Origin of the sequence: Thioalkalivibrio sp. ALE14 (assembly GCF_000376845.1) — a bacterium.
Lineage (GTDB): Bacteria > Pseudomonadota > Gammaproteobacteria > Ectothiorhodospirales > Ectothiorhodospiraceae > Thioalkalivibrio.
Genome location: NZ_AQXY01000028.1, coordinates 278,054 through 327,659, shown reverse-complemented (window position 1 = coordinate 327,659; position 49,606 = coordinate 278,054). Strand labels below are relative to the sequence as shown.

Genomic DNA, 49,606 nt, shown 5'->3' with positions numbered 1-49,606 from the left:
AGAGGCGCTGGATGTCTGAGCGAAGCCGCAGGCGCAGCGAGTTCAGCGCCGCCCGCGAAAAGCCTCGGAGCGAGGGAAACCCCGGCCCGCGCAGCGGGCTGGGGTCGCGGCAGTCGGGCGTGTTTCTTGGGTACTTCTTTGCACGAGCAAAGAAGTACCTCGGGGCGCGCTGGCGAGTCAGCGCCTGGCAGGCGGCCGGACGAAGCCACCGTAAACACCGGAGGACGAACCAGGGCCAGCCACCGCGAGGCAGGCGGCGGACCGGAGGCACGTAAACACCGGAGGACGAACCAGGACCAGCCACCGCGAGGCAGGCGGCGGACCGGAGGCACGTAAACACCGGAGGACGAACCAGGACCAGCCACCACGAGGCAGGCGCCGGACCGGAGGCACCGTAAACACCGGGAGACGAACCGGGACCAGCCAATCAGCGATAGCGAAGCCTTCAGCGTTCGTAGCTGGCGTGTGGCGAGGTCAGGCGCGCGCCGGGGCGCGAGCGTCATCACGCCAGAGCCAGAGGATGGCGACGGTGAGTACCGCGATCACCGGCAGCATCGCGAGATTCATCCCGTCCCATCCCAGCGGCCGCAGCAGCGCCCCGGCCAGCAGCGACCCGGCCGTGACCAGCGTGAAGATGGTCAGGTCGTTCACGCCCTGGACCTTGCCCTTCTCGGTGGCCGTATGCGTGGTCGTCAGCAGCGTACTGCCGCCGATAAACAGGAAATTCCAGCCGACCCCCAGCAGGAACAGCGCCAGCCAGAAATGCGCCAGCGTCTCCCCGTGCGCGGCGATCGCGACGCTGAACAGCACCAGTGCATTGCCGAGTGCCAGGATGCGCGTGATCCCGAGGCGGGTGATCAGGTGGCCAGTCACAAACGAGGGGGCGAACATCCCCAATACATGCCACTGCATGACCAGGGCGATCTGGCCCATGTCGAAGCCGGCGTGGCGCATGGCCAGCGGCGTCGCCGTCATCAGCAGCACCATGACCGCATAGCCCAGCGCGGCGGCGGCCAGCGCGACGAGGAAGCGCCCCTGCGGCAGGATCTCGCGCATTGGCCGGGCCGGCCCGCGTTCCTCTGGCGGTGGCGCCGGCACGCGCAGCCAGGCCAGCAGCGTCATCGCCAGCAGGGCCAGGGCGCCGAGGACCAGGTAGGGACCGGCCTCCGGCGTGCCCGGCAACAGGGCCTGGGCGTGGTGGGCGTTCCACGGGCCGAGGAAGGCGGCCACGACGCCGCCGGCCATCACCAGCGAGATCGCGCGCGGGCGGAAGGCGGGGCTGGCGACATCGGCGGCGGCAAAGCGGTAGTACATGGCGAAGGCCTGGTAGGCCCCCAGCAGAAGGTTGCCCAGTACGAACAGCCAGAAGGCCTCGGCGAAGACGCCGGCCGCGGCCAGCACGGCGCCACCGGCTCCGCCCACGCTGGTGCCCAGCAGGAAGCCGGTGCGCCGCCCGAAGCGCTTCATGAACAGCGAGGCCGGCAGGGTGGTGACCAGCGTTCCGACCATCATCGCGGCGACTGGCAGGGTGGCCAGGGCCGGATCGGTCGCCAGGCGCTCCCCGACCACGCCGCTCAGGGTCATCACCGTGACCGCGGTGATCAGGAACAGGGCCTGCCCGAGGGCGAGGATCAGGACGTTGGCGCGCTCGCGCGGGGTGGTCTGGCCGGACATGAGACTCCCTTCAGGGGTATCCCGAGCCGTCATGGCCCGGAAGGTTTGATCAGGTCAGTCGCGTGGATGAAAGTCCAGCACCGCCGAGTTGATGCAGTAGCGCAGGCCAGTGGGCGCCGGACCGTCGGGGAAGACATGCCCCAGGTGCGAGTCGCAGCGTGCGCAGCGCACCTCGGTGCGTTCCATCCCCAGTGAACGGTCGCGGTGTTCGTCGACGGCGTCCTCGCTCGCGGGCGCGGTGTAGCTGGGCCAGCCGCTGCCGGAGTCGAACTTGGCGCGGGAGTCGAACAGCGCGGCTCCGCAGGCGACGCAGTGATAGGTGCCGTCCGCCTTGTGGTGGGTGTAGTCGCCGGTGAACGGTCTTTCCGTACCACCCTCGCGGGCGATGCGGTATTGTTCCGGCGTGAGACGTTCGCGCAGTTCGGCGTCCGTCGGGCGATCGGTTTGACTCATGCAACCTCCGGGTCGATAGGATTGTCTGTCAACACGTGATGGTTATGGTGATGGGACCTGCAGGATGACGCCGGGTTCTCGTCGCCCGACCAAGGAAAAGACCGCTGGAGGTGGTCGTGGGTTGTCCCGATTGCGAACGTATTGACCTGCTGCCGGCAGCGTCCGGCACCCTCTATCTGGCGCCGGTCCTGGCGCATACCCGCGCGGCCCTGCGTCAGCGCATGGTAGACGAACGGCTGCCCTGTGCCGAGCCGACCTCGGGGATCCTGGCCCTGCCAGTGAAGGGTACCGGCGGGCTGGGTGAGATGCTGGTGCGCCTGGAGCAGGCCCTGAGCAGCTCGGAGCAGGCCGGTTGCCGCGCGACCTTCGTGCCCGAGGGCGAGGACTTTGGCCTGAGGCACCTGCAGGACACCCATCTGCTGTCCACGCTGATCGCCCGGCACAATGCCCGCGATCTCTCCGCGATCCTGGCCAACGATGCCCTGGACTTCCACTTCCAGCCCATCGTGCATGCGACGGACCCTTCGGAGGTCTTTGCCTACGAGGCCCTGGTGCGGGCCGCCACGCCGGCGGGTGATCCGATCCCGCCGTCGGAGCTGTTCAAGACGGCGCGCAACGCCGAGTTGCTGTTCCATCTGGATCGGTCGGCCCGGATCAACGCGATTCGCCGCGCCAGCGAACGCGGGATCGGCAGCCGGCTGTTCATCAACTTCAATCCGACCGCGATCTACGACCCGGCCTTCTGCCTGGAGACCACGGTGCGCGAGATCATGTCGCGCCCGGCGGACCGGGTTGGCCCCAGCGGCTTCGTGTTCGAAGTCATCGAGAGCGATCAGGTCACGGACATCGAGCACCTGTCACGGATCGTGGAGCGCTACCGGCGGGCCGGGTTCCAGGTGGCGCTCGACGACCTGGGGGCCGGCTACGCCTCGCTGAACATGCTGTCGCAGCTGCGCCCGGATTTCGTGAAGATCGACCGCGAACTGGTCAGTGGCATCGACGGTGACGTCTACCAGCAGAAGATCCTCGACAAGATCGTCGAGCTCGCCCGAGACCTGGATATCCAGGTGGTGGCCGAAGGGATCGAGACGGCCGACGAGTGGCGCTGGCTGAAGGACCGGGTCGACTACTGCCAGGGCTACCTGTTTGCCCGGCCGGCCGCCGAGCCGCCCATGCCCGTGCACCCGGAGGCCTGACAGCGTATCCGTACTTACCCCTTGGCGGGTGCCGGTCCGAATCGGTGCAGGATCACGAACAGGGCCGGGATTACCACCAGCGTGAGAACGGTCGCGGCCAGGATGCCCCCGATGATGACCGTGGCAATCGGCGAGAAACGTTCGGCCCCGACGGCCATCTCCAGGGCCAGCGGCAGCATCCCGGCGATTGTGGACAGCGCGGTCATCATGATGGGGCGCATGCGGGTTTCCACCGCCTCGGTCACGGCGGCATAAATGTCGCGGCCCTCGGCGAGCCGGCGCCGGGCCAGGTCGAGCAGGATGATGCTGTTGTTCACCACGATGCCGATCAGCAGGATGATCCCGAGCAGCGCCGGCATGGAGACGTACTTTCCGGCGATCAGCAGCGCGGCGACCACGCCGATGAACTGCAACGGAATGGCGGTCATGATGATGACCGGGTGGGCGAAGCTGCGGAACTGCACGACCAGCAGGAGGTAGACCGCCAGTGCGGCCAGCAGCAGTGCGCGCATCATGTGGTCACGCGCCTCGTCGAAGTCCGCCTGCTCGCCGGCCAGCGTCGCCGGATAGCCGTCGGGGGCGGTGAAGCTGTCCAGACGCTGTTGCACGTCGGCGACTACCTCGGAAAGTGGACGCCCCAGGTGGAAGCCGAGGACGTCCAGGTCCCGCTTTGGTGGCTGGCGGAAGCGTGTGGCGACGGCGCCGTCCATGGCCTGGTGAACCGCACGGGCAAGCCCGGCCCCGGTGAGACCGAGTTCGGCGGCCCGGTCATGATCGACCCGGACCCGCACCTCGGGGGTGTCGAGGGCCCAGTCCTTGTACAGGTCGGTAATCCCGGGAATGCCGGCAAGATGGTCCAGCAGTTCGCTCGCCGTGCGGTCCAGGGTTTGCGCCTGCTCGCCACTGATCCGGGCGATGATCGGGGCGGCGGTTGACGAGCGCGCGGTGCCGCCGAGTTCGCGGGGCACGGCGAGGGTCACGCCCGGCGTGGCCTCCAGGCGCTGGCGCACGTCGTCCATGATCTCCCATTGTGTGAGGGAACGTTGCGTCCGCGGCAGCAGCGTCACCGTGATCTCGGCCTGATTGACGCCCATGGCGCCGCGGTCGCCCATCGAGCGGGCCCCGGCTTCGTGGCCGAACTGGCCGCTGACATCCACGACGTATTCGTGTTCGGCCAGATACTGCTCGACGGGTTCCAGGGTTGCCAGGGTGGTGTCTAGCCGGGTGCCCGGCGCCAGGTCGACCAGAACCTGGAAACTGCCCGAGTCGAAACGCGGCAGCATCTCGCTCCCGGTCATGCGGAGCATGCCCAGGCTGAGGGCCAGCAGCATGACCGCCACTGCCAGCGTCGCCAGCGGACGCTTTAGCGCCAGGGCCAGCACGTCCAGATAGAGGTGACGGACGCCGCGCGCCGGTGCCTCCAGGGTCTCCCGCCAGCGCGGGGTGGCGGTCGCCGTTGCAGGGCGCAGCCAGTAGGTGGCCAGCAGCGGGATCAGGGTGACGGCCATCACGAACGACGCGCCGAGGGCGAACGCCAGGGTCAGTGCCAGCGGACGGAACAGCTCGCCGACAAAGCCGCCCATGAACGTGAGAGGCAGCAGTACGCCGAGCGTGGTCAGCGTGCCGCCCAGCTTGGCGCCGAAGACCTCGCCGACCCCCTCGATGGCCGCCTGGCGCGGGGGTTGGCCCTCTTCGTCCAGGTGACGGTGGATGTTCTCGAGGATCACGATGCCGTCGTCGACCAGCAGGCCGATCGCCAGGATCAGCGCCGACATGGTGACCATGTTCAGATCCAGGCCGGCCAGTTGCATCAGGCCGAAGGTCGCCAGGAACGCCGCCGGAATGGAGAGGGCGATGATCCCGGCCTGACGCAGATCAGCGAGAAACAGCAGGACGATCACCATCGTCAGGGCGATGGCGATCATCACGGTCTGCGTCATGTCGGCGATCACCTTCTCGGTGAACACCGAATCATCGTCGGCGACGACGATGTCCAGCTCGGGCGCGGCGTCGCGCAGGGGTCCCAGCGCCTCGCGCACGCGCGCGGCCACCTCCACCGTGTTGGCATCGTCCCGCCGCAGCACCTGCACGGCAATCGCCGCCCGGCCGTCATGACGGTAGGCCGAGCGGGGCTCGCCGGGCTCCAGACGGACGCGGGCGAGATCGCCCAGGCGCACACGCGTATCGCCGTCTGCGATGAGGATAATCCCGCGTGCATCGGCCTCGCTGCGCAGCGGCGCGTCGAACCGCACCACACTCTCGAGCTCACCGATGCGGACACGACCGCCCGGCGCCATGAGATTCCAGTCGTCGAGGGCCTCCAGTACCCGGGACATGTCGATCCCGAGGGCCTCGGTGCGTTCGGGATCGAGCGCAACATGAAGTTCCCTCTTGTGTCCGCCGACCACGTCGATCGCGGCGACGCCGGGGATCCATTCGAGCCGTTCCCGTATCGCGTTGTCGGCCTGTTCGCGGATCGCGTCGAGCGCCAGGGTGTCGCTGGTCAGGGCGATGGTGACGATCGGCTTGTCGGCGGTGGAGAACTCCAGGATCTGTGGTTCTTCGATGGTGGCAGGCAGGTCCGGGCGCAACCGGCCGACGGCGTTCTGGACGTCCACCGCGGCGAGGGCGCTGGTGATGCCGTAGTCGAATTCCACCCGTGCCACGGACAGGCCGGTCTGGCTGGAGGAACGGATGCGGGTGACGCCATCGAGGCTGGCAAACTCCTCCTCCAGCAGGCGTGTGAGTTCGCGATCGACATCCAGGGCCGCCATGCCGGGGTATTCCGTGATGACCGTGACGGTCGGCGGATCGGTATCGGGAAACAGCTGGACGGGCAAATCGAAGCGCGCCTGCAGGCCCAGGATCAGGGCGGCCGCCAGAAGGGCCAGTACCGTGTGCCGGTACCGAAGGAGGCCTTCGACCCAGGTCATCGGGGGCTGTCGTCCACGGCGTGCACGGGCATCCCGTCCCGGATCCGGCGATCCGGCGTCACGATGATGCGGTCACCCGGCTCGATGCCCTCGAGAATCGCCTGTTCTCCGTTCGGCAAGGACCGTGTCACCACTTCCGTGCGGTATGCGTGTCCGTCTTCCAGCCGATAGACCCACTGGTGATCGGTGTCGCTCCGGACCGCGTGAGCCGGCACGCGGATGACCGGGTCCACGTGATCCAGGACGACCCGTGCCTTTACCGCCATGCCGGGGCGCAGCCCCTCCGGTGGGTCGGACAGACGCGTTTCGAAGCTCCCGCTGCGCCGGGTGGGCTCCAGTGTGGGGTGGACCCGGTCCAGCCGGGTCGTCACGGTACGTTCCATGGCGGGGATGGTCAGCTCGACGTCCAGGCCAGGTTCGAGCAGCAGGATGTCGCGCTCCGGCACGCGCAGGACCGCATGCAGCTTCTCGAGGCCGACCAGTTCGATCAGGGGCTGGCCCGAAACGGCCAGGTCGCCGGGGCGGACATGGGTGCGCTGCACCTGGGCGGTGAAGGGGGCCCGCTCCGTTGTGTATTCGAGGCGTTTGCGGGCCAGTTCCAGCGCGGAGCGGTTCTCCCGGAGCTGGGCTTCCAGTGTGGCGACGCGCTGGCGAGCGTCGTCGAGTTCGCTTTCCGGGATCAGATCCCGGGCAAAGAGGTCCTGCTGGCGATCGAGGTTGCGCTGGGCGGTGGCCCGTTCCCCATCCAGGCGCTGGTCGGCGGCCTCTCTCTGGCGGACCTCCAGACGCGTCTCGTCGGTATCCATGCGCACCAGGACTTCACCCGCTTCGACCCGGTCGCCGGCGTTCAGGGGGCTTTCCAGTACCTGGGCGGTGATCCGGGCCGAGATGGTCGTCTCGTCGTGGGTCTCAATGCTGCCCCGATACACAGGGCTATAGAACGTGGCCCGCGTGGGTTCCGCGGAGATCGTGGTGACGGCCGGCGGTGGCACGGCGCGCGCGGCCTCGGGGAAAAACCTTTCCGACAGCCGGTCCGTCGCGCTCCAGGCCGTCACGATCACCACCCCGGCCAATGCGAGGAGGCCCAGGGTCCGCCGAAGGCCACGGCGTCTGGATGAGGTGCGGGAGGCGTTCATGTGCTGCTCAGCGTTCCGGCGCATTTTCCGGGGACAGGGCGCTGACCACGTCCTCGCGGAATGCACTGTGGCAGGCGATGCAGGCATTCACGAGCCTGCCGTGGTAGCGGATGGACTGGTCCAGATCCTGGTCCCGCGCCGCGTTGGCAAGCCCTTTGGCGGTTTCGTGCACCCGCTGGTCCAGCGCACGAAACTCGCTGACTCGCGACCCGACTGCCGACAGGACACGCCGCCGCTCGCCGAGCGAGGGTTTCGGGTGATCCGCGATCGCCTCGGCGGCCTCGGTGGCGGTGTCGAAGTCCTCGACGAACAGCGCGGACTGCACCCGGTTCATGTCGTCCGCGAGCCCCTGCATCACGGACTGAAAGGTATCGGCCGCCGCAGTGCTGGCCAGGGGCATGGCGAGAACGGCGACGACCAGGGCGGCACGGCTTGTGGCTCGGGGGAAGGGCATATCCAGTCTCCTCGGGTTAGTCGGATGTGTTCGCGTGCGGGCCGGGTGCCTGATCTGGCGGGCCCTGCGGTGCCCGCAATGCAGGCTCCAGCAGGCGCCAAAGCACCTCGCCCTGCTGGTCAAGCGGAAACTCGAAGTCGGAGAGCGACCAGCGCATGACCAGCCCCTGGATCAGCGCCACGATCAGGCGCGCGGTCTCGGCCGTGTCCAGGTCCTGGCGAAAGCATCCCTGGTGGACGCCGTCCCGGAGCAGTTCCTCCAGCCGCGCGGTATAGCGGTCGATGATGTCGCGGACCACGGCCTTCAGCTCGGGGTCTTCCAGATGCAGGCGTTCGGAAAAGATCAGACGAGGCAGACCCTTTCGACGACTGATGAACCGCAATTGCCGGCTCAGGAGTTTGCGCAGACGGACGTCGGCCGGCCCTCGTCCGGAGAGCATCGGTGTGAGTACGTCCAGGAGCTTGCGGCCAATGGAATCCAGGGCCGCTCGGAAGATGGCGTCGCGGGTCGGGAAATGCCGGAAGATCGTGGGCTGGGCGATCCCCACCCGGTCGGCAATGGCCTGAGTGGAAATCTCCCGGGTACCGCGCTCGGCCGTCAGGTCAAGCAATGCCCGAACGATTTCCTCGCGTCGCTCTTCACCCGACTTGCGCTTCATGCAAGTAATCACTCGCTTTCTTGATAATAATGCATACTGTATGAAGTTTATGGGAGCGCTGCAAGCGGTCCCGGTGCGTGCACAAACGCACGCGTTTACATAGACTCGGGGTCATGAATCAGCTCCCGCCCGATGCCCGTAATCCGACCCTCGAATCCGCCTACCAACTGCTGCGCGATGCCGAGGTGCGCTATCGCGGGCGCACCGTTGGCACCGTGGCGAGCCTGGACGAGCGGGCGCCCGCGGAGAACTACGCCGACTGCTTTATCCGTGACTTCGTGCCCTCCGGGCTGGTCTATCTGCTGAACGACGAGCCCGAGGTGGTGCGCGACTTCCTTGCGCTGATCCTGCAGATCCGCGACACCCAGGAAGAGATCGAGGGCCACCGCCGCCTGCCGCGGGTGATGCCGGCGAGTTTCCGCGTGTTCACCGACGAGAACGGCCGCGAGTCGCTGGCCGCGGACTTCGGGGACCGCGCGATCGGGCGCGTGGCGCCGGTGGATTCGATGATGTGGTGGGTGCTGCTGCTGCGCGCCTACCAGAACCGTACAGGGGACCACGACTTCATTAAGAGCCCGGATGTGCAGCGCGGCATCCGCTTGATCCTGAGCATCTGCCTGCAGGATCGCTTCGAGGTCTTCCCGACCCTGCTGGTGCCGGACGGCAGTTTCATGATCGACCGGCGCATGGGGGTGTTCGGCCACCCGCTGGAGATCCAGGCCCTGTTCTACGGGATGCTGAAGGCCTCGCTGGCCATGCTCGAGCCCTGTGACAAGGACTCCGAACTGCTGTGCGAGCAGTCCGCGATCCGTACCCGGCAGCTGTCGGACTACATCCGCAACTACTACTGGCTGGACCTCGAGCGGTTGAACGACATCCATCGCTACCGGACCGAGCACTTCGGCCACGAGTCCGAGAACGCGCTGAACATCTACCCCGAGAGCATCCCCGACTGGCTGGTGGACTGGATCCCCTCCGAGAGCGGCTATCTGGTCGGCAATCTCGGGCCGGGGCGGATGGACTTTCGCTTCTTCAGCTTCGGCAACCTGCTGGCGGTGCTGTTCGGGCTGGCCGACGAGCACCAGTCGCGTTCGATCATGCAGACCTTCGAGCAGCGTTTCGAGGACCTGATCGGCACCATGCCGGTGAAGATCTGCTATCCGGCCATGATCGGCGAGGAATGGCGCCTGCTGACTGGGTCCGACCCGAAGAACACCCCGTGGTCGTATCACAACGGCGGCAACTGGCCCGCTCTCTTGTGGGCGTTCACCGGGGCCGCCCTGCGGGTCGGTCGGCCGGATCTGGCGCGCAGCGTGCACGCGGTAGCGGCCGAGCGCCTGCACCGCGACCACTGGCCGGAGTACTACGACGGTCGCCACGGGCGTCTGGTCGGGCGCCGCGCCAACTATCGCCAGACATGGTCGGCGACCGCCGTGCTTCTCTCGCAGGGCCTGATCGACAATCCCGAGACCCTGAGCCTGTTCGACAGTCCCGAACCCGAGGTGCCATGAAAAAGACCCAGAGCAAGTCACGCGACGGCGAAGGCCTCTATCTCGTCCTGATCAGTGTCCACGGTCTGATCCGGGGGCAGGAACTGGAGCTGGGGCGCGATGCCGACACCGGCGGACAGACGCTCTACGTGGTCGAACTGGCGCGGGCCCTCGCGCGTCACCCGCAGGTGGGCCGGGTGGACCTGCTCACCCGGCGCGTGGTCGACAGCAAGGTGGCCGACGACTATGCCGAGCCGGAAGAGGACCTGGGCGATGGTGCCCATATCGTGCGCCTGGACTGCGGCCCGCGGCGCTATTTGCGTAAGGAAAAGCTCTGGCCGTACCTCGACTGTTTCGCCGACAACGCCCTGGGGCATATCCGCCGGGTGGGCCTGCGCCCGGACGTGATTCACGGCCACTACGCCGACGCCGGGCATGTCGCGGCGCAGCTCTCCAATCTCCTAGGCTCCCCGATGCTGCAGACCGGTCACTCCCTGGGGCGGGTCAAGCGCGAACGCCTGCGCGAGAGCGGCATGTCGGACCCCGACATCGAGGCGCGCTACAACATCTCCACCCGCATCCACGCCGAGGAGGAGGCGCTGGCGCATGCGCACCGCGTGATCGCCAGCACCCGCCAGGAGATCGGCGAGCAGTACGCCACCTACGACAACTACCAGCCGGAGCGCATGGAGGTGATTCCGCCGGGGACCGATCTGGCGCGCTTCCACCCGCCGAAGCGCGGCGACCGCAAGCCGGCGATCTGGCCGGAGATCCGCCGCTTCCTGCGCCACCCCGAACGCCCGCTGATCATGGCGCTGTCGCGCGCCGACGAGCGCAAGAACATCCGCGCCCTGGTCGAGGCCTATGCCGGGAATGACTGGCTGCGCGAGAACGCCAACCTGCTGATCGTCGCCGGCAACCGTGACGACATCGCTGACCTGGACAAGGGCGCGCGCGATGTCATGACCGATCTGCTGCTGCGCATCGACCGGCATGACCTCTACGGCCAGGTGGCCTATCCCAAGCACCACGACTCCGACGACGTGCCGGATCTCTACCGCCTGGTCGCGTCCAGCAAGGGCGTGTTCGTGAACCCGGCGCTGACCGAGCCTTTCGGCCTTACGCTGATCGAGGCGGCGGCCAGCGGGGCCCCGATCGTGGCGACCAACGACGGTGGCCCGGAGGAAATCATCTCGCGTTGCCATAACGGCCAGCTGGTCGATCCGCTGGACCCGGAGGGCATCGCCGACGCGATCCAGGGCATCCTGGCCGACCGCCCGCGCTGGCAGCGCTATTCGCGCGCCGGGCTCAAGGGCGTGCGCCAGCACTATTCCTGGGATGGCCATGCCGAGAAATACGTGAAACTGGTGAAGTCGCTGACCCGCGAGGTACGCCAGGCGCGCCATCACGAACGCCGGGTCTCCGGCCATCTGGCGGAGATGGATCGCGCGGTGATCACCGACATCGACAACACCCTGCTGGGCGACGACAAGGCCACCCGCGCCTTCGTCGCCTGGCTCAAGCGCAACCGCAAGCGGGTCGCCTTCGGGGTCGCCACCGGGCGACGGATCGACTCCGCCGCAGCGATCCTCGAGGAGTACGGCGTACCCACGCCGGATGTCTGGATCACCTCGGTGGGCAGCGAGATCCACTACGGCACCAAGCAGACCGAGGACCGTGGCTGGGCGCGGCATATCAGCCATCGCTGGGAGCCCGACCGACTGCGCGAGTGCCTCCAAAAGGAGAAGAACCTGGTCCTTCAGCCGGATGTGGACCAGCGCGCGTTCAAGGTGAGCTTCTTCGTCGAGCCGCCCGGGAGCCTGGACGCGGAGACGGTGGAGACCCGGCTGTACCGCGAGGACCTGCACGCCCGGGTCATCTACTCCCACGATCGCTTCCTGGATCTTCTTCCGGTGCGGGCGTCCAAGGGGCTGGCGGTGCGCTACCTGTCCGACAAGTGGGGCATTCCGCTGGAGCACGTGCTGGTCGCCGGCGACTCCGGCAATGACGAGGACATGTTGCGTGGGCGCCTGCTCGGCGTGGTGGTGGGGAACCACCAGCCCGAGCTGGAGAGCCTGCGCGGCTTCCAGCGCATCTTCTTCGCCGGGGCCACCCACGCCCGCGGCCTCCTCGAGGGCATCGAGCATTTCGACCTGCTCAACCGCTGCGAAAGCCCCAACGAGGCCGAGCCCGCTGAATAGCCCGGGTGGCTGACCGCGAGAGAAAGCGCTTAAGGTCAAGAGCGATTCACAGGAAGGTTGGAAGGGAGCTGGTGTGGAGGGATTGTGGCCCTCTCGGTGTCGTGGGCGTAATGCGGCGTCTCTGAATCCAGACACATTTTTTGCCCTCTTCCAGTCTTCCCATCTTCCTGTCCAGCTTTTGCCTTTTTGGCCGGGTGATGCGGTCAAGGGACGGGGAGGAGCAGGGCGATGCCGGTGAGGACGGTGACCACTTCGAAGGCGCGCTTGACCAGGCGGTTGCCGTAGCGTTGCGCCGCCCAGGCGCCGAGGTAGCCGCCGACGAAGCTCCCCACCAGCAGCGCCGGCAGCCAGTCCCACTGCACGGTGCCCAGCGTCCCGAGCATCAAGGCCCCGGCGCCGTTCCAGACGAGGCCCACCAGGACCATGGTGTAGGCCACGGCCTGGGTGTAGCTCATGCCGTACCAGCGCACCAGCCACAGGGTGACCATCAGCCCGGTGCCCGAGGCCAGCGAGCCGTTCAGTACGCCGATCAGGAACAGGCCACCGGCCCCGATCAGCGCGTGCCTCCAGGAAAAGCCGATCTCGCGTACGCCCTGGCCCAGTTGTGGCCGGCGCCAGGAGTACCAGCCGAGGCCGATGGTCAGCAGGCCCAGGGCGATCTCGCCGGCACGCGGCGGGATTCCGAGCACCAGCCAGGCACCGATTAGCACCCCGGGCAGACCGGCCAGCAGGATAATCCCTAGGCGTGCGGGCTCGAATGTGCTTTTCTTGAGGTGGCGCAAGCCGGCGCCGGCGCCGAGAGCGACCGACGCGATCTTGTGGGTGGCCAGCGCCACCGGGTAGGGAAGACCCAGAAAAATCAGGGCGGGCAGCTGCAGCAGACCCGCTCCGCCACCGGCCAGGGCCGAGAAGCCGTTGGCCACGATGGCGATCAAGACGAGTCCGAGGTGTTCGAGAATGGTCATTTGGGGTGCGTGCAACCGAAAGCGGTCAGGCCTTTTATACCCGGCAGTGGCCGGCGTGGTCCTGCTGGGTCTGGTGGTGCCGGCGCAGGCCGATATCTATCGCTGGGTGGACGATGACGGGACCGTACACTACTCCAGTACCCCGCAGCCCGAGACCAGCCAGCGCGAACGCCGCATCTACGACTCCGAGGGCCGGATGCGCGAGGTCCTGCCGGCGCCGATGAGCGCCGAGGAGCGAGCCCAGGCCGCGGCCGAACGCGAACAGGCGGAAAGCGACCTGGAGGCGACCCAGCGTGCGCGCCAGGACCGCGCGGAACGCGAGCGCCAGTTGCGCCGGGCCTATGCCTCGCTGGACGAGATCGAGGAGCTGCGCGAGCGGCGCGAGCGCTCGATCATCGGCAACATCCAGCGCAGCGAGGCCCAGGAAAAGACGCTGCTGCGGGAACGCGAGCGCATCCGGCGGCAGCTGGATGGCGCGAACGAGGGCTCCCGGCTGGCCGACCGTTACCGTGACGAATTACAGGAACTGGATGCCCGGATCGCCCGTGAGCGTCAGTACCGACGCGGCCAGCGTGACCGGCTGTCCGCGATCCACGAACGTCTGGATCTGGACCGTCGCGACTTCCGGCAGTTGGTGCTGAACGGAAGTCGCTAGGTCCGATTGGCCGCGCTAGCGGCTGATCAGTGTCCCCACGCCCTGGTCGGTCAGCAATTCCAGCAGGACCGCGTGCTCCACGCGACCGTCGACGATATGGGTCGCGTTCACCCCGCTGCGCACCGCATCCAGGGCGCAGCGGATCTTCGGGATCATCCCGCCGTGGATGGTCCCGTCGCGGATCATCTCGTCCACCTGCGGCGCCGACAGTTTGGTCAGCAGGTTGCCGTTGCCGTCGAGTACGCCCGGCGTGTTGGTCAGCAGGAACAGCTTTTCCGCGTCCAGCACCACTGCGAGCTTTTCCGCTGCGGTGTCGGCGTTGATGTTGTAGGCCTTGCCTTCGCGGTCGAAGCCGATCGGGGCGATCACCGGGATGAAGTCGCTTTCGTCCAGGGTGTGCACAATCGCGGGGTCTACGCCCTCGACCTCGCCCACATGCCCCAGGTCCACGGTTGACTGGCCCCCTGATGCGCCGTATTCGCGTAGTGGGGTCGCGCGGATCATCTGCCCGTCCTTGCCGGTCAGACCCACCGCGCGTCCGCCGAAGCGGTTGATCAGCGAGACGATCTCCTGGTTCACGATGCCGCCCAGTACCATCTGCACAACGTCCATGGTCTCGCGATCGGTCACGCGCAGGCCGTTGACGAATTCCGTCTCCTTGCCCAGGCGCTTGAGCAGTTCGCCGATCTGCGGGCCGCCGCCATGGACCACCACGGGATTCACGCCCACCTGCTTCAGCAGCACGATGTCGCGTGCGAACGAGGCCTTCAGGTGGTCCTCGGTCATGGCGTTGCCGCCGTACTTGATCACGATGGTCTTGCCCGCGAAGCGCTGGATGTAGGGCAGCGCCTCGATCAGTACATGGGCAACGGAATGGGCCGTCTGGGTATCCATGGCGTTTTGGTGGTCCGCAATTGGGGGCGCAGTTTACCACTGCCGATCGCCCTTCGTGCGGCCCGCTCCCATAACATTCATCAAGTATGCATCGTTTGACGAGCGCGCAACGTATCGGTATAAAGCTGCATCGCGTATATAACAAAAGGGAGCCCGCGATGCTGCAATCCGTCTCGTTGTTACTGACGATCCTGCTGGTCGTCCCGGTCACGGCCGTTTTTCTCTGGGTCGCCTTTTCCCGGCCGGCTGCGGTGGATGCCGGCGAACTGGCGGCGCGGTCCTACCGCCTCCGCGACTGGAGCTTCTGGGCCCTGCTGGCGGTGGTCACCCCGGTGTTTCTCTACACCCTGACCCTGATGCCCTACGGCGCCGATGCGGAGGCCGAGGGGGTGCAGACGGTCAATGTGACCGGTCACATGTGGCGCTGGGAGTTGTCGCAGGACGAATTCCGCGCCGGCGAGCCGGTGCAGTTCCGCGTGACCAGTCAGGACGTGAACCACGGCTTCGGCATCTACGACGAGGACCTGACCCTGCTGACCCAGACGCAGGCGATGCCGGGCTATACCAACACCCTCGAGTACACCTTCGAGGAGCCCGGCACCTACCGGGTGCTGTGTCTTGAATACTGCGGCGTCGCGCACCACGCGATGGTCGCCGAACTCACCGTCACGGAGTAAACGGACATGAGTGATACGACAATGGATACGGCCGTACCGCGCGGCCCTCGCAACGCGGTGCTTATCTATCTGGCGACCACGGTTGTGGTCCTGCTACTGATGATGGTCTTCGGGCTCCTGATGCGCCTGGAGCAGGCGGGCGTGGACCTGCTGGGGGCCGCGGGTTTCTACCAGGTGCTGACGGCGCACGGCGCCGGTATGGTCGGGGCCGTCGCGCTCGGCTCCAGTGCTGTCATGTGGTACTTCCTGCGGCGCCACGTGGAGCTTTCCACCGGCGTATTCCTGCTCAATCTCGCCCTGTTCCTGCTGGGCGCGGTGCTGATCCTGGGCGGGATCTTTATTGGCGGGTTCGCCGGGGCCTGGACTTTCCTGTACCCGCTGCCGCAGACCCCGATGGGGCTGTGGACCCAGGCCGCGGCCGCGTCGTTCTTCCTCGGGCTGCTGGCGATCGGGGTGGGCTTCCTGCTCCTGTACATCGATATCGCCCGCGCGTTGATCACGAACTGCGGCGGGCTGGGCCGCTCCCTGGGGCTGCCCCAGCTGTTCGGACGGGCCGGTGATCCGCCGCCGGCGGCGGTGGTCGCCAGCACCATGGTGCTGATCGTGAACACCCTCGGGATTGTCGCGGGTGCCGCGATCCTGACCATGAGCCTGATCAACCTCTATCAGCCGGGTTTCGAGCTCGACGCGTTGTGGGCCAAGAACCTGATCTATTTCTTCGGCCACGTGTTCATTAACGCCACCATCTACATGGCGGTGATCGCGGTCTACGAGATCCTGCCGCGTTACACCGGTCGTCCGTGGAAGGTCTCGCGCGTGTTCCTCGCGGCCTGGGCCGCCTCCACCGTGATGGTGCTGATCGTCTATCCGCACCATCTGCTGATGGACTTCTCGCAGCCGACCTCGCTGCACGTGCTGGGGCAGGTGATTTCCTACACCAGCGGGCTGCCGGTGCTGCTGGTCACCGCCTGGGGCGCGCTGACCAACGTCTACCGCTCGGGCATTCGCTGGGACATTGCCTCCGGGTTCGCCTTCCTCGGCGTGTTTGGCTGGGCCGCGGGCGTGATCCCGGCGATCATCGACGCGACCATCGCGGTGAATACGGTTATGCACAACACCCTCTGGGTGCCGGGCCACTTCCACTTCTATCTGCTGCTGGGCGTGGTCGCGATGACGTTCGGCTTCATGGCGTGGCTGACCCGCTCGCAGGCGCAGGGCGACGGCTTCTTCGACCGGCTGGGGTTCTGGACCTTCACTGGCGGCGGTCTCGCGCTGGTGGCGGTGTTCCTGTACAGCGGGGCTGGCAGCGTTCCGCGCCGCTTTGCCGAGCACCTGCCCGAATGGGCGACCTATGCCCAGCTGGGTTCGGTCGCCGCGGCCCTGGTGATCCTCGGCACGCTGCTGCTGGCCCTGCGGTTCTTCGCCGGACTGAAGCGGGTGGCGAACAATGTGGCGTAACGCGGTCTACGGGCTGACGATCATCGCCCTGGGCCTGGGTGGGTTCACCACCCTGGCCCTGGCCACCGACGGTTATCGCGCCTTCACCGCGGAGGAGGCGCGCCGTGTTGCTGCCCGCGAGAATCCCGAACCGATCCCCGCGATGACGCTGGAGGATGCGCGAGGCGGGGAGCTGGACCTGGCCGAGCTGGGGGATCGCTATGTGGTGCTGGACTTCATCTACACCGGCTGCCACCACGCCTGCACGACGCTGGGCGCGAGCTTTCACCGGATCCAGGAGGCGCTGCCGGAGGCGGTACTGGGCGAGCGCGTGGCCCTGCTCAGTATCACCTTTGACCTCGAGAACGATAATGCCGAGCGCCTGCGCGAGTACGGCGAGCGTTTCTCGGCCAACCCCGAGGTCTGGTATCTCGCGCGTCCGCACAGCCGCGAGGATCTGGATCGCCTGCTGAATCATTTCCAGGTGGTGGTGATCCCGGACGGCGAGGACTTCGTGCACAACGGGGCCATCTACGTGGTCGAGCCGGATGCGCGCGTCGCCGCGATTCACGACATCGATGCGGTGGACGACGTGCTGGCCTACCTGGAGCCACGCTGGTGATGCGGCGGTCCGCCGTCTGGGCGGGGCCGGCCCTGCTGGTGGTACTGGTCCTGCCGCCGCTGCGGCCGTGGCTGGAGGCCAGCCTGATCGGCCATATGCTGGTGCAGATCCCGTTGCTGGTGCTGGCCGGCGTGCTGATCGCCCGGTCACTGCCGGAGGTCTGGCGCCTCCGGGCGGGCCGCCTGGATGCGTACGGCGTACTGGGCCTGCTGCTGGCGTTGTTCGTCGTGGTCTACTGGCTGCTGCCCCGCAACCTGGATGCGGCCGTGCTCGAGGCCGGGGCCGGTTGGGCCAAGATTGCGACGTTGGTCCTGCTGGCGGGCATGCCGCTGGGGCTGGTGGCGCACCGGCTGCCGTTGCTGGTGCGCGGGGTGCTGTGGGTCAAGGCTACGGCGATGTTCTTCGTGATGGGCTGGCTCTACCGCGAGGCCCCGGACCGGCTGTGCAATGCCTACCTGCTGGGCGAGCAGCAGCTTCTGGGCAACGTGATGCTCGGGCTGGGCGCGCTCAGCCTTGCGGCAATCCTGGCGTTGCTGCTGCTGGGGCCGCCGCGTCGACGGAGCGCCAATACCGGCCCGGCGCAGCCCTCCAGGCGAGAGGCTGTCACCCCCTCCCGATCGGTTGCCGAGCAGGCCCCGGCCGGGACGTGACCTCCGTCAGCCCCGGCCCGAGGAGCCGAAGCCGCCCGCGCCGCGGGCGGTCGCCTCGAAGTCCTCGACGACGCGGAATTTCGGTTGGGCGACCGGGACGATGACCAGCTGCGCCAGGCGTTCGCCGACCTCCAGGGTGTAGGCGTTGGTGCCCCGGTTCCAGCAGGAGACCATCAGCGGCCCCTGGTAGTCGGCGTCGATCAGGCCGACCAGGTTGCCCAGCACCAGGCCGTGCTTGTGGCCCAGGCCCGAGCGCGGGAGGATCATCCCGGCATAGCCCGGGTCCTCGATGTGGATGGACAGTCCGGTCGGGATCAGTTCCGCAGCGCCGGGTTCCAGCGTCAGTGGCTGTTCGATCATGGCGCGCAGATCCACGCCGGCCGAGCCATCCGTGGCCGGTGCGGGCAGCGGGAAGTCCGAACCCATGCGCGGGTCGAGGATCTTCAGGTCAATCTCGGGGACGGGCATCCGGTCATCCTTTCCAGTATCAGTCGGTTTTATGTTCAGCCAGGCGCTCGACGATCAGGTCGATCAGCGCCCGGGCCAGCTGCGTCTTGGGCTGGCGCGGCAACTCCCGCTCTCCGCCCGGCCACAGGCATAACAGGGCGTTGTCCGGGGTGCCGATGGCCTGGCCCGTGCTGACATCGTTGGCGGCGATCAGGTCCAGTCCCTTGGTGTCCAGCTTGCCGCGGGCGTAGTCGCGCAGGTCGCGGGTTTCGGCGGCAAAGCCCACCAGGAACGGGCGGGGCCTGAGCGTTTCGGCCCGTGCGGATACATCGGCCAGGATGTCGGCGGTGCGCTCCAGCGCGAGGGTCAGCGTATCCGGGGCCTTTTTCAGCTTCTCTCGCCGGGGCTCGGTCGGACGATAATCGGCGACGGCCGCCGCGGCGATAACGATGTCGGTTCCGGGCAGATGATCGAGGACGGCGGCATGCATGGCGGCGGCGGTATCCACGGCGACACAGGTCACGCCAGCGGGAGGCGCCAGCGCGATCGGGCCGTGGACCAGGGTGACGTCGGCGCCGGCGTCGCGCGCCGCGGCGGCCAGTGCCAGGCCCATACGGCCGGAGCTGCGGTTACCCAGAAAGCGTACCGGGTCGATCGGTTCGTGGGTCGGTCCCGCGGTGATCAATACCCGGCGTCCGGCCAGGGGGGCGGGCCCTGGTTGCAGGAGGGCCCGGGCAATGGCGGCTGGCTCGTACATCCGCCCGGGCCCCTGTTCGCCACAGGCCTGCTCCCCGGCATCCGGACCGAGGAAACGGATGCCGCGCTCCTGTAGCAGCGTATGGTTGGCGCGGGTCGCCGGGTGTGCCCACATGCGATGGTTCATCGCCGGGGCCAGGGTTACCGGGGCCTCGGTTGCCAGCAGCAGGGTGGTCAGCAGGTCATCGGCGTGGCCGTGGGCCATGCGGGCCATCAGGTCAGCGGTGGCCGGGGCGACGACCACGTGGTCGGCCCAGCGCGCCAGGGCGATGTGATCCATGCCGGACTCCGCCTCGGCCTCCAGCAAGCCGGTGCGCACCGGCTCGCCGGACAGGGCCTGGAAAGTCAGCGGGGTGACAAAGGCCTGGGCGCCCTCGGTCATCGCCACGCGCACGGCGCAGCCGGCGCGCTTGAGTTCGCGCACCAGTTCGCAGGCCTTGTAGGCGGCAATGCCGCCGCTTACGCCAACCAGTATCCGTGGCTTGGGATCGTATTCCGTCATGCGGCGGATTCTACCCGCTTAGTCCTTTTTCTGGCGCGCGGAGACACCGGCGGTCAGGGCGTAGCGCATCGCGTCTTCCAGTGACAGGTCCAGCGGTTCGATGCGCTCGCGCGGGAGCATCAGGGTGTACCCGCCGATCTGGTAACTCATGGGCATGTAGACCGCGACCGTCTCGGGGCCACCCAGGTTGTCCGGCAGGCCCGCGAAATCCTCGCGGGTGACGAAGCCCACCAGCTTGAAGTCGGTGCCGGGAAACTGCACCAGCACCGCCTGGCCGAACTGCTCGTGAATGTCGCCGGAGAGCAGGCGAGTCACATCGCGCACCGTGCCGTGGATGGTCTTGACCACCGGGATGCGCTGCATCAGCCCCTCCAGCCAGTCGAACAGCCAGCGGACCACGTAGGCCTGAAGCAGTACCCCCAGACCGAAGATCAGGCCAATCCCGGCCAGGATCCCCATGCCCGGGAAATAGAGCAGGTCCGGCAGGATGGCCTGCAGCAGACCTCCGAGCACCTCCTCGGCGGTGCTCCCCAGCCACCACAGCAGCGCCAGCGTGATCGCGGCCGGGAGTATGGCGGCCAGGCCGGTCAGGAAGGTGCGAGAGATCTGACGCACAGTGAACTCCGTGCAGGGACGTTCTCCGGATGCTAACGCATTCGCGGTTGGTGCACGGTGCGACAGGGAGCGCGGCGGCGCAGGATCGGCACTTCCGTGATTGGGTAGAGTCTATGGTCCGATGTGTGCGTCGATAGCCGCCTGGAGGAAGATTGACTGATGACGATGCCGACGAGAGGGGGTCTTTGGGCCCTGGTGTTCGTGATGATCCTCCTGCCGCAGGCCGTGCCGGCGGGCTCGACCGGCGCGGTGGCGCCCGCGGACTACGCGATGACACCGGAGGCGGTCGCGCCGAGTGTCTACGCGGTGATGACGCCCGCCCGGGATTTCCCCAGCCGCGAAAATCTCGGCTGGAACGCGAACATGGCGTTCGTGGTGACCGGTGACGGGGTGCTGGTGTTCGACACCGGCTCCTCCGAGACGATGGGCGTGGCCCTGCGCGAAGCGATCGCCGGGGTCACCGACGAGCCGGTGCGCTGGATCGTGAACAGCCACAGCCACGGCGATCACTGGCTGGGCAACGCGGCCTTCGCCGACGAGGAGCCGGAGATCATGGCCGGTTCCGCGTCCATTGCGCGCATGGAGGCCGAGGGCGAGGGCTGGGTCGAGAACTTCCGCGAGATGACCGAGGGTGCGACTGGCGATACCACGCTGCGGTTGCCCGATACCGCAGTCGACGAGCGCATCACCCGCGACCTCGGCGGGACCGAGGTCGTGATCATCCCGTCCGGGGGTGCGCATTCGCCGGGTGATCTGAGTGTCTGGCTGCCGCAAGCACGGGTCCTGCTGGCCGGGGACGTGGTCTACAGCGATCGTGCGCCATCGGTCTGGGATGGCGATGTCGCCCGGTGGATCGAGTTGCTGGACGAGCTGATCGCGCTGGAGCCGGCTGTGGTCGTGCCCGGCCACGGCCGGCTGGAGGATGCGCGGACCCTGGATCGTCTGCAGCGCTACCTGGTCACGTTGTGGGCGGCGATCGAGGAGGGCGTGGAACAGGGCCTGGCCGATTTCGAGACCGTGCCGCTGGTGCGCGAGCGCATGGGCGAACTGGTCGACGACTATCCGGGCTTCGACGACAAGATCGACCGCTCGGTGGCCACCACCTACCCGGATGTCGAGGCCGCGGTCTTCTGACCCCCGTATTCAGAACTGCCAGGTGGCGTGCAGCGAGCCGAACTCGGCCGCACCCTTGGCCTGACCGCTGAATTCACGCGAGCGCCAGACGTGGGTGTAGCCAAGGCGTACCGCGCCGATGTGAAACACAAAGCCGGCGGTCAATTCGCCCACTACGGGGTGCTTGTCGACCGATGGACCGTCGCGAAAGACCGGGCCGTCCAGGAACAGGTCGTAGAGCATCAGCCGCGTGTCGACACCGGCAAACGCATAGCCGCCGACGCGGGCGCTGGTCTCGAAGGTGTGGGAACCGGACAGGGCGGGCCGGATGCGGGGCGGCCCGTAATCGCCCGGCAGGTTGCGGCCCGCGCGCAGGATGGCGCCGGCATTCGCAAAGGTGAATGGCGTTCCCGCCGCCGCGCCCCAGTGCGGGGTCAGATCCAGGCCCCAGCCGCCCCTTGCACGTTGCGTATAACCGCGTAGCTGACGTTCGTACGCCACCATCAGCGTGGGTTCATTGCCAATCTGGTGATCCCATCCCTGCGGCTGCGGCGCGCTTGACCAGCTGTGGACCTCTTTCTGGGTGCGATCCGCCAGGGAGGCGGGCCCCACGGTGCCCAGGGTGACCTGCAGCCGGTCCAGGCGGTCGTCGTGTTCCTGGGCCATGCTGAAATTCAGGTACAGCCAGCCGGCGTAGGGGCGGTCATCCGGGTCGGGTGTTGTGCGTTCGATATCCTCGGGGGTGTACATGTTCTGCCCGAGGTGGATCGCGGCCTTCAGGCGTCCGGGGTCGTCGGGGCCCACAAAGAAAGGCAGGAAGTCGGCAACATCCTGCAGCCAGGGCGGGACCTTCTCCTCGCTGCGCGTCCAGCCGATGCGCACGCCGTTGGTGTAATAGCGGTCCTCCCCCGCGAACAGGTCGTTCTCGAACTCGAAGTGCAGGGCGTCCACCCCGGGGCCAGCCACAGCAGCCGGGGTTGCCGTCAGCGCCGCAAGGGTCGTCCCGAGTAGCAAAGCAGCCAGGGCGCGGCGGGGCTCACGCCCTCGGGATCCGAGGGCGTTCCGGTATGATTGGGGCATGGACCTCTCCAACCAGATCATCTTCCTGGCCGCGATCGTGCTGCTGGGGAGCATCCTTTCGAGCGTGATCACCTCGCGGCTGGGGGTGCCCCTGTTGCTGGTGTTCCTGGTCATCGGGATGCTGCTGGGCCCGGAAGGCCCGGGCGGTCTGGTCTTCGAGAATATCACCCTCGCCTATCTGATCGGCTCGGCGGCCCTGGCGATCATCCTGTTTGATGGCGGGATGCGAACGCCCGCACGCAATTTCCGCATCGGGCTGAAGCCGGCGCTGGGACTCGCGACCATCGGGGTGCTGGTGACCTCGGGACTGACGGGCGTGTTCGCCGTGTGGTGGCTGGGGCTTTCCTGGCTGGAGGGGCTGCTCCTCGGGGCGATCGTCGGCTCCACTGATGCCGCCGCCGTGTTCTCTCTGCTGCGCTCGCGCGGGCTGGAGCTGAAAAGCCGTGTCGGCGCGACCCTGGAGATCGAGTCCGGCTCCAACGATCCGATGGCGATCTTCCTGACCATCGTGCTGATCGAGCTGCTGCTGATGCCCGATCAGCAGTTCGGCCTGGTGGTGCTGGTCGAGTTCATCCAGCAGATGGGCCTGGGCGCGGTGCTCGGGGTTGGCGGTGGCCTGGCCCTGCTGGCGCTGATCAACCGGGTGCCCATGGCCGCCGGGCTTTATCCACTGTTTGCGATGGCGGGGGCCCTGGCCATCTTCGGGCTCACCGGCCTGGTCGGTGGCTCCGGGTTCCTGGCGGTGTACCTGGCCGGCCTGCTGCTGGGCAACCGGCCGCTGGAGGCGTCGCAGAACATCAAGCGCTTCCACGACGGCATTGCCTCGCTGGCCCAGATCGGCATGTTCCTGATGCTCGGCATGCTGGTGACGCCCTCCGGACTGCCGCCGGTGGCGCTGGACGCGGGGCTGGTCGCCGCCGTGCTGATCCTGGTCGCGCGGCCGCTGGCGGTCTGGATCTGCCTGTATCCGTTCCACTTCCCCTGGCGCGAGCAGGTGTTCATCGCCTGGGTCGGCCTGCGCGGGGCGGTGCCGATCATCCTGGCCCTGTTCCCGCTGCTGGCCGGGCTGGAGCTGGCCGGCCACTTCTTCCACGTCGTCTTCTTCGTGGTGCTGATCTCGCTGCTGGTACAGGGCTGGACCGTGGCGCCCTCGGCGCGCTGGCTGGGCCTGGAACTGCCGCCCACCACCGCACGCGTGCAGCGCACCGAGCTGGATATCCCCGGCCAGCAGGAGATGGAGCTGGTGGGCTATCGCCTGGCGGAGACGACGCCGGTGGTGCGCGAGGCCTGGTCGAACTTCCGCCTGCCGGGGACCGCGCGGGTGGTGGCCCACCTGCGTGGCGGCAAGCTGCTGGAGACCCTGGAGCTGCTGGATCTGCACGCCGGCGATCACCTCTACATTATGGTGGCTCCGTCGGATCTGCATGATCTCGACCGCCTGTTCGTGCCCAAGGACGAGGTGCCGGAGCGTCTCACCGAGCGCAGCGTGTTCGGCGAGTTCGCCCTCAACGGCGATGCCCAGCTGGGCGCGGTCGGCATGGCCTACGGTGCCCCGGTCCCGCCGGAACGCCAGGGCGATACCCTCGAGGCCTACCTGCGCCACGAGCTCCAGGCCGAACCGGTCGTCGGCGACGCCGTCGATCTTGGCCCCATGCGCCTGGTTATCCGCGAAATGGACGGCGCCCGCATCACCCGGGTGGGGCTGAAGCTCCTGCAAAGGCATTGACATAGCGGCGCGGGGCTCTGCCCTGTTTTGGCGCCTTATGTGAGTAAATTCTCATATTATGGCGGGTATAGATGTAAAAAAATCCGACAATAAAATCCTTGCCAAAAGGTGCCTGGTTGGGTTAACTGAACGTTACATAGCGTGATTTTCGTCACGTTATGGGTGCATCCCGTTCCCATCAGGAGAAATAAAACATGAACGTTTTTAGATCCCTTGCCCGCTTTTCTGTCGTGCTCGCCTTCCTTTTCCCGTTCGCCCTGCTCGCTGACTACGAGTCTCCCGAGACCGTTGACGGCACCACCTACGTCGGCCCGGCGGAGGCGCGTGCCCTGTTCGATCAGCGGGTGCCGTTTGTCGACGTGCGCAGCACCTCCGACTACGAAGCCGGCCGTATCCCGGGTGCGATCAACCTGACCGTCGAGCGCGATCAGTCCCAAAGCGACATCACCGAGGAGTCGCTGCTGGAATTCATCGGCTCTAAGGATGCCGATGTGGTCTTCTACTGCAACAGCACCCCTTGCTGGCGGACCGCGGCTGCGTCCGAGCGGGCGGTGGAGTGGGGCTTTACCGGTGTCCACTACTATCGTCTCGGCTTCCCGTCCTGGCAGGAAGCTGGTTACCCGGTTGAATAATCCTCAAGAAATCCCCTGAAAAGCCGTTAAAGAACTTGCTGTGCGATGCCTCATTGGAAGCGTCGCACAGCGGTTCAGGTTTTTACATAACAAGAAGATCACCGGGGGCGTCATGTCGCTCAAACTTCGTCTGACCTTGCTGGCACTGGGTGCCCTCGTACTCGCTTCGATCGTCCTGATCAGCCTCGCTCGCGTTTCACAGGGCGTCACGGAGACGCGGTTCGAGGAGCTGATGCAAAGCAGCAAGGGGCAGCTATGGGAGCGCATTATCTCCACCGAGATCGAGCGGATGGAGCCGGGGGTGCCGAGCCTCACGCGTAACCGCGATGCGATTGGCGCGCTCTTCGAGGGCGACCGCGAGGCCTTGCAGGCGGCCGCGCGGCCTACCTTTAACCGCATGAGTTCGTCGGGCGTCCTGGATCGCCTCCAGGTGGTCAACGCCGACGGACGCATCCAGTTCTCCAGTGCGGGCGACTTCTCGGGAGCGGTCCGTAAGCCGCTGGTGAGGTCGGTCCTGGAGACCGGCAATGTCCTCAACGGCATCCAGCGCGACGAGGACGGCGTCCTGGTCGCCGTGCTGGCATTTCCCCTGTATGACCGTGCCGATCTGGTCGGCGTCGGCGTGTTCATGCGGGAGATGAACTCGGCCCTGGCCGAGATGGCGGGCGCCGATAACTCCCTCAACCTGATTTTCAACGCCCGGGGCGGTGTTGAATACCGCTCCTTCGATCCGGAGGAGAACAATCTTCTGGACCGGATTGATCTGAATCTCCCCGAGCTGGGCGAGACGCGCGTCGCGCGCACCTCCGGTCGCGAGCGGTCCTATTCCGTCGTAACCCACCCCGTCCGCGCACCGGATGGCGAGGCACTGGCGCACCTGGTCAGCGTGAGCGACTTCACCGAGAGCTTCGGGCGGCAGGCGTTCATCAACCGGGTCGCCATTGCGAGTTCGATCCTGGTCCTCGTGGGGCTGGCCATCCTGATCTACTGGTACATGCAGCGCTCGTTCGCCCCGCTCCTGCGTGCGGTGGACGCGGCGGACGCGATCGCCCAGGGCGATCTGAGCCACGACATCCCCGAGACTGCGCGCAACGACGAAACGGGGCGTCTTTCGCAGGCGATGCGGACAATGCTCACTCAGTTGCGCTCGATGATCGAGGCCATCAACGATGCGACTCGCCAGGTCGCTTCCGCGGCGGAACAGGTGTCCGCAACGACCCAGCAGACCAACTCGGGCATGCATCGGCAGCATCAGGAGATCGAGCAGATCGCCACTGCCATGAACGAGATGACGCAGACCACCCGGGAGGTGGCCAGCAGTGCCCAGGGGGCGGCCACGTCCGCGGACAGCGCCAAGAAGGATATCGACGTCGGGCAGTCGTCACTGCAGAAGACGTTGCAGTCCATCCGTTCCCTGGAGTCGTCCGTTGGCGAGACCTCCGAGTCTGTCCAGGCCCTGCAGTCGGATGTCGAGAACATCACCGTGGTGCTGGATGTCATCAAGGGTGTGGCGGAACAGACCAACCTGCTGGCGCTGAACGCGGCCATCGAAGCGGCGCGAGCGGGAGAGCAGGGGCGCGGGTTTGCCGTCGTGGCCGACGAGGTGCGCACGCTGGCCAGCCGTACACAGAATTCGACCGAAGAGATCCAGGAGATCATCACCAAGCTCCAGGATCGTGCCGGGCAGTCGTCGAAGTCGATGGCGGTCGGTATGGAGCGGGTCTCCACTACGGTGGCCGATGCCCACGAGGCCGAGGAAGCGTTCTCCGGGATCAAGGCCTCGGTCGATCAGATTACCGACGTCAATCACCAGATCGCGGGTGCGGCCGAGGAACAAAGTGCCACGGCGGCGCACATCGACGAGGGCGTGACCAACATCCGGGATGTCGCCGAGGAGACCTCCCGGGCTTCGGAAAACACGACCGCGGCAACCGAGGAACTGGCGCGGCTCGCGGCTCAACTGCAGGAGCTGACCTCGCGTTTCCGGCTGTAAAGGCGTAATGGGGGAGAGGGCTGAAGGGTCCGGAGCCGACTGGCTCCGGACCCTTTCTTCATTTCTCCAGCATGGCCTTCAGGCCGGCGAGGTGGGCGCGGGCGGTGAGCTGCTGGGTCTCGGGGTCCGGCGGTTTGGCGTCCGGCCAGTCGAGGTGTTCTTCCGGGAGTTCGTCGAGGAAGCGCGAGGGCTCGCAGTCGATCGTCTCGCCGTAGCGGGAGCGTTGCTGGGCGTAGGTGATCAGCAGGGTCTGCTGGGCGCGGGTCAGGCCGACATAGGCCAGGCGGCGCTCTTCCTCGATGGAGTCGTCCTCGACGCTGACGCGGTGTGGCAGCAGTTCCTCCTCGAAACCGACCAGGCACACGTGTGGAAACTCCAGACCCTTGGCGGTGTGCAGGGTCAGGAGCTGTACGGCCTCGTTGCCGTCCTGGGATTCACGGTTGCGGTCGAGGATGTCCATCAGGCTGATGCGGTTGACGATGTCGGCCAGGTCCATGCCCCGGTCATCCTCGGCCTCGTCGTCGCCATATTCGGCCGTGGCGTTGCCGCCGCCCATGCGCCCGACCCAGTCGATGAACTCGCGCACGTTGTCCATGCGCCGGGTGGCGGCGCGCGGGTTGGGGCTGTTCTCGAGCAGCCAGGACTCGTAGTCGATGTCCTCGACCAGGGCGCGCAGCAGCGCGTCCGGGGCCTCCTCCGCGCCGCGGCGCTGGAAGCCGTCGACCCAGTCGGTGAAGCGTTCCAGCCGCGCCTGGGCGCGGGCGTCCATGTATTCGGACAGGCCGGCGCCGCGCGCGGCCTGTAGTAGCGAGGCCCCGCGCTGGTTGGCGTAGTGGCCGAGTTTCTCCAGCGTGGCCGGCCCGATCTCGCGGCGCGGCACGTTGACCACGCGCAGGAAGGCGGTGTTGTCGTCCGGGTTGGCGAGCAGGCGCAGGTAGGCGACCAGGTCCTTGATCTCGGCCTTCTCGAAGAACGACTGGCCGCCGCTCAGGCGATAGGGGATGCCCTGCTCGCGCAGGAGCTTCTCGAACAGCCGCGACTGGTGGTTGCTGCGGTAGAGGATGGCGAAGTCGCCCCAGGTCGCATTCAGGCGGAAGCGCCGGCGCATCAGTTCGGAGACTACGCGCGCGGCCTCGGTGTCGGCGTCGGAGCAGCCGATGACCTCGATCTTCTCGCCTTCGCCCAGCGCGCTCCACAGCCGCTTCTCGAACACGTGGGGGTTGTTGCCAATCAGGGCGTTCGCGGTGTGCAGGATGCGGTTGGTGGAGCGGTAGTTCTGCTCCAGCTTGATGACCTCCAGGCGCGGGAAGTCCTGCTGCAGCCGTGCGAGGTTCTCCGGGCGCGCACCGCGCCAGGCGTAGATCGACTGGTCGTCGTCCCCGACCACCGTCAGCCCGTCGCTGACACCGATCAGCACGCGCACCAGTTGGTACTGCGCGGAGTTGGTGTCCTGGTATTCGTCCACCAGCAGGTGGCGGATGCGGTCCTGCCAGCGGTTGCGCAGCTCGGGGTCGTCGCGCAGGCAGTCCACCGGGCGCTTGATCAGGTCGTCGAAGTCCACCGCGTTGTAGGCGCGCAGGGCGTCCTGATAGCGCGGGTACAGGTTGGCCGCGGCGATCGCCTCCGGGGCGTCGCTCATCTGGCTCGCCTCGTGCAGCGCCTCTTCCGGCGTCATCAGGTCGTTCTTCCAGCGACTGATGTGGCCAATCAGGGCGTCGACCTCGGAGCCGGTATCGTCGCGGTAGGTAATCTCGCGCAGCAGCTGCCGGCAGTCACCGGGGTCGAGGATGGAGAAGCCGGGGCGCAGCCCCGCCGCCTGCAGCTCGCGACGCAGGAAGTTGAGCCCGAAGGTGTGGAAGGTGGAGACGTTCAGGCCCCGGGCCTGTTCGCGTGACAGTCGCCCCTGGACACGTTCGCGCATCTCGCGCGCGGCCTTGTTGGTAAAGGTAATTGCTACGATCTGGCGTGCGGCGAGGCCGCGCCGCTCGATCAGGTGAGCGATCTTCTCGGTGATCACGCGGGTCTTGCCGGAACCCGCCCCGGCCAGGACCAGCAGGGGGCGGTCCGTGGTGGTCACGGCGGCCTGTTGTTGGGGATTCAGTTCGGACACCGGGGCGGTCGATTCCTTCGCAGCGGGCCGCGTAAACTAACCCACGATCCCCGATTCATAAAGACAGCAGCGGTGAGGGTAATCCATTGACCAACGGACCGCGTGCCGCGGCATCCGCCGTGGGCCGGGAGTCGCTCCCGATATTGACCCAGTTCGACTTTCATCAGCATCTGATGGATGTCCCGGGGCCGGCGGTCATCCTGTTCACGCGCCAGGGCTGCGGGGCCTGCAAGGTCATGGGGCGGGTCCTGGCGGAATGGCAGGCGGCGGGGGATGCGCCGGCGCTGTTCGAGGTGGATGCCGAGACCGATACCGCCCTGGTACGGGAGTTCGAGGTCTTCCATCTGCCGGCACTGTTCGTGTTTCAGGCGGGGGCCTATCACGGTCGCCTGGAAGCCCCGCCGCGCCTGCCCCTGTTGCGCGAGGCGCTGGCGGCCGTACTGGCCCGACCGCCCGAGGAGGCGCCGTGAAATCCCTGCACGCCGAAACCGTCACGCCGGACCGGGACTGGTACCCGCCGGCGCAGCGCCTCGACAGCCCGAACCAGGATGAGCGTCCGCCCGGTCAGCAACCGGAACTGATCGTGGTGCATGCGATCAGCCTGCCGCCGGGCGAGTTCGGTGGAGGGCACGTCGCCGAGCTGTTCCAGAACCGGCTCGATCCGGATGCCCACCCCTACTTTGCCGAGGTCGGCGGCCTGCGCGTCTCCGCCCATGTGCTGATCGACCGCGAGGGCCAGGCGACCCAGTTCGTGCCGTTCTCCCGACGCGCCTGGCATGCCGGGGTGTCGCGGTGGCAGGGACGCGAGCGCTGCAACGACTTCTCCATCGGGATCGAACTGGAGGGGACCGACGAGGATCCCTTTACCCCAGCGCAGTACGCCGCGCTCGCGCGAATGATTGGCTGGGTCCGCACCCGCTGGCCGGATATCGGGCCGGATGCGCTGGCCGGCCACAGCGATATCGCCCCGGGACGCAAGACGGATCCGGGCCCCCATTTCGACTGGGCGCGCCTGCGGCAGGAACTGCACGAGGTGAGCGCATGATTGTGGACCTGCTGCGTCACGGCGAGCCGGAGGGCGGCCAGCGCTACCGTGGCCACGGCTGCGACGATCCGCTGAGCGCGCGCGGCTGGAGCCAGATGGAGCGGGCGGTCCGGGGCGAGGAGGAGTGGCAGTATGTGGTCAGCTCGCCAATGCAGCGCTGCCGCGCGTTTGCCGAGCGCTTCGCCTCCACACAGGACCTTCCGTTGATTCTGGAGCCGCACCTGCGCGAGATCGGTTTTGGCGACTGGGAGGGGCGTACGCGGGTCGACCTGCAGCGGGATCGACCGGAGGAATACCGCGCCTTCTATGCCGACCCGGTGCACGCGCGCCCGGCTGGTGCGGAGCCGCTAACGGCCTTTCGCCGCCGGGTCGAGGCCGGTTTCGATGGGGCCTTGCGGCCGCTGCAGTCCGAACGGGTGCTGATGGTGGTGCATGCGGGGGTTATACGCGGGCTGGTCGGCTGGGTGCTGGGCGTGCCGGACGACCGCCTGTACCAGCTCGATTGCGAGTACGCCAGCCGCACCCGGCTGCATCGGCATCCGACCCGGGGCTGGCGGCTGCTTTACGCCAACCGGGTCTAAGCCCGGTTGTTAGCCGGCCTGGCTGCCGCGCTTGGGGACGGCCTTCACCGACAGGTAGTAGTCGTTGTTCAGGACGTCGATCAGCCGGTCGATGTTCGGATGCTTGCCCGGGTTGGCGCGGGCGTCGTCGGCGTGGCTGCCGTACAGCAGCAGGCCCGAGTTGGCCGCCTTGGGCCCGATGCCGCCGTAATCCAGCGCCAGCTGGTAGTAGATCTGCAGCGACAGGCTCTGGCCGTCCACGTTCTCGATGGTCGCGGTGGGGTTGTAGTCCTCGCCAAATAACTCCAGGCGTTCGATATTGCTGACGTCGGGCAGCTTCTTGGACATGTTCCGGCTCCTCGAAAGAATCGCGGCATTATCGGGGCATGACCCGGCGGCGACAACCAACCCGCGAAGGCGGCAGGGTCGCCCCGGGTCAGCGGCGAATAGGGCGCATGTTAAGCTATGGCCTTTTTTCGAGGGGACACGAACATGTCGCGAAGCGCGTTCATGGAGGCCGCCCAGGCCGCCGCTGATGCCGCCGAGAAGGTGATCCGCCACTACTACGAGGCGGGTGTCGACGTCGAAACCAAACCCGACGACACCCCGGTGACCCGGGCCGACGTGGAGAGCGAACAGGCGATCCGCCAGGTGATCCGCGAGCACTTTCCGGACCACGGCTTCTATGGCGAGGAGACCGGGCAGTCGGACATGGACTCCGACTATGTCTGGCTGATCGACCCGATCGACGGGACCAAGAGCTTCGTGCGGCGCTACCCGTTCTTCTCAACCCAGATTGCGCTCATGTACAAGGGCGAGCTGATCCTGGGGCTGTCCAACGGCATCCAGTTCGGCGAACGGGCTTGGGCGGAGAAGGGCCAGGGCGCCTTCCTGAACGGCAACCCGATTGCGGTCGAGAAGACCGTCGATCTCGGGCGCGCCTCGCTGTCCACCGGCAACCTCAAGTCCCTGGCGCAGAGCCCCGAGGGGTGGACCGCGCTGGGCGGCATTATGGCCGAGGTCAACCGCACCCGCGGCTACGGGGATTTCTACCACTACCACCTGCTGGCACGTGGCAGCATCGACCTGATCATCGAGTCCGACGTCAACATCCTGGACATCGCCGCACTGGCGGTGATCGTGCGCGAGGCGGGCGGCGTGTTCACCAACCTCTCCGGTGGCGAGCTCGACCTGAAGACCGCGAACGTCCTGGCCGCGGCCACTCCGGAATTGCACCGGACGGCCCTGAACCGTCTCGCCTGGAAGGACTAGCGGCGGGCTGATTGAACCACTGAGGACACAGGGGACACCGAGAAGGGCGGTCTACAGGAAGACGGGAAGATTGGAAGGGAAAGCAGTGATTGGCTGCAGGCTGGCTGGTGATGCCGCGCATTTCGGGGCGGTCATTGGCCAGGCCCTGCATCAGTAACCTGTTGGTTTTTCCAGCTGGCCGTAAATGGCATCCGTGTCGGAAACCGGAGTAATTCTTCCGGCCTTCCTGTCTTCCTGTGACCAGAACCGAGCGTCAGGTCGCGGCGCCGTTCCCGTTGCCGTTCCCGTTGGCCTCCACCAGCCCGTGGGCGCGCAGCTTTTTGCGCAGGGTGGCGCGGTTGAGCCCAAGCAGGGCGGCGGCGCGGCTCTGGTTGCCTCCGCAGCGCTCCAGCACACTGGCCAGCAGGGGGCGCTCCACCTCGTTCATGACCAGTGCGTAGAGGTCGTGGCTGCTTTGCCCGTCCAGGGTCTCGAAATACTGATCCAGCGCTCGCCGGACCGAGTCCGCCAGCACACAGTCGGACGGGAGTGTGGCCGCAACCGATGCTTCCTGGACGTCCGGGTCCTGTTCGAGTGGCATGTTCACGCTCATGCAGCCTCGCTTGCGATTCCCGTCAGGTGGGCGCGCAGGCGCCGCAGTTGTTCGCTGGCCGTGGGGGCGGCGAGAAGGTCAGCCCGGGCCGCCCGGGTGCGGGCCTCGTCGAGACCCAGACCAAGAAGATACCAGCCCAGGTGCTTGCGCGCGATACGCACACCCTGCGGTTCGCCGTACTGGGCGTGCAGGCCGGTGACGTGTTCCTCGATCAGGGCCAGGCGCGCGACCGGGTCCGGTGCCGGCGGGATCGCTTCGCCGGCCAGCGCGGCGCGGATCTGACCCGGAAGCCAGGGCCGGCCCTGGGCGGCGCGTCCGATCATCACCCCGGCCGCGCCGGTGGTATCCAGTACCCGCATCGCCGTGTCCGGGTCCGTGATGTCGCCATTGGCGAGCACCGGGATGGAAACCGACCGGACGATGCGCGCGATCGCGGCATGGTCCGCCTGCCCGCGGTAGGCGTCGGCCCGGGTGCGCCCGTGCACGGTCAGCATCGCGATGCCGCACGCCTGTGCGATGGAGGCGATCGCTTCGCCGTTCATCCGTTCGCGGTCCAGGCCCAGGCGCATCTTCAGCGTGACCGGCACGGTGACCGCCTCCGTGAGCGCCTGGAGCAGTTCGCGCACCCGTTCCGGCTCGCCCAGCAGGGCCGACCCTGCGGCCTTGCTGCAGACCTTCTTCGCCGGGCAGCCCAGGTTCAGGTCGATCACGTCGGCGCCCCGGCGCACGTTCTCGCGGGCCGCCTCGGCCAGCGGCTCGGGTTCGTTGCCCAGCAGCTGGACGATGCGCGGGCGCGGCTCCTGACGGTGGTCCAGCCGGTGGCGGCTCTTGTCGCTGGCCCACAGCCGGGTGTTGGAGGTGACCATCTCGGATACCGCCGCGCTGGCGCCCAGGCGGCGGGCCAGCAACCGGAACGGGCGATCGCTCACGCCGGCCATGGGGGCCAGGAACACGACGGGGTCCGCGAAGTGATGGATTCCGAGCTGCATCTGGGGCTGACGATTGAATCGGGGAAGCCGGGGAGTCTAGCACCTCGAGGCGCCCGCCGCCGGTGGTCAGCGTGCTCGCATTTCCCGTTCCAGGGAAACACGGATTGATATCCGCACTCCCTGCCTCAAGGCTATTGCGAGCGTGTAGATGGATCAGTGTTTCCTTGGCCCTCGGCGTATGCCCTCTCGGGTCACGCGGGCCATCGCCACGCTGCGTCGGACGTCGCGGCTACGGGCGTTGTCCAGCCACGGCCCCAGCCAGCGGAACGGGGCCAGAAGCCGGGCCACGCCGCGCAGGGCCCGGGTGTGCCGCGGGCTCCAGTGTTCGGCCTGGTACAGGGCCAGCAGGTCGCGCCCCAGAGACTCGGCGGTGTCGTCTCCCGCGGCCCAGGTGGTGGCATCCGCCAGGTGCTGGAACAGGTCGTAGACCTGGGCCAATTCCAGTGACAGGACCCGGTCAAGGTCCTCCTCGAAGTCCACGCGATAGAAGTGCTGGCCGTCGAACAGTACGTTGCGCAACTGGGCGCCGCCGTGCCAGCAGCCGGCGCGATGAAAAGTAGCGAGGTTGCGTGTCACTGCCTCGAGTGTGGCGCGGCGGGCCGCCGGGTCCTGTTCCCGAAGCGTGTGTTCGACATTTTCGCCGCAATGGCTGTACATCACCGCGTCCGGCAATTGCGCGACCACCTGTGGAACCGGTTGCCCCAGCGTCTGGAGTGCCCGAACGCGCTCCATCTCGTACCAGCCATCGCGTGGCGGGGCGTTGCCCGGCGCCGTCAGGAATGGGAAGAAGGTACGGCAAAGTACCCGGATGGCCCATTGCTGGTGACGGCTGCGCGCCTTCTCGCGTACCCGCTTGATGACGTAGCGTGCTCCGCAGAAATCCAGGCTGACAATGCGCCCCGGATCTCGCGCTAGGCGATCCTGCGCCGCTTGAACGAGTTGCGGGTCGGGGGTGTCGGGCATAGGTCAGCGGGGCTGGATCTGGATGCCCGTGATGTGGGCATGGGGGCTGGTGAGGCTCAGGCGCAGGGTGGCGGGTTTGTGGGGGGGCATCGGGGCGTCCGTGTCGGTGTAGTCGTTCGGGGTCAGGCGCAGAGCGCCATGGCGCGTGTCCAGCTGGTCGCTCAGATGGATGTCGAGGACGGGCCAGGCCTGCCGCACCGGGCTTTCCAGCTGGAACTGGAGGTGCAGCGTGCCATCGATACTGGTGAAGAAGTCCGGTGTCGACACCCGGATGCGCTCGGGCGCGCGCAGCGGGTTCCAGACCGGGCAGGGGAGGGTGGCGCACAGCTGGGCGCGAGTCTGGTCCAGGTAATGGTTATGACCCGGTGCCACGGGCGGGAAGGCCAGCAGTTGCGCGCCCAGCAGAACGCTCAGGCCGGCGGCCACGAACAGCCCCGGCCAGACACGGCGTCGGGCGGGGGCGGCCAGGTCCAGAGGGCCCGGGTGGCGTTCGATGTCGATGGCGGTGGCGATGACCGGCGCACTCTCGATCGCGCGGGTGCGAGCGGGCTGCGCGGGAAGGAGCCCCTCCCCCAGGACGCGTTCGCCGGCGCCGCCGATCTCGAGGGCCGGGAACAGATCGAACTCGGCGCCGCAGTGGGTGCAGTGCACCCGCCGCTGGCGGATCTTGGACCCGCGGGCGAGGGCGTGGGTGACGCCGCATTGCGGGCAGCGGGCGAGCATGTCAGCGTCCGGATGGCCGTAGCTGCGTCCGGTCGAGCGAGAAGGACGGTACCGGCGCGACGATGCCCATGGGTTGGCGTGTTCCTAGGGAAACACTGATCAATGTACACATTCGCGCTCGAGTCGCTTTTGCGTGCGAACAAGGCGCGGTGACTGCCGTGCATTCATTCTGCACAAGGGAGCCGCAACGCCGTGCGCGCGCAAAAGCGGCCGAGCCCCGTGGGGTTGGTGCCCCAGGTTCCCCGATCCAGCGTTGCGTCGCTTGCGGGTAGGACCACTACCCGCTGCACGACGCGCCTTGTCTCGGAAAACCTGGGGTGCCAACGCGAGTGTGTACATTGATCAGTGTTTCCCTAGCGCCGGCGCCCGCCGAGCAGGGCCCAGCCTTCGCGGCAGTCCTCGACGCCAATGTCAAAGGCATCGGAATAGGCCGCGATGACCTCGTCCGCCTGGCGTTCCAGCAGACCGGCCAGCAGGATACGCGCGCCGGGTTTCGCGGCCCGCGCGAGCTCCGGGGCCAGGTCGATCAGCGGCTTGGCCAGGATGTTGGCCAGCACCAGATCGTATTCCGCCGCGGGGACCGGGTGGTCGGTCAGGCCGGTTTCCAGTCGTTCGGGCGGGATGGCGTTGGCATCGGCATTGCTGCGCGTGGCCTGCACCGCCTGCTCGTCGATGTCGATGCCCAGCGCATGACGGGCGCCCAGCTTCAGGGCCGCGATGGCGAGGATGCCGGAGCCACAGCCGTAGTCCAGCACCTCCTGATCCCGCGGCGGATGCTGGGCCAGCGCGGCCAGGCACATCGCGGTGGTCGGGTGGTTGCCGGTGCCGAAGGCGAGGCCGGGGTCCAGACGCACGAAGGTGCCCTCCTCGATGGCCGGCTCGTCCTCCCAGGACGGCACGATCCACAGCGAACTGCCGCAGTGAATGGCGCCGAGGCCGTCGAGGCCGGCGCGCACCCAGTCCTGGTCTTCGATGGGCTGCACCTGGATCGCCTCGGGGGCCTGCGCCTGGCGCTCCAGCGCGGCGGCGGCGAGGTCCGCCTGGGTGGTGTCCGGGAATACCGCCTTCAGGCGCACAGTGGACCACAGTGGGTGGGTGCCGAGAGGAGGCTCGAACAGCGGCTCGTCGGCGGCATCGAACAACTCGACGCTGACCGCGCCGAGTTCAAAAAGCGTGTCTTCCAGCGGCTCGGCCTGTTCCGGGCTGATCTGGCATTCGAGTTCGGCAAGGCTCATGGCGTCAGGCTCTGGTGGTTGCGGAAAGGGCTCAGGCCTGTGCCTTCAGCTTCTTCTCGAGGTAGTGGATGTCGGTCTCGCCGCGCTGGAAATTGGCGTCGATCATCAGGTCGTGATGCAGGGCGACGTTGGTCTGGATGCCGTCTACCACGATCTCGCCCAGGGCCCCGCGCATGCGGGCCAGCGCGATCTCGCGGCTGTTCCCGTGGGCGATCAGCTTGCCGATCATCGAGTCGTAGTAGGGCGGCACGGCGTACCCGTTGTAGATGTGGGTATCCATGCGGATGCCCGGCCCGCCCGGGGCGTGGTACTGCTGGATAGTCCCGGGGCTGGGCATGAAGGTGCCGGGGTCTTCGGCATTGATGCGGCACTCGATCGCATGGCCGCTGATGTGCACATCGTCCTGGGTGTAGCCCAGCGGTTCGCCGGCGGCGATGCGGATCTGCTCGCGCACCAGGTCGATGCCGGTGACCTGCTCGGTGACCGTGTGTTCGACCTGCAGGCGGGTATTCATCTCGATGAAGTAGAACGCCCCGTTCTCGTACAGGAACTCAAAGGTGCCGGCGCCGCGGTAGCCGATGTCCTGGCAGGCGCGGATCAGGCGTTCCGCCATGGTCTGGCGCTGTTCGTCGCTGATGCCGGGGGCCGGGGCCTCCTCGATTACCTTCTGGTGGCGGCGCTGCATGGAGCAGTCGCGCTCGCCCAGGCATACGGCGTTGCCGTGGGTGTCGGCCAGGATCTGGAACTCCACGTGGCGCGGGTGTTCCAGGTATTTCTCCATATACAGGGTGTCGTTGCCGAAGCCCTGCTGGGCCTCGTTGCGGGTCAGCGAGATCGCGTTCAGCAGCGCGCCCTCGGTATGCACCACGCGCATGCCGCGACCGCCGCCACCGGCGGCGGCCTTGATGATGACCGGGTAGCCGATCTCGCGCGCCAGGGCCAGGTTGGTGTCCGGGTCGTCGCCCAGGGCGCCGCCGGAGCCGGGTACGCAGGGCACGTTGGCCTCCAGCATTGCCTGCTTGGCGGAGACCTTGTCGCCCATCAGGCGGATGGTCTCGGCGCGCGGACCGATGAAGGAGAAGCCGGAGGACTCCACCCGCTCGGCGAAGTCCGCGTTCTCCGACAGGAAGCCGTAGCCGGGGTGGATCGCGCCGGCATCGGTGACTTCGGCCGCGGCGATCAACGCGGGGATGTTCAGGTAGCTCTCGCCGGAGGCCGCGGGCCCGATGCAGACGGATTCGTCCGCCAGGCGGACATGCTTCAGGTCGCGATCGGCGCTGGAGTGTGCGGCGACGGTGGCGATACCCATCTCGCGGCAGGCGCGCAGGACCCGCAGGGCGATCTCGCCGCGGTTGGCGATCAGAATCTTTTCAAACATGCTCGGACCTGTTGGCAGGGAATCGGAGGGTTCAGCCGATGATGAACAGCGGCTGGCCGTATTCCACCGGGTTGCCGTTCTCGACCAGGATGTCGCGGACCGTCCCCGCCTGGTCGGCCTCGATCGGGTTGAGCATCTTCATCGCCTCGATGATGCACAGGGTCTCGCCGACCTCCACCGTCTGGCCGACCTCGACGAACGGCTTCGAGCCCGGGCTGGGTGCCCGGTAGAAGGTGCCGACCATCGGCGCGGTGACGCGGTGACCGTCCATCTCCGGGGGTGCCTCGGCCTCGCCGGCCGGGGCGGCGGCGGGCGGAGCGCCGGCCGGTGCCGGTGCCGCGGCGGGCAGGGGTGCCGGGGCCGGAGCGGCGACGGCAGTGCCGCTGGCCGAGCGGGTGATGCGGACCGACTCCTCACCCTCGTGAATCTCGATCTCGTGGATGCCGCTCTCGTCGAGCAGGTCGATCAATTTCTTGACCTTGCGAATGTCCATGGAAGCCTCTTATTCCTTGATAGCTGCAAGCGCCGCATCCAGCGCCAGCCGATAGCCAATGACCCCGAAGCCACTGACCAGACCGGCGGCGACATCGCTCAGACGCGAGGTCTGGCGGAAGGGCTCGCGGGCGTGGATGTTGCTGATGTGGATCTCGTAGAACGGGATGGCGACGCCCAGCAGGGCATCACGCAGGCTGACGCTGGTATGGGTCAGGCCGCCCGGGTTGATCAGTATTCGCTGCACGCCCTCGCCGGGGGCGGCATGGATGCGGTCGATCAGGTCGCCTTCGTGGTTGCTCTGGAAGCAGTCGAAGGAGGCCCCGGCCTGTTCCGCCCGGGCCCGAAGGTCGGTCTCGATATCCGCCAGGGTCTGCGCACCGTAGCGCTCCGGCTCCCGCTGTCCCAGCAGGTTCAGGTTGGGGCCGTTGAGCAGCAGTATGGACGCCATGGCAGGGGGAATCGGTAGCGATCCTGTCGTGAATGGACGCGATTGCACCGAAAAATGTCGATGCGGCGAATGACCGGGATTCTGCCGCAGGAAGGGTGGGGGTGTCCAGCGCGAAGCACCGAACAAGCCGCATCGGGGCGGCCCGGCGGACTGCGCCGCCGGGCCTGCCAAAGGCCGATTAGTTGGCGGTCAGCGGGAACAGGGTCAGCTCGACCCGGCGGTTCTGTTCGCGGCCCGCGTCGGTCTCGTTGGTTGCGACCGGTTGATGCGGCCCGAAGCCAATGGTGTGGACGCGCACGGGCTGCACACCGCGACGGATCAGGGCCTGGCCCACGCTCTGGGCGCGACGTTCGGACAGATCCATGTTGTATTCCACCCGGCCGGTGCTGTCGGTGTGGCCGGCGACCTCGATGCCGGTCTGGTCGAACTCCTCCAGGACCAGCGCGACCGAATCGAGGACGTCGTGGAACTGCGGCTTGATGTCGCTGCGGTCGAAATCGAAGGTGATGTTGCTCGGCATGTTGAGGATGATGTTGTCGCCGTCGCGGGTCACGCTGACGCCGGTCCCGCGCAGCTGTTCGCGCAGGGCATCCTCCTGACGGTCCATGTAGTTGCCGATCGCGCCCCCGGCCAGTGCCCCGATCCCGGCGCCGATCATTGCGCGCTGGGTGCGGTTGCGGCTGCTGGTCACGCTCCCGAGAACCGCGCCGGTAGCAGCGCCGATGCCGGCCCCGATGGTGGCGCGCGAGACACGTTCTTCCCCGGTGTACGGATCGGTGGTGGTGCAGCCCATCACCAGCACCAGGGCGCCGGTGGCGGCCAGAGCAAGAATGCGTTGCATGGCGAGTCTCCCGTGTTCGTGTGATCCGCAAGGCAGCGGACGTGATGAACCCAGCTTGCGGCTATACGGGTGAACCGTCCATGAACCCGGGTACGCCGCGGGTTATTGGGCGGCGATTTCGTGACGCAGTTCGCGCAGCACCGGGTCCGTCTCGGGGTGCACGCCGCGCCAGATCGCGAAGGCCTCTGCGGCCTGTTCCACCAGCATGCCCAGCCCGTCGCTGCCGTTCGCGCAGCCCGCGTCGGCGGCCCAGGCCAGGAAGCGTTGTGCGCCCGTGCCATAGACCAGGTCGTAGGCCAGACTGTCGGCGTGGACGAGGTGCACGGGGAGGTCCAGTGTGTCCTCGCCAAGACCGGTGGCCGTGGCGTTGACCACCAGGTCGAAGGGGCCCTGCGGCAGGGTGTCCAGGCCGCAGGCGGACAGCCGGGTGGCCGGGGCGATGTCGCGGAAGGCCTCGACGAGTCCCTCGGCGCGCGTCACGGTGCGATTGGCGATGACCAGGGCCTCCGGTGCCCCCTCCAGTAGCGGCTGCAGCAGGCCGCGGGTGGCCCCGCCGGCGCCGAGGATCAGGATGTGCCGGTTGCGCACATCGAAGCCGAGGCGGTCGAGGTCGCGGCAGAAGCCGATGCCGTCGGTGTTGTCGCCGTGGATCCGGTATTCGTCGTCGCGCCACAGGGTGTTCACCGCGCCCGCATGCCGGGCGCGGTCGGTCAGCACCCGGGTCAGGGCGAAGGCCTCCTCCTTGAACGGCACGGTCACGTTGAGGCCCTTCAGGCCCTCGGCGAACCACCCGTTGATCTCTTCGGCAAACTGGCCGGGCGTGCCCAGACGGGCCCCGTAGACGAGGTTCTGGCCGGTCTGTTCGGCGAACAGGGTATGGATGCGCGGCGACAGCGAGTGGTGGATCGGGTTGCCCACCACGGCGTAACGATCCGGGCGCGGCTCGCTCATCGCGCCGCGTCCTCGGCCAGCCATTCGGCCACGGCACGGGCGTAGTAGGTGAGGATCCCGTCGGCCCCGGCGCGCTTCATCCCGGTCAGGGCCTCCAGCACGCAGGCGCGCTCGTCCAGCCAGCCGCGTTCGGCGGCGGCCTTGAGCATCGCGTATTCGCCGGAGACGTGGTAGACGAACGTAGGGCGCCGGAATTCGTCGCGGATGCGGCGCACCACGTCGAGATACGGCATGCCCGGCTTGACCATCACCATGTCGGCGCCCTCGGCGAGATCGAGGGCGACCTCGTGCAGGGCCTCGTCGCCGTTGGCCGGGTCCATCTGGTAGGTCTCCTTGCCGCCCTTGCCAAGGTTGCCGGCTGAGCCCACCGCGTCGCGGAACGGGCCGTAGAAGGCGGAGGCGTATTTCGCGGAGTAGGCGAGGATGCGCGTGTGCACATGCCCGCCGTCCTCCAGCGTGGTGCGGATCGCGCCGATGCGCCCGTCCATCATGTCGGAGGGGGCGACCACGTCGGCGCCGGCGGCGGCATGCGACAGCGCCTGCTTCACCAGGGCCTCGACGGTGATGTCGTTCACCACGTAGCCGTCGTCGTCGATGATGCCGTCCTGGCCGTGGGTGGTGAACGGGTCCAGGGCGACGTCGGTGATCACGCCGAGCTCCGGGTGGGCCTGCTTCAGTGCCCGGACCGCGCGCTGGGCCAGGCCCTCGGGGTTCCAGGCCTCGGCGGCATCCAGGCTTTTCTTTTCGCCCGGCACCACCGGGAACAGCGCCAGCGCGGGGATGCCCAGGCGTACGGCGGCGGTCGCCTCCTCCAGCAGGAGGTCGATGGAGACGCGCTCCACGCCGGGCATCGACGGCACCGCCTCGCGTACGCCCTCGCCCTCGGTGACGAACACCGGCAGGATCAGGTCGTCCGCGCGCAGGTGATGCTCGCGCATCAGGCGGCGGGAGAAGCTGTCGCGGCGCATGCGCCGCGGGCGGCCGGCGGGATAGGGGGCAATCGGTGCGGTCATGCGGGTCGTCCTTGTCGGCGTGTCAGTCGGCGGCCTCGGCCAGCCAGTCGCGCGGCTTCAGATAGCGTTCGTAGAGTTCGGCCTCGGGCGTGCCGGCTTCCGGCTGGTAGTTGTACTCCCAGCGCACCAGCGGCGGCAGCGACATCAGGATCGATTCGGTGCGCCCGCCCGACTGCAGGCCGAACAGGGTACCGCGGTCATAGACCAGGTTGAACTCGACATAGCGCCCGCGGCGGTAGAGCTGAAACTGGCGCTCGCGCTCGCCGTATTCAGTGGCGTGGCGGCGCTCGACGATCGGGGCGTACGCGTCCAGATAGGCGTTGCCGACACTCTGCATGTAGCCGAAGGCGTGCTCGAAGCCGCCCTCGCTGAAGTCATCGAAGAACAGCCCGCCGACGCCGCGCGGCTCGTCGCGATGCTTGAGGTGGAAGTACTCGTCGCACCACTTCTTGTGCGCCGGGTAGAGGTGCGCGCCGAACGGGCGGCAGGCGGCCTCGGCGGTGCGGTGCCAGTAGATGCAGTCGTCGTCGAAGCCGTAGTAGGGCGTCAGGTCGAAGCCGCCGCCGAACCACCAGATCGGTTCCTCGCCGGGCTTCTCCGCGATGAAGAAGCGCACGTTGGCGTGCGAGGTCGGAACAAAGGGGTTGTGCGGGTGGATCACCAGCGATACGCCGGTGGCCTGGAACGAGCGCCCCGCCATCTCCGGGCGGTGGGCGGTGGCCGATGCCGGGAGGTTGTCCCCCATCACGTGGGAGAAATTGACCCCGGCCTGCTCGAACACCGCGCCCTCGCGCAGTACGCGGGTACGTCCGCCGCCGCCGGCGGGACGCTTCCAGGCGTCCTCCTCGAAGCGGGCCTGGCCGTCCAGGCCCTCGAGGCCCTGGCAGATGCGGTCCTGCAGGCCCTGCAGGTAGTCGATTACGCGTTCGATGGAGACGTTGTCCTGGCTCATGCTGCGTCCCGGTTGATCAGTGGTTGGTGGTGGCGTCGGCCCCCGGTCCGCCCCGGAGCCAGGCCCCGGTGCGGGCGTCGCGGATCGCGCTGGGGGTGTCGCGCCCGCCACATTCTGCCTGCAGGATCGCATCGATGCCGGCCCCGAGTTGTGAGGCAACGCAATCCCAGTTGCGGCAGGGCTCCTCGCCCGCGCGGTTGGCGCTAGTGGAGATCAGGGCGCTTTCGGCGGCCGCGCAAAGGGCGCGGGTCGCGGGATAGGCGGTGACACGCACGGCGAGGCTGTCATGCTCGCCACGCAGCAGGGGCGGGCATGCAGCGGTGACGGGCAGCAGCCAGGTCGTGGGGCCCGGCCAGCTCGCCTCGATTGCGGCGCGGTGTGCCTCCGGTAGCGGGGCGAGCCATTCACCCAGACGTTCGAGCGTATCGGTGACCACGATCACCCCCTTGGCGGCCGGGCGGCCCTTGATCTCGAGGATCCGTTCGATCGCCTCGGGGATGTCCGGGCGGCAGCCCAGGCCGAAGACCGCCTCGGTGGGGTAAGCGATCACACCGCCGTCGCGCACGGTCTGCGCGACGGGGTCGATATCGGCGGTCAGTAGCGGGGCGTTATTCGGATCCACGGTCGCCGGAGGACTGGGCACTCAGGCGGCTGTCGCCGGCATTGCCACTGTCGCCGGGCTTCGAAGCGCCGGACTTTTTCGCCGGGGTCTTTTTGCTGGCGGTCTTCTTGGTACCCGACTTGCTGGCGGCCTTTTTGGTCGTGGCCGCCTTCTTCGTGGTGGTCTTCTTCGTCCCGGCCGATTTCGAGGTCGACTTGGCCGCGGTCTTGCCAGTGGCCTTCTTGTCAGCGGCCTTGGTGGCAGTCTTGCCGGAGGCCTTGGCGGTCGACTTGGCGGCGCCCTTGCGGCCGCGGCCCTTGCGTTCCGGGGCGGCCGCGATCAGTTCCTGGCACTGCTCCAGCGTCAGGGACTTGGGGTCGGTCTCTTTCGGGATCTTGGCGTTCTTGCTGCCGTCGGTCACGTAGGGGCCGTAGCGCCCGTTGAGGACCTGGATGCCCTCCTCGTCGAAGCTCTTGATGAAGCGTTCGGCATCCTTTTTCTTCTTCTCGGCGACGATCTCCAGCGCTCGCGGCAGCTCGATGGTCCAGACATCGTCGTCGGGGCCGAGGGAGGCGTACTTGGAGCCGTACTTCACGTACGGGCCGAAGCGTCCGATGTTCACCATCACCGGTTCGCCCTCGGGTGTCTCGCCCAGATCGCGCGGCAGCTTGAACAGTTCCAGGGCCTCGTCGAGGGTGACCTTGTCCATCTTCTGCCCGGGCAATAACCCGGCGAACAGCGGCTTTTCCTCGTCGTCCTTGGTGCCGATCTGCACGATCGGACCGAAGCGACCGAGGCGTACCGAGACCGGGCGCCCGCTCTTGGGGTCGGTGCCCAGTTCGCGCGACTGCACGGCCTCGGCGCGTGTGACGTTCTCTTCCTTCTCTTTCACCCGGTCGCGGAAATCGCCCCAGAAATCCTCCAGCACCGGGACCCAGTCCTTCTCGCCGCGCGAGATGGCGTCCAGTTCGTCTTCCAGCTTGGCGGTGAAGTCGTAGTCGACGTAGCGGTCGAAGTGCTGGGTCAGGAAGCTGTTCACGATCCGGCCGGTATCGGTCGGGATAAAGCGCTTGCCGTCCATCTCCACGTACTCGCGCGACTGCAGGGTGGAGATGATGCTGGCGTAGGTCGACGGGCGGCCGATGCCGTATTCCTCCAGCGTCTTCACCAGGCTGGCCTCGGTGTAGCGCGGCGGCGGTTCGGTGAAGTGCTGGTCGGCGGTGACCTCGTTCAGCTGGACCGTGTCGCCCTCGGCCATCTCCGGCAGGCGCTTGTCCTCGTCGTCGTCCTGCGCGTCGTCGCGGCCCTCCTGGTAGACGGCGATGAAGCCGGGGTCGACCAGGGTGGAGCCGGTGGCGCGGAAGCGGTGCTGCGTCTCGCCCGGGACCAGGTCGGCGGCGACGGTATCGAAGGTCGCGTGGATCATCTGGCAGGCGACGGTACGCTTCCAGATCAGGTCATACAGGCGCGCCTGGTCGCTGCTCAGGCGGTCGCGGACCTCGTTCGGCAGGCGGCGCACGGAGGTCGGGCGGATGGCCTCGTGGGCCTCCTGCGCGTTCTTCGACTTGGTCTTGTACTGGCGCGGGCTGTCGGGGACGTTGTTCGCGCCGTAGCGCTCCTCGATCAGGCCGCGCATCTCGGCAATCGCCTCGCCGGCCAGGGCTACGGAGTCGGTACGCATGTAGGTGATCAGGCCGATCGCGCCGGAGCCGAGGTCGATCCCCTCGTAGAGCTGCTGCGCGGTGCGCATGGTGCGGCTGGCGGTGAAGCCGAGCTTGCGCGAGGCCTCCTGCTGCAGGGTCGAGGTGGTGAACGGCGCGGCCGGGTTGCGGCGGCGCTGCTTCTTCTCGACCTTCGCGACTTTGAGTTCGCCGCCGGCGGCGTCGGTCAGCCGCTTCTGCGCATCATGCGCGAGATCGGCACTGTTGAGGTCGAACTGGTCCAGCTTGTTGCCATCGAGGTGGGTCAGGCGCGCGGTGAAGGCCTGGCCCTGGCGTTCGCTCAGGGCATCCAGGGTCCAGTATTCGCGCGCGACGAAGGCCTCGATCTCGTTCTCGCGTTCGCAGATCATGCGCAGGGCGGGGCTCTGTACGCGCCCGGCCGACAGGCCGCGCTTGATCTTGCGCCACAACAGCGGCGAGAGGTTGAAGCCGACCAGGTAGTCCAGCGCGCGCCGCGCCTGCTGGGCGTCGATCAGCGGCTGGGCGAGGTCACGTGGCTCCGCGATCGCCTGCTGGATCGCCTTCTTGGTGATTTCGTGGAACACGACCCGGTGCACGCCACGATTCTCCAGCAGCCCGCGCTCGCGCAGGACCTCGTAGAGGTGCCAGGAGATCGCCTCGCCTTCGCGGTCGGGGTCAGTCGCGAGGATCAGGTCGTCGGCCTTCTTCAGCGCCTTGGCGATCGCTTCGATCTGCTTCTCGCTGCGCTCGATGATGTCGTACTTCATCCGGAAGCCGTCTTCCGGGTCCACCGCGCCCTCCTTGGGTACCAGGTCGCGTACATGGCCGTACGAGGCGAGGACCTGGTAGTCGGGACCCAGGTACTTCTCGATGGTCTTGCCCTTGGCGGGGGACTCTACAATGACGAGGTGCTTGCTCATGTCGCTCGGGACCGTCTCCGTGGCAGCGGGTTCCGTTTCGGGGCGGTGGCGGTTGCAGGTACGCAACCGGGGTCACGGGCGCTAAAGACTAGAGGAGGAAAACGCCCGTGGCTACCGCATGACCCTCGAAAGACGGGGGAGTCAGTGCAGATAATCCACGGCCGACGGCCCCGAATCGTCGCGCATGACCTCTTCCAGGCGGGAATAGGCGATCGCGTCGTCCGGCTGGTTGAACAGCACCATCAGCACCACCCAGCGCAGCTGGTCGAGGTCGATCTCCTCGGCGTCCAGCTCCATCACGCGATCCAGCACCAGCTCGCGGGTGCCGGCGGTCAGCAGGCCGTTCTGCTCCAGGTGCAGCAGGAAGCCGTGGGCCTCGGTGTCCAGACGCTTGCGCTCTTCCGGGGCGTAGATCCGCTGGGCGGCGCCATCGCCGCCGCGGCCGGCCAGCGGGGCCTCGCTCATCAGGCGATCCAGCCAGCCGAGGGCGCGATCGATCTCGCGCCGGGCAAAACCGGCCTCCACCAGGTGGCGTTCCAGTTCCGAGCGGTCCGGCTCCTCGTCGGATTCCTCGTCGATGGTGTGCTCGAAGAGATACATGAGCACATCCAGCACGTTCTCGTTCATGATTCGGGGGATCCTGCGTCGAGGCGCTGGTAGCGCCCGTGGTCGAGGGCGGCCACGCGGCCATGGAGTTCAAGCAAAACCAGCATGGATGAAAGCTGTTCGATGGTCAATTTGGTGCGTTCGCGCAGGGTTTCCAGCGGGACCGGGTCGAAACCCATCGCGTTCAGCACGCGTTCCTGCTCCGGGTCCAAGGGCTCGCGGGCGGGTTCCGCTTGAGTAGCGGGCGCATTCGGTGCGACGCCGAGCCAGTCCGCGAGGTCATCGAGGATCTCGTCGGCCGACTCCACCAGCTGGGCGCCATCGCGGATCAGTCGGTGGCAGCCGCGGCTGGCCGGGCTCAGCACCGAGCCGGGGACGGCATAGACCTGGCGCCCCTGCTCGGCGGCCAGGCGCGCGGTGATCAGCGAGCCACTTTTCAGGGCCGCCTCGACGACCAGCGTCGCCAGCGACAGGCCGCTGATCACGCGATTGCGCTGGGGAAAGTTGCGCGCCAGGGGCCGGGTGCCGGTGGGCCACAGCGAGACCACCAGGCCGTGGTCCGCGATGCGGTGGGCGAGGCGCCGGTGCTGGGCGGGATAGATGCGGTCGGGCCCGGTGGCGACCACCGCGATGGTGCGGCCGTCGGGTGCGGCCAGCGCGCCCTCGTGGGCGGCGCCGTCGATACCGCGCGCCAGGCCGCTGGTGACGGTGAGGCCGGCGCCGGCCAGTTCGCGGGCGAATTCGCTGGCCAGGCGCTCGCCCTGCGGCGTGGCCTCGCGGCTGCCGACGATCCCCACCTGCGGGGTGCGCAGCAGCGCGGGATCGCCGTTCAGGTACAGCACGGGCGGCGGGTCGGGGAGCTCGGCGAGCAGGGGTGGGTAGGCCGGGTCGTCCAGGCACAGCAGGGAGTGCCGGGGATCGGCATCCAGCCAGGCCCGGTCGGCCTCGGCGCCGGCGTCGCGGGTCTGGCGCGCGGCGTCATCCAGCTTGAGGTCGATGCCCGCGCGCTGCCATTCGGCGGCGGGGGCATCCAGAGCGTGGCCCGGGGTGCCGAAGGCCTCGACCAGTTGCAGCAGGCGCCGCGGGCCGAGGCCGGGGGTATTGATCAGGCGCAGCCAGTCCTGGTGCGGAGCGGCCGCCGTTCCGGCATCACGCATGCAGCCGGGCCGCAAGTCCGATCAGGGAGTGCGAACCTTGTCGCCCTCGCGCAGGGTGCGCTCGGCGTCGGTCACCAGGATGTAGGAAACCTTCTCGAAGGTCTGGAAGACCATCACGGTGCCAACTTCCTCTTCCGGCAGGGTGACCACCTCGTTGGCGCGGTCGCTGATCGGGTCGCGTACCTCGCGCCCGGCCGTGAAGGCGGCAAAGACCTGGCCATTCTCGATCCCGTCGCGTTCGCCACGGTTGATGATGGCGGCCTGCAGCTGCCCGATCTGGCTGATCGCGTCGAACAGCGAGATGATCGTGCCCTCGGTCCCGGCGGGCGGGCGGCCGATGTCGAACAGCATGTCCTGCTCGTCCGCGTAGGGCACCAGGCGGTCGCCGCGGATGGCCTCGCGCTCGCCCTTGCGGATGTCGGCGCGGGCGACGTTGCCCGGTTCGATGATCTCGGCCTCGCCCACCGGCAGGGTGGCAATACCGAGGTCCTCGCCGGTGTCGGGGTCGGTGAGCATGCCGTCGTGGCGCACGATGTGATAGAGCTCGTAGCGTTCGGTGTCCTCGGCGTTGCGCACGTAGACGCGGTCACCCGGGCCGAAGATCACGCGCTCGTCCTGCGAGGCAAGGATGTACGGGGCGTTTTCGAGGGTCTCTTCGTCCAGCACCTGCGGGCGGAACATGAACGACTGCAAGGTGGAGATGGGCGAGACGTCCTCGTCGCGTTCCACTACCCGCACTTCGGGCGACAGGCGATGGGTCGGGCGCACGCGCGGGCCGCCGTCGACCATGATGCGCGGCTGGCCGTCCACGTAGTGGATGCTCAGGACGTCGCCTGGGTAGATCAGGTGGGGGTTCTCGATCTCGGGATTGACCAGCCAGATCTCCGGCCAGTACCAGGGGTCCTGCAGGAACATCGCGGAGATGTCCCAGAGGGTGTCGCCCCTCTTCACCACGTAGCGTTCCGGCGCGGATTCACGGATCTCCGGTTCGGCGGCTGTGCGCTCTTCCAGGGCGTTGCGCGTCTGGCGGGCGGTGGTCGGCGTCTCGCGGGTGTCGGAGGCGGTCGTTTCTCCGCCGCCGTTGTCCGGCGTGGCCGCGCAGGCGCCCAGCAACAGCGTTACACTGAAGAGAATGCCCGGCAGAACGAAGGTCGTGGTGGCCCTGGTCTTGTACATTTGGTGTCCCCTGTCAGGTCCGCGCGCTCCCCGAGCCTTCCTGTGGCCCGGCCCCCAATCGGATGACGCAATTCCGCGGATATTGCGGTCCAACGTTAGCAGAATTGCGACGTCTGTACAGTACAAAGTTTGAGGTTTTTTCATGGCCAAGCGTGAAATCCTGCACTTCCCTGACCCCCGGCTGCGCCTGAAGGCCGAGCCGGTCGCCGAGGTGGACGACGAGATCCGCACCCTGGTGGACGACATGTTCGAGACCATGTACGCCGCGCCCGGCATCGGTCTGGCCGCCACCCAGATCAACGTCCAGAAGCGCGTGCTGGTGGCGGATATTTCCGAGGATCAGAGCGAGCCGCATGCCCTGATCAACCCGGAGATCCTGGAGACCTCCGGCGAGGAGGAGATGGACGAGGGCTGCCTGTCCGTGCCCGGCTTCTACGAGAAGGTGCAGCGCGCCGACCGGATCCGCGTGCGTGCCCTGGGGCGCGACGGCCAGCCCTTCGAGCTGGAAATTGATGGCCTGCTGGCGGTGTGCATCCAGCACGAGATCGACCACCTCGAAGGCAAGCTGTTCGTCGATTACCTGTCCAGCCTCAAGCGCAGCCGCATCCGCAAGAAACTCGAGAAGCAGGGTGGGCGTACCGGGGCCGGTGACAAGACCGCGGTTCCCGCGGTCTGATGGGGGTGGCGGGCACGGACGTCGACTCCCTGCGCATCGTCTACGCCGGGACGCCGGATTTCGCGGTCCCGGCGCTGCAGGCCCTGATCGAGGCGGGGCATGCGCCGGTCGCGGTCTACACCCAGCCGGACCGCCCGGCCGGCCGCGGGCGCAAGCTGCGCCCCGGCCCAGTCAAGCAGGTCGCCGAGGCAGGCGGCCTGCCGGTGGTGCAGCCGGAGAGTCTGAAGTCCGCCGAGGCTCAAGCGGAACTCGCCGCCTGGCG

Annotated in this window: 49 protein-coding genes (1 of these 49 only partly in view); 18 read left to right on the top strand and 31 right to left on the bottom strand. The window is 67.6% G+C overall.

Annotated features, from left to right (window positions below):
- Nucleotides 1–474 precede the first annotated feature (474 nt).
- Together F572_RS0109420 and msrB are read right to left on the bottom strand one after the other, a co-directional pair.
- On the bottom strand, nucleotides 475–1,674 hold the full coding sequence (locus F572_RS0109420) for an MFS transporter (protein WP_017942566.1): 1,200 nt from the start codon (nucleotides 1,672–1,674) through the stop codon (nucleotides 475–477).
- 54 nt (nucleotides 1,675–1,728) lie between these two features.
- Nucleotides 1,729–2,127, bottom strand: coding sequence for a peptide-methionine (R)-S-oxide reductase MsrB (gene msrB, locus F572_RS0109415; protein ID WP_017942567.1), 399 nt, complete (start codon nucleotides 2,125–2,127; stop codon nucleotides 1,729–1,731).
- Between the two features lie 116 nt (nucleotides 2,128–2,243).
- Between msrB and F572_RS0109410 the strand changes: the two genes are divergently transcribed.
- Complete coding sequence (locus F572_RS0109410) at nucleotides 2,244–3,323, top strand: EAL domain-containing protein (protein ID WP_026143102.1); 1,080 nt, start codon at nucleotides 2,244–2,246, stop codon at nucleotides 3,321–3,323.
- A 14-nt stretch (nucleotides 3,324–3,337) separates the two neighbouring features.
- Here F572_RS0109410 and F572_RS0109405 read toward each other — a convergent pair whose 3' ends face one another.
- Genes F572_RS0109405 through F572_RS0109390 form a run of 4 tightly spaced genes read right to left on the bottom strand, consistent with a single transcriptional unit; the run spans nucleotide 3,338 to nucleotide 8,504 of the window.
- Nucleotides 3,338–6,256 carry an efflux RND transporter permease subunit gene (locus tag F572_RS0109405; protein ID WP_017942569.1) on the bottom strand — a complete coding sequence of 973 codons (2,919 nt, stop codon included), beginning with the start codon at nucleotides 6,254–6,256 and terminating at the stop codon, nucleotides 3,338–3,340.
- Nucleotides 6,253–7,392 (bottom strand): efflux RND transporter periplasmic adaptor subunit, encoded by a 1,140-nt coding sequence (locus tag F572_RS0109400; protein ID WP_018158447.1) that lies wholly within the window; start codon nucleotides 7,390–7,392, stop codon nucleotides 6,253–6,255. The genes F572_RS0109405 and F572_RS0109400 overlap by 4 nt, the downstream gene beginning before the upstream one ends.
- A gap of 7 nt (nucleotides 7,393–7,399) precedes the next feature.
- Nucleotides 7,400–7,846, bottom strand: coding sequence for a cytochrome c (locus tag F572_RS0109395; RefSeq protein ID WP_017942571.1), 447 nt, complete (start codon nucleotides 7,844–7,846; stop codon nucleotides 7,400–7,402).
- A 16-nt stretch (nucleotides 7,847–7,862) separates the two neighbouring features.
- Nucleotides 7,863–8,504 carry a TetR/AcrR family transcriptional regulator gene (locus F572_RS0109390; protein WP_017942572.1) on the bottom strand — a complete coding sequence of 214 codons (642 nt, stop codon included), beginning with the start codon at nucleotides 8,502–8,504 and terminating at the stop codon, nucleotides 7,863–7,865.
- Between the two features lie 113 nt (nucleotides 8,505–8,617).
- Between F572_RS0109390 and F572_RS0109385 the strand changes: the two genes are divergently transcribed.
- Together F572_RS0109385 and F572_RS0109380 are read left to right on the top strand one after the other, a co-directional pair.
- A complete protein-coding gene (locus tag F572_RS0109385; protein WP_017942573.1) occupies nucleotides 8,618–10,015 on the top strand; it encodes a glycoside hydrolase 100 family protein in 1,398 nt (465 codons plus the stop codon).
- Nucleotides 10,012–12,195 carry an HAD-IIB family hydrolase gene (locus F572_RS0109380; RefSeq protein ID WP_017942574.1) on the top strand — a complete coding sequence of 728 codons (2,184 nt, stop codon included), beginning with the start codon at nucleotides 10,012–10,014 and terminating at the stop codon, nucleotides 12,193–12,195. The genes F572_RS0109385 and F572_RS0109380 overlap by 4 nt, the downstream gene beginning before the upstream one ends.
- Before the next feature lie 203 nt (nucleotides 12,196–12,398).
- Here the strand turns inward: F572_RS0109380 and F572_RS0109375 are convergent, their stop codons facing one another.
- On the bottom strand, nucleotides 12,399–13,160 hold the full coding sequence (locus tag F572_RS0109375) for a sulfite exporter TauE/SafE family protein (RefSeq protein WP_017942575.1): 762 nt from the start codon (nucleotides 13,158–13,160) through the stop codon (nucleotides 12,399–12,401).
- Here F572_RS0109375 and F572_RS0109370 point away from each other — a divergent pair.
- A complete protein-coding gene (locus F572_RS0109370) occupies nucleotides 13,153–13,815 on the top strand; it encodes a DUF4124 domain-containing protein (protein ID WP_196794012.1) in 663 nt (220 codons plus the stop codon). The two genes, F572_RS0109375 and F572_RS0109370, sit on opposite strands and share 8 nt — an antisense overlap.
- Nucleotides 13,816–13,830: 15 nt before the next feature.
- Here the strand turns inward: F572_RS0109370 and argB are convergent, their stop codons facing one another.
- A complete protein-coding gene (argB, locus tag F572_RS0109365) occupies nucleotides 13,831–14,709 on the bottom strand; it encodes an acetylglutamate kinase (RefSeq protein ID WP_017942577.1) in 879 nt (292 codons plus the stop codon).
- Nucleotides 14,710–14,867: 158 nt separating this feature from the next.
- Here argB and F572_RS0109360 point away from each other — a divergent pair, with 158 nt between their 5' ends.
- Genes F572_RS0109360 through F572_RS0109345 form a run of 4 tightly spaced genes read left to right on the top strand, consistent with a single transcriptional unit; the run spans nucleotide 14,868 to nucleotide 18,095 of the window.
- Complete coding sequence (locus F572_RS0109360) at nucleotides 14,868–15,386, top strand: hypothetical protein (protein WP_017942578.1); 519 nt, start codon at nucleotides 14,868–14,870, stop codon at nucleotides 15,384–15,386.
- 6 nt (nucleotides 15,387–15,392) lie between these two features.
- Nucleotides 15,393–16,844 (top strand): cbb3-type cytochrome c oxidase subunit I, encoded by a 1,452-nt coding sequence (locus F572_RS0109355; RefSeq protein ID WP_026143103.1) that lies wholly within the window; start codon nucleotides 15,393–15,395, stop codon nucleotides 16,842–16,844.
- Nucleotides 16,834–17,445, top strand: a complete 612-nt coding sequence (locus F572_RS0109350) for an SCO family protein (RefSeq protein WP_017942580.1) — start codon at nucleotides 16,834–16,836, stop codon at nucleotides 17,443–17,445. The genes F572_RS0109355 and F572_RS0109350 overlap by 11 nt, the downstream gene beginning before the upstream one ends.
- On the top strand, nucleotides 17,445–18,095 hold the full coding sequence (locus F572_RS0109345) for a hypothetical protein (protein WP_017942581.1): 651 nt from the start codon (nucleotides 17,445–17,447) through the stop codon (nucleotides 18,093–18,095). The genes F572_RS0109350 and F572_RS0109345 overlap by 1 nt, the downstream gene beginning before the upstream one ends.
- A 6-nt stretch (nucleotides 18,096–18,101) precedes the next feature.
- On the opposite strand, the gene dut is transcribed toward F572_RS0109345, so the two are convergent.
- Genes dut through F572_RS0109330 form a run of 3 tightly spaced genes read right to left on the bottom strand, consistent with a single transcriptional unit; the run spans nucleotide 18,102 to nucleotide 20,415 of the window.
- Nucleotides 18,102–18,563: a dUTP diphosphatase gene (gene dut, locus F572_RS0109340; RefSeq protein WP_017942582.1), complete on the bottom strand. Its 462-nt coding sequence runs from the start codon at nucleotides 18,561–18,563 to the stop codon at nucleotides 18,102–18,104.
- Between the two features lie 19 nt (nucleotides 18,564–18,582).
- A complete protein-coding gene (gene coaBC, locus F572_RS0109335) occupies nucleotides 18,583–19,800 on the bottom strand; it encodes a bifunctional phosphopantothenoylcysteine decarboxylase/phosphopantothenate--cysteine ligase CoaBC (protein WP_017942583.1) in 1,218 nt (405 codons plus the stop codon).
- An 18-nt stretch (nucleotides 19,801–19,818) separates the two neighbouring features.
- Nucleotides 19,819–20,415, bottom strand: coding sequence for a DUF502 domain-containing protein (locus tag F572_RS0109330; RefSeq protein WP_017942584.1), 597 nt, complete (start codon nucleotides 20,413–20,415; stop codon nucleotides 19,819–19,821).
- A 159-nt stretch (nucleotides 20,416–20,574) separates the two neighbouring features.
- Here F572_RS0109330 and F572_RS0109325 point away from each other — a divergent pair, with 159 nt between their 5' ends.
- Nucleotides 20,575–21,549, top strand: coding sequence for an MBL fold metallo-hydrolase (locus F572_RS0109325; protein WP_026143104.1), 975 nt, complete (start codon nucleotides 20,575–20,577; stop codon nucleotides 21,547–21,549).
- A gap of 9 nt (nucleotides 21,550–21,558) precedes the next feature.
- Here F572_RS0109325 and F572_RS0109320 read toward each other — a convergent pair whose 3' ends face one another.
- Entirely contained in the window at nucleotides 21,559–22,608 is a 1,050-nt protein-coding gene (locus tag F572_RS0109320; RefSeq protein ID WP_051045154.1) for a lipid A deacylase LpxR family protein, read from the bottom strand.
- On the opposite strand from F572_RS0109320, the gene F572_RS0109315 reads away from it, so the two are divergent.
- From F572_RS0109315 to F572_RS0109305, 3 genes are all read left to right on the top strand, one after another.
- Nucleotides 22,607–24,334 carry a potassium/proton antiporter gene (locus F572_RS0109315; RefSeq protein ID WP_017942587.1) on the top strand — a complete coding sequence of 576 codons (1,728 nt, stop codon included), beginning with the start codon at nucleotides 22,607–22,609 and terminating at the stop codon, nucleotides 24,332–24,334. The genes F572_RS0109320 and F572_RS0109315 overlap by 2 nt on opposite strands.
- A 194-nt stretch (nucleotides 24,335–24,528) precedes the next feature.
- Nucleotides 24,529–24,966 (top strand): rhodanese-like domain-containing protein, encoded by a 438-nt coding sequence (locus F572_RS0109310; RefSeq protein WP_231291124.1) that lies wholly within the window; start codon nucleotides 24,529–24,531, stop codon nucleotides 24,964–24,966.
- 112 nt (nucleotides 24,967–25,078) lie between these two features.
- Nucleotides 25,079–26,959 carry a methyl-accepting chemotaxis protein gene (locus F572_RS0109305; protein ID WP_017942589.1) on the top strand — a complete coding sequence of 627 codons (1,881 nt, stop codon included), beginning with the start codon at nucleotides 25,079–25,081 and terminating at the stop codon, nucleotides 26,957–26,959.
- Between the two features lie 58 nt (nucleotides 26,960–27,017).
- Here the strand turns inward: F572_RS0109305 and F572_RS0109300 are convergent, their stop codons facing one another.
- Entirely contained in the window at nucleotides 27,018–29,069 is a 2,052-nt protein-coding gene (locus F572_RS0109300) for a UvrD-helicase domain-containing protein (protein WP_017942590.1), read from the bottom strand.
- 143 nt (nucleotides 29,070–29,212) lie between these two features.
- Here F572_RS0109300 and F572_RS0109295 point away from each other — a divergent pair, with 143 nt between their 5' ends.
- Genes F572_RS0109295 through F572_RS0109285 form a run of 3 tightly spaced genes read left to right on the top strand, consistent with a single transcriptional unit; the run spans nucleotide 29,213 to nucleotide 30,695 of the window.
- Nucleotides 29,213–29,539, top strand: a complete 327-nt coding sequence (locus F572_RS0109295) for a thioredoxin family protein (protein ID WP_017942591.1) — start codon at nucleotides 29,213–29,215, stop codon at nucleotides 29,537–29,539.
- Nucleotides 29,536–30,114 (top strand): 1,6-anhydro-N-acetylmuramyl-L-alanine amidase AmpD, encoded by a 579-nt coding sequence (gene ampD, locus F572_RS0109290; RefSeq protein ID WP_017942592.1) that lies wholly within the window; start codon nucleotides 29,536–29,538, stop codon nucleotides 30,112–30,114. The genes F572_RS0109295 and ampD overlap by 4 nt, the downstream gene beginning before the upstream one ends.
- The gene (locus F572_RS0109285) at nucleotides 30,111–30,695 is read left to right on the top strand and encodes a histidine phosphatase family protein (RefSeq protein ID WP_017942593.1); all 585 of its coding nucleotides are present in this window, start codon (nucleotides 30,111–30,113) and stop codon (nucleotides 30,693–30,695) included. The genes ampD and F572_RS0109285 overlap by 4 nt, the downstream gene beginning before the upstream one ends.
- 9 nt (nucleotides 30,696–30,704) lie before the next feature.
- Here the strand turns inward: F572_RS0109285 and F572_RS0109280 are convergent, their stop codons facing one another.
- Complete coding sequence (locus tag F572_RS0109280; RefSeq protein WP_017942594.1) at nucleotides 30,705–31,022, bottom strand: DUF2322 family protein; 318 nt, start codon at nucleotides 31,020–31,022, stop codon at nucleotides 30,705–30,707.
- 162 nt (nucleotides 31,023–31,184) lie between these two features.
- On the opposite strand from F572_RS0109280, the gene F572_RS0109275 reads away from it, so the two are divergent.
- Nucleotides 31,185–31,946, top strand: coding sequence for an inositol monophosphatase family protein (locus F572_RS0109275; protein WP_017942595.1), 762 nt, complete (start codon nucleotides 31,185–31,187; stop codon nucleotides 31,944–31,946).
- Nucleotides 31,947–32,199: 253 nt separating this feature from the next.
- Here F572_RS0109275 and F572_RS0109270 read toward each other — a convergent pair whose 3' ends face one another.
- From F572_RS0109270 to F572_RS0109190, 17 genes are all read right to left on the bottom strand, one after another.
- The gene (locus tag F572_RS0109270) at nucleotides 32,200–32,538 is read right to left on the bottom strand and encodes a helix-turn-helix domain-containing protein (protein ID WP_018158446.1); all 339 of its coding nucleotides are present in this window, start codon (nucleotides 32,536–32,538) and stop codon (nucleotides 32,200–32,202) included.
- Complete coding sequence (gene dusB, locus F572_RS0109265; RefSeq protein ID WP_017942597.1) at nucleotides 32,535–33,527, bottom strand: tRNA dihydrouridine synthase DusB; 993 nt, start codon at nucleotides 33,525–33,527, stop codon at nucleotides 32,535–32,537. The genes F572_RS0109270 and dusB overlap by 4 nt, the downstream gene beginning before the upstream one ends.
- Before the next feature lie 153 nt (nucleotides 33,528–33,680).
- A complete protein-coding gene (locus F572_RS0109260) occupies nucleotides 33,681–34,490 on the bottom strand; it encodes a hypothetical protein (protein ID WP_017942598.1) in 810 nt (269 codons plus the stop codon).
- A 3-nt stretch (nucleotides 34,491–34,493) separates the two neighbouring features.
- Entirely contained in the window at nucleotides 34,494–35,213 is a 720-nt protein-coding gene (locus tag F572_RS0109255) for a DUF3426 domain-containing protein (RefSeq protein WP_017942599.1), read from the bottom strand.
- 353 nt (nucleotides 35,214–35,566) lie between these two features.
- Nucleotides 35,567–36,448 (bottom strand): 50S ribosomal protein L11 methyltransferase, encoded by an 882-nt coding sequence (prmA, locus tag F572_RS0109250; protein WP_017942600.1) that lies wholly within the window; start codon nucleotides 36,446–36,448, stop codon nucleotides 35,567–35,569.
- A gap of 31 nt (nucleotides 36,449–36,479) precedes the next feature.
- Nucleotides 36,480–37,826, bottom strand: coding sequence for an acetyl-CoA carboxylase biotin carboxylase subunit (gene accC, locus F572_RS0109245; RefSeq protein ID WP_017942601.1), 1,347 nt, complete (start codon nucleotides 37,824–37,826; stop codon nucleotides 36,480–36,482).
- 31 nt (nucleotides 37,827–37,857) lie between these two features.
- Nucleotides 37,858–38,319, bottom strand: a complete 462-nt coding sequence (gene accB, locus F572_RS0109240) for an acetyl-CoA carboxylase biotin carboxyl carrier protein (RefSeq protein WP_017942602.1) — start codon at nucleotides 38,317–38,319, stop codon at nucleotides 37,858–37,860.
- 9 nt (nucleotides 38,320–38,328) lie between these two features.
- Entirely contained in the window at nucleotides 38,329–38,769 is a 441-nt protein-coding gene (gene aroQ, locus F572_RS0109235; RefSeq protein ID WP_017942603.1) for a type II 3-dehydroquinate dehydratase, read from the bottom strand.
- A 178-nt stretch (nucleotides 38,770–38,947) separates the two neighbouring features.
- A complete protein-coding gene (locus F572_RS0109230; protein ID WP_017942604.1) occupies nucleotides 38,948–39,610 on the bottom strand; it encodes an OmpA family protein in 663 nt (220 codons plus the stop codon).
- Nucleotides 39,611–39,712: 102 nt separating this feature from the next.
- Entirely contained in the window at nucleotides 39,713–40,561 is an 849-nt protein-coding gene (gene aroE / locus F572_RS0109225) for a shikimate dehydrogenase (RefSeq protein WP_017942605.1), read from the bottom strand.
- Nucleotides 40,558–41,574 carry a porphobilinogen synthase gene (gene hemB / locus F572_RS0109220; protein ID WP_017942606.1) on the bottom strand — a complete coding sequence of 339 codons (1,017 nt, stop codon included), beginning with the start codon at nucleotides 41,572–41,574 and terminating at the stop codon, nucleotides 40,558–40,560. The genes aroE and hemB overlap by 4 nt, the downstream gene beginning before the upstream one ends.
- A gap of 22 nt (nucleotides 41,575–41,596) precedes the next feature.
- Entirely contained in the window at nucleotides 41,597–42,526 is a 930-nt protein-coding gene (gene hemF / locus F572_RS0109215; RefSeq protein WP_017942607.1) for an oxygen-dependent coproporphyrinogen oxidase, read from the bottom strand.
- 16 nt (nucleotides 42,527–42,542) lie between these two features.
- Nucleotides 42,543–43,148, bottom strand: coding sequence for an L-threonylcarbamoyladenylate synthase (locus F572_RS0109210; protein WP_017942608.1), 606 nt, complete (start codon nucleotides 43,146–43,148; stop codon nucleotides 42,543–42,545).
- Nucleotides 43,135–45,729 (bottom strand): DNA topoisomerase I, encoded by a 2,595-nt coding sequence (locus tag F572_RS0109205; protein WP_017942609.1) that lies wholly within the window; start codon nucleotides 45,727–45,729, stop codon nucleotides 43,135–43,137. Before F572_RS0109205 ends, F572_RS0109210 begins: the two co-directional genes overlap by 14 nt.
- 141 nt (nucleotides 45,730–45,870) lie before the next feature.
- A complete protein-coding gene (locus F572_RS0109200; RefSeq protein WP_017942610.1) occupies nucleotides 45,871–46,356 on the bottom strand; it encodes a DUF494 family protein in 486 nt (161 codons plus the stop codon).
- Nucleotides 46,353–47,492 (bottom strand): DNA-processing protein DprA, encoded by a 1,140-nt coding sequence (gene dprA / locus F572_RS0109195; RefSeq protein ID WP_017942611.1) that lies wholly within the window; start codon nucleotides 47,490–47,492, stop codon nucleotides 46,353–46,355. Before dprA ends, F572_RS0109200 begins: the two co-directional genes overlap by 4 nt.
- 21 nt (nucleotides 47,493–47,513) lie before the next feature.
- Nucleotides 47,514–48,668 (bottom strand): LysM peptidoglycan-binding domain-containing protein, encoded by a 1,155-nt coding sequence (locus F572_RS0109190; protein ID WP_017942612.1) that lies wholly within the window; start codon nucleotides 48,666–48,668, stop codon nucleotides 47,514–47,516.
- Nucleotides 48,669–48,810: 142 nt separating this feature from the next.
- On the opposite strand from F572_RS0109190, the gene def reads away from it, so the two are divergent.
- Together def and fmt are read left to right on the top strand one after the other, a co-directional pair.
- A complete protein-coding gene (gene def, locus F572_RS0109185; protein ID WP_017942613.1) occupies nucleotides 48,811–49,344 on the top strand; it encodes a peptide deformylase in 534 nt (177 codons plus the stop codon).
- Nucleotides 49,344–49,606, top strand: partial view of a methionyl-tRNA formyltransferase gene (gene fmt / locus F572_RS0109180; RefSeq protein WP_017942614.1) — the 5' end (the start) only. 703 nt of this gene lie beyond the right edge of the window; 263 of the gene's 966 nt are visible here — the first part of the coding sequence; it begins with the start codon at nucleotides 49,344–49,346; the stop codon falls past the right edge of the window. The genes def and fmt overlap by 1 nt, the downstream gene beginning before the upstream one ends.

Coding starts and splice junctions, on each gene's coding strand:
- F572_RS0109420 (WP_017942566.1), bottom strand. CDS start 1,674: ATGTCCGGCCAGACCACCCCGCGCGAGCGCGCCAACGTCCTGATCCTC.
- msrB (WP_017942567.1), bottom strand. CDS start 2,127: ATGAGTCAAACCGATCGCCCGACGGACGCCGAACTGCGCGAACGTCTC.
- F572_RS0109405 (WP_017942569.1), bottom strand. CDS start 6,256: ATGACCTGGGTCGAAGGCCTCCTTCGGTACCGGCACACGGTACTGGCC.
- F572_RS0109400 (WP_018158447.1), bottom strand. CDS start 7,392: ATGAACGCCTCCCGCACCTCATCCAGACGCCGTGGCCTTCGGCGGACC.
- F572_RS0109395 (WP_017942571.1), bottom strand. CDS start 7,846: ATGCCCTTCCCCCGAGCCACAAGCCGTGCCGCCCTGGTCGTCGCCGTT.
- F572_RS0109390 (WP_017942572.1), bottom strand. CDS start 8,504: ATGAAGCGCAAGTCGGGTGAAGAGCGACGCGAGGAAATCGTTCGGGCA.
- F572_RS0109385 (WP_017942573.1), top strand. CDS start 8,618: ATGAATCAGCTCCCGCCCGATGCCCGTAATCCGACCCTCGAATCCGCC.
- F572_RS0109380 (WP_017942574.1), top strand. CDS start 10,012: ATGAAAAAGACCCAGAGCAAGTCACGCGACGGCGAAGGCCTCTATCTC.
- F572_RS0109370 (WP_196794012.1), top strand. CDS start 13,153: ATGGTCATTTGGGGTGCGTGCAACCGAAAGCGGTCAGGCCTTTTATAC.
- F572_RS0109375 (WP_017942575.1), bottom strand. CDS start 13,160: ATGACCATTCTCGAACACCTCGGACTCGTCTTGATCGCCATCGTGGCC.
- argB (WP_017942577.1), bottom strand. CDS start 14,709: ATGGATACCCAGACGGCCCATTCCGTTGCCCATGTACTGATCGAGGCG.
- F572_RS0109360 (WP_017942578.1), top strand. CDS start 14,868: ATGCTGCAATCCGTCTCGTTGTTACTGACGATCCTGCTGGTCGTCCCG.
- F572_RS0109355 (WP_026143103.1), top strand. CDS start 15,393: ATGAGTGATACGACAATGGATACGGCCGTACCGCGCGGCCCTCGCAAC.
- F572_RS0109350 (WP_017942580.1), top strand. CDS start 16,834: ATGTGGCGTAACGCGGTCTACGGGCTGACGATCATCGCCCTGGGCCTG.
- F572_RS0109345 (WP_017942581.1), top strand. CDS start 17,445: ATGCGGCGGTCCGCCGTCTGGGCGGGGCCGGCCCTGCTGGTGGTACTG.
- dut (WP_017942582.1), bottom strand. CDS start 18,563: ATGCCCGTCCCCGAGATTGACCTGAAGATCCTCGACCCGCGCATGGGT.
- coaBC (WP_017942583.1), bottom strand. CDS start 19,800: ATGACGGAATACGATCCCAAGCCACGGATACTGGTTGGCGTAAGCGGC.
- F572_RS0109325 (WP_026143104.1), top strand. CDS start 20,575: ATGACGATGCCGACGAGAGGGGGTCTTTGGGCCCTGGTGTTCGTGATG.
- F572_RS0109315 (WP_017942587.1), top strand. CDS start 22,607: ATGGACCTCTCCAACCAGATCATCTTCCTGGCCGCGATCGTGCTGCTG.
- F572_RS0109320 (WP_051045154.1), bottom strand. CDS start 22,608: ATGCCCCAATCATACCGGAACGCCCTCGGATCCCGAGGGCGTGAGCCC.
- F572_RS0109310 (WP_231291124.1), top strand. CDS start 24,529: ATGAACGTTTTTAGATCCCTTGCCCGCTTTTCTGTCGTGCTCGCCTTC.
- F572_RS0109305 (WP_017942589.1), top strand. CDS start 25,079: ATGTCGCTCAAACTTCGTCTGACCTTGCTGGCACTGGGTGCCCTCGTA.
- F572_RS0109285 (WP_017942593.1), top strand. CDS start 30,111: ATGATTGTGGACCTGCTGCGTCACGGCGAGCCGGAGGGCGGCCAGCGC.
- F572_RS0109280 (WP_017942594.1), bottom strand. CDS start 31,022: ATGTCCAAGAAGCTGCCCGACGTCAGCAATATCGAACGCCTGGAGTTA.
- F572_RS0109275 (WP_017942595.1), top strand. CDS start 31,185: ATGGAGGCCGCCCAGGCCGCCGCTGATGCCGCCGAGAAGGTGATCCGC.
- F572_RS0109270 (WP_018158446.1), bottom strand. CDS start 32,538: ATGAGCGTGAACATGCCACTCGAACAGGACCCGGACGTCCAGGAAGCA.
- dusB (WP_017942597.1), bottom strand. CDS start 33,527: ATGCAGCTCGGAATCCATCACTTCGCGGACCCCGTCGTGTTCCTGGCC.
- F572_RS0109260 (WP_017942598.1), bottom strand. CDS start 34,490: ATGCCCGACACCCCCGACCCGCAACTCGTTCAAGCGGCGCAGGATCGC.
- F572_RS0109255 (WP_017942599.1), bottom strand. CDS start 35,213: ATGCTCGCCCGCTGCCCGCAATGCGGCGTCACCCACGCCCTCGCCCGC.
- prmA (WP_017942600.1), bottom strand. CDS start 36,448: ATGAGCCTTGCCGAACTCGAATGCCAGATCAGCCCGGAACAGGCCGAG.
- accC (WP_017942601.1), bottom strand. CDS start 37,826: ATGTTTGAAAAGATTCTGATCGCCAACCGCGGCGAGATCGCCCTGCGG.
- accB (WP_017942602.1), bottom strand. CDS start 38,319: ATGGACATTCGCAAGGTCAAGAAATTGATCGACCTGCTCGACGAGAGC.
- aroQ (WP_017942603.1), bottom strand. CDS start 38,769: ATGGCGTCCATACTGCTGCTCAACGGCCCCAACCTGAACCTGCTGGGA.
- F572_RS0109230 (WP_017942604.1), bottom strand. CDS start 39,610: ATGCAACGCATTCTTGCTCTGGCCGCCACCGGCGCCCTGGTGCTGGTG.
- aroE (WP_017942605.1), bottom strand. CDS start 40,561: ATGAGCGAGCCGCGCCCGGATCGTTACGCCGTGGTGGGCAACCCGATC.
- hemB (WP_017942606.1), bottom strand. CDS start 41,574: ATGACCGCACCGATTGCCCCCTATCCCGCCGGCCGCCCGCGGCGCATG.
- hemF (WP_017942607.1), bottom strand. CDS start 42,526: ATGAGCCAGGACAACGTCTCCATCGAACGCGTAATCGACTACCTGCAG.
- F572_RS0109205 (WP_017942609.1), bottom strand. CDS start 45,729: ATGAGCAAGCACCTCGTCATTGTAGAGTCCCCCGCCAAGGGCAAGACC.
- F572_RS0109200 (WP_017942610.1), bottom strand. CDS start 46,356: ATGAACGAGAACGTGCTGGATGTGCTCATGTATCTCTTCGAGCACACC.
- dprA (WP_017942611.1), bottom strand. CDS start 47,492: ATGCGTGATGCCGGAACGGCGGCCGCTCCGCACCAGGACTGGCTGCGC.
- F572_RS0109190 (WP_017942612.1), bottom strand. CDS start 48,668: ATGTACAAGACCAGGGCCACCACGACCTTCGTTCTGCCGGGCATTCTC.
- def (WP_017942613.1), top strand. CDS start 48,811: ATGGCCAAGCGTGAAATCCTGCACTTCCCTGACCCCCGGCTGCGCCTG.